The 57,671-nt window shown below is 51.3% G+C and carries 53 protein-coding genes, 1 tRNA gene and 1 other RNA gene (1 of these 55 running past the window's edge); 29 read left to right on the forward strand and 26 right to left on the reverse strand.

Annotated features, from left to right (window positions below):
* From B3007_RS02985 to B3007_RS03020, 8 genes are all read right to left on the reverse strand, one after another.
* A partial coding sequence (locus B3007_RS02985; RefSeq protein ID WP_301392211.1) for a pilus assembly protein occupies window positions 1–3,410 on the reverse strand: 3,410 nt, incomplete at its 3' end.
* A 10-nt stretch (window positions 3,411–3,420) separates the two neighbouring features.
* The gene (locus B3007_RS02990; protein WP_301377165.1) at window positions 3,421–3,912 is read right to left on the reverse strand and encodes a pilus assembly PilX family protein; all 492 of its coding nucleotides are present in this window, start codon (window positions 3,910–3,912) and stop codon (window positions 3,421–3,423) included.
* Window positions 3,913–3,927: 15 nt separating this feature from the next.
* Window positions 3,928–4,743 carry a PilW family protein gene (locus B3007_RS02995; protein WP_301377164.1) on the reverse strand — a complete coding sequence of 272 codons (816 nt, stop codon included), beginning with the start codon at window positions 4,741–4,743 and terminating at the stop codon, window positions 3,928–3,930.
* Window positions 4,740–5,324: a type IV pilus modification protein PilV gene (gene pilV, locus B3007_RS03000; protein WP_301377162.1), complete on the reverse strand. Its 585-nt coding sequence runs from the start codon at window positions 5,322–5,324 to the stop codon at window positions 4,740–4,742. The genes B3007_RS02995 and pilV overlap by 4 nt, the downstream gene beginning before the upstream one ends.
* Window positions 5,312–5,800 (reverse strand): GspH/FimT family pseudopilin, encoded by a 489-nt coding sequence (locus B3007_RS03005; RefSeq protein ID WP_301377160.1) that lies wholly within the window; start codon window positions 5,798–5,800, stop codon window positions 5,312–5,314. The genes pilV and B3007_RS03005 overlap by 13 nt, the downstream gene beginning before the upstream one ends.
* Window positions 5,801–5,985: 185 nt before the next feature.
* The gene (locus B3007_RS03010) at window positions 5,986–6,615 is read right to left on the reverse strand and encodes a GspH/FimT family pseudopilin (RefSeq protein ID WP_301377158.1); all 630 of its coding nucleotides are present in this window, start codon (window positions 6,613–6,615) and stop codon (window positions 5,986–5,988) included.
* A gap of 100 nt (window positions 6,616–6,715) precedes the next feature.
* Entirely contained in the window at window positions 6,716–8,044 is a 1,329-nt protein-coding gene (locus B3007_RS03015) for a sigma-54-dependent transcriptional regulator (protein WP_301377156.1), read from the reverse strand.
* Window positions 8,045–8,125: 81 nt separating this feature from the next.
* Complete coding sequence (locus tag B3007_RS03020) at window positions 8,126–9,637, reverse strand: sensor histidine kinase (RefSeq protein WP_301377154.1); 1,512 nt, start codon at window positions 9,635–9,637, stop codon at window positions 8,126–8,128.
* A gap of 73 nt (window positions 9,638–9,710) precedes the next feature.
* Between B3007_RS03020 and B3007_RS03025 the strand changes: the two genes are divergently transcribed.
* Window positions 9,711–11,345, forward strand: a complete 1,635-nt coding sequence (locus tag B3007_RS03025) for an NAD+ synthase (RefSeq protein ID WP_301377153.1) — start codon at window positions 9,711–9,713, stop codon at window positions 11,343–11,345.
* A 115-nt stretch (window positions 11,346–11,460) separates the two neighbouring features.
* On the opposite strand, the gene B3007_RS03030 is transcribed toward B3007_RS03025, so the two are convergent.
* Window positions 11,461–12,546: a fatty acid desaturase gene (locus tag B3007_RS03030; protein WP_301377151.1), complete on the reverse strand. Its 1,086-nt coding sequence runs from the start codon at window positions 12,544–12,546 to the stop codon at window positions 11,461–11,463.
* Between the two features lie 115 nt (window positions 12,547–12,661).
* Here B3007_RS03030 and B3007_RS03035 point away from each other — a divergent pair, with 115 nt between their 5' ends.
* The 6 genes from B3007_RS03035 to B3007_RS03060 all read left to right on the forward strand — a co-directional run bounded on the left by B3007_RS03035 (window position 12,662) and on the right by B3007_RS03060 (window position 19,709).
* A complete protein-coding gene (locus tag B3007_RS03035; protein ID WP_301377149.1) occupies window positions 12,662–13,675 on the forward strand; it encodes a helix-turn-helix domain-containing protein in 1,014 nt (337 codons plus the stop codon).
* A 165-nt stretch (window positions 13,676–13,840) separates the two neighbouring features.
* Complete coding sequence (locus tag B3007_RS03040; RefSeq protein ID WP_301377147.1) at window positions 13,841–16,198, forward strand: TonB-dependent receptor domain-containing protein; 2,358 nt, start codon at window positions 13,841–13,843, stop codon at window positions 16,196–16,198.
* 167 nt (window positions 16,199–16,365) lie between these two features.
* Window positions 16,366–16,962: a PepSY-associated TM helix domain-containing protein gene (locus tag B3007_RS03045; protein WP_301377145.1), complete on the forward strand. Its 597-nt coding sequence runs from the start codon at window positions 16,366–16,368 to the stop codon at window positions 16,960–16,962.
* Between the two features lie 10 nt (window positions 16,963–16,972).
* The gene (locus B3007_RS03050; RefSeq protein ID WP_301377143.1) at window positions 16,973–17,494 is read left to right on the forward strand and encodes a DUF2271 domain-containing protein; all 522 of its coding nucleotides are present in this window, start codon (window positions 16,973–16,975) and stop codon (window positions 17,492–17,494) included.
* Window positions 17,495–17,504: 10 nt separating this feature from the next.
* The gene (locus tag B3007_RS03055) at window positions 17,505–18,329 is read left to right on the forward strand and encodes a DUF4198 domain-containing protein (RefSeq protein ID WP_301377141.1); all 825 of its coding nucleotides are present in this window, start codon (window positions 17,505–17,507) and stop codon (window positions 18,327–18,329) included.
* Window positions 18,330–18,332: 3 nt separating this feature from the next.
* Window positions 18,333–19,709: a sulfite reductase subunit alpha gene (locus B3007_RS03060; protein WP_301377139.1), complete on the forward strand. Its 1,377-nt coding sequence runs from the start codon at window positions 18,333–18,335 to the stop codon at window positions 19,707–19,709.
* 9 nt (window positions 19,710–19,718) lie between these two features.
* Here B3007_RS03060 and B3007_RS03065 read toward each other — a convergent pair whose 3' ends face one another.
* The 7 genes from B3007_RS03065 to B3007_RS03095 all read right to left on the reverse strand — a co-directional run bounded on the left by B3007_RS03065 (window position 19,719) and on the right by B3007_RS03095 (window position 26,762).
* Window positions 19,719–21,521, reverse strand: coding sequence for a diguanylate cyclase (locus B3007_RS03065; RefSeq protein ID WP_348655035.1), 1,803 nt, complete (start codon window positions 21,519–21,521; stop codon window positions 19,719–19,721).
* Window positions 21,442–21,954 carry a 7TMR-DISM family protein gene (locus B3007_RS15615; protein WP_348655033.1) on the reverse strand — a complete coding sequence of 171 codons (513 nt, stop codon included), beginning with the start codon at window positions 21,952–21,954 and terminating at the stop codon, window positions 21,442–21,444. Before B3007_RS15615 ends, B3007_RS03065 begins: the two co-directional genes overlap by 80 nt.
* Complete coding sequence (locus tag B3007_RS03075) at window positions 21,864–22,352, reverse strand: hypothetical protein (RefSeq protein ID WP_301377137.1); 489 nt, start codon at window positions 22,350–22,352, stop codon at window positions 21,864–21,866. The genes B3007_RS15615 and B3007_RS03075 overlap by 91 nt, the downstream gene beginning before the upstream one ends.
* Before the next feature lie 405 nt (window positions 22,353–22,757).
* Window positions 22,758–23,588: a sulfite exporter TauE/SafE family protein gene (locus B3007_RS03080; RefSeq protein ID WP_301377136.1), complete on the reverse strand. Its 831-nt coding sequence runs from the start codon at window positions 23,586–23,588 to the stop codon at window positions 22,758–22,760.
* A gap of 2 nt (window positions 23,589–23,590) precedes the next feature.
* Window positions 23,591–24,619 (reverse strand): methionine synthase, encoded by a 1,029-nt coding sequence (locus tag B3007_RS03085; protein ID WP_301377134.1) that lies wholly within the window; start codon window positions 24,617–24,619, stop codon window positions 23,591–23,593.
* 30 nt (window positions 24,620–24,649) lie between these two features.
* Window positions 24,650–25,624, reverse strand: a complete 975-nt coding sequence (locus B3007_RS03090) for a DUF1852 domain-containing protein (RefSeq protein ID WP_301377133.1) — start codon at window positions 25,622–25,624, stop codon at window positions 24,650–24,652.
* 238 nt (window positions 25,625–25,862) lie between these two features.
* Window positions 25,863–26,762, reverse strand: coding sequence for a LysR family transcriptional regulator (locus B3007_RS03095; protein WP_301377132.1), 900 nt, complete (start codon window positions 26,760–26,762; stop codon window positions 25,863–25,865).
* A gap of 173 nt (window positions 26,763–26,935) precedes the next feature.
* Between B3007_RS03095 and B3007_RS03100 the strand changes: the two genes are divergently transcribed.
* Window positions 26,936–27,718, forward strand: a complete 783-nt coding sequence (locus B3007_RS03100) for an NAD(P)H-flavin reductase (protein ID WP_301377131.1) — start codon at window positions 26,936–26,938, stop codon at window positions 27,716–27,718.
* 264 nt (window positions 27,719–27,982) lie between these two features.
* On the opposite strand, the gene ssrA is transcribed toward B3007_RS03100, so the two are convergent.
* Window positions 27,983–28,341, reverse strand: a transfer-messenger RNA (tmRNA) gene (gene ssrA / locus B3007_RS03105).
* A gap of 122 nt (window positions 28,342–28,463) precedes the next feature.
* A complete protein-coding gene (gene smpB / locus B3007_RS03110; protein WP_068435346.1) occupies window positions 28,464–28,946 on the reverse strand; it encodes an SsrA-binding protein SmpB in 483 nt (160 codons plus the stop codon).
* A gap of 104 nt (window positions 28,947–29,050) precedes the next feature.
* On the opposite strand from smpB, the gene B3007_RS03115 reads away from it, so the two are divergent.
* Genes B3007_RS03115 through B3007_RS03125 form a run of 3 tightly spaced genes read left to right on the forward strand, consistent with a single transcriptional unit; the run spans window position 29,051 to window position 31,301 of the window.
* Window positions 29,051–30,526: a sodium-dependent transporter gene (locus B3007_RS03115; RefSeq protein WP_068435348.1), complete on the forward strand. Its 1,476-nt coding sequence runs from the start codon at window positions 29,051–29,053 to the stop codon at window positions 30,524–30,526.
* Window positions 30,527–30,571: 45 nt separating this feature from the next.
* Entirely contained in the window at window positions 30,572–31,003 is a 432-nt protein-coding gene (locus tag B3007_RS03120) for a type II toxin-antitoxin system RatA family toxin (protein ID WP_068435363.1), read from the forward strand.
* On the forward strand, window positions 30,996–31,301 hold the full coding sequence (locus tag B3007_RS03125) for an RnfH family protein (protein WP_068435350.1): 306 nt from the start codon (window positions 30,996–30,998) through the stop codon (window positions 31,299–31,301). Before B3007_RS03120 ends, B3007_RS03125 begins: the two co-directional genes overlap by 8 nt.
* Here B3007_RS03125 and B3007_RS03130 read toward each other — a convergent pair whose 3' ends face one another.
* Entirely contained in the window at window positions 31,302–31,700 is a 399-nt protein-coding gene (locus B3007_RS03130) for an outer membrane protein assembly factor BamE (protein WP_068435352.1), read from the reverse strand.
* 104 nt (window positions 31,701–31,804) lie between these two features.
* On the opposite strand from B3007_RS03130, the gene fur reads away from it, so the two are divergent.
* Entirely contained in the window at window positions 31,805–32,194 is a 390-nt protein-coding gene (fur, locus tag B3007_RS03135) for a ferric iron uptake transcriptional regulator (RefSeq protein ID WP_068435355.1), read from the forward strand.
* Between the two features lie 98 nt (window positions 32,195–32,292).
* Here the strand turns inward: fur and recN are convergent, their stop codons facing one another.
* Window positions 32,293–33,969 (reverse strand): DNA repair protein RecN, encoded by a 1,677-nt coding sequence (recN, locus tag B3007_RS03140; RefSeq protein WP_301377129.1) that lies wholly within the window; start codon window positions 33,967–33,969, stop codon window positions 32,293–32,295.
* Window positions 33,970–34,135: 166 nt separating this feature from the next.
* Between recN and grpE the strand changes: the two genes are divergently transcribed.
* The 4 genes from grpE (at window position 34,136) to dapB (ending at window position 39,169) form a co-directional block, all read left to right on the forward strand.
* Entirely contained in the window at window positions 34,136–34,708 is a 573-nt protein-coding gene (gene grpE, locus B3007_RS03145; protein ID WP_301377128.1) for a nucleotide exchange factor GrpE, read from the forward strand.
* Between the two features lie 124 nt (window positions 34,709–34,832).
* Window positions 34,833–36,749: a molecular chaperone DnaK gene (dnaK, locus tag B3007_RS03150; protein WP_301377127.1), complete on the forward strand. Its 1,917-nt coding sequence runs from the start codon at window positions 34,833–34,835 to the stop codon at window positions 36,747–36,749.
* A gap of 246 nt (window positions 36,750–36,995) precedes the next feature.
* Entirely contained in the window at window positions 36,996–38,120 is a 1,125-nt protein-coding gene (gene dnaJ, locus B3007_RS03155) for a molecular chaperone DnaJ (protein WP_301377126.1), read from the forward strand.
* A gap of 245 nt (window positions 38,121–38,365) precedes the next feature.
* Window positions 38,366–39,169, forward strand: coding sequence for a 4-hydroxy-tetrahydrodipicolinate reductase (gene dapB / locus B3007_RS03160; RefSeq protein WP_301377125.1), 804 nt, complete (start codon window positions 38,366–38,368; stop codon window positions 39,167–39,169).
* Between the two features lie 106 nt (window positions 39,170–39,275).
* On the opposite strand, the gene B3007_RS03165 is transcribed toward dapB, so the two are convergent.
* Together B3007_RS03165 and B3007_RS03170 are read right to left on the reverse strand one after the other, a co-directional pair.
* Window positions 39,276–40,040 carry a hypothetical protein gene (locus B3007_RS03165; protein WP_301377124.1) on the reverse strand — a complete coding sequence of 255 codons (765 nt, stop codon included), beginning with the start codon at window positions 40,038–40,040 and terminating at the stop codon, window positions 39,276–39,278.
* A 123-nt stretch (window positions 40,041–40,163) separates the two neighbouring features.
* Window positions 40,164–40,778: a TetR/AcrR family transcriptional regulator gene (locus tag B3007_RS03170; RefSeq protein WP_301377123.1), complete on the reverse strand. Its 615-nt coding sequence runs from the start codon at window positions 40,776–40,778 to the stop codon at window positions 40,164–40,166.
* 366 nt (window positions 40,779–41,144) lie between these two features.
* Between B3007_RS03170 and carA the strand changes: the two genes are divergently transcribed.
* The 3 genes from carA (at window position 41,145) to greA (ending at window position 46,125) form a co-directional block, all read left to right on the forward strand.
* A complete protein-coding gene (gene carA / locus B3007_RS03175; protein WP_301377121.1) occupies window positions 41,145–42,293 on the forward strand; it encodes a glutamine-hydrolyzing carbamoyl-phosphate synthase small subunit in 1,149 nt (382 codons plus the stop codon).
* Window positions 42,294–42,315: 22 nt separating this feature from the next.
* Window positions 42,316–45,531 (forward strand): carbamoyl-phosphate synthase large subunit, encoded by a 3,216-nt coding sequence (gene carB / locus B3007_RS03180; RefSeq protein WP_301377119.1) that lies wholly within the window; start codon window positions 42,316–42,318, stop codon window positions 45,529–45,531.
* Window positions 45,532–45,648: 117 nt separating this feature from the next.
* Window positions 45,649–46,125: a transcription elongation factor GreA gene (gene greA / locus B3007_RS03185; protein ID WP_301377118.1), complete on the forward strand. Its 477-nt coding sequence runs from the start codon at window positions 45,649–45,651 to the stop codon at window positions 46,123–46,125.
* Between the two features lie 95 nt (window positions 46,126–46,220).
* Here greA and B3007_RS03190 read toward each other — a convergent pair whose 3' ends face one another.
* Complete coding sequence (locus B3007_RS03190) at window positions 46,221–47,240, reverse strand: fatty acid desaturase family protein (protein WP_301377117.1); 1,020 nt, start codon at window positions 47,238–47,240, stop codon at window positions 46,221–46,223.
* 125 nt (window positions 47,241–47,365) lie between these two features.
* On the opposite strand from B3007_RS03190, the gene B3007_RS03195 reads away from it, so the two are divergent.
* Entirely contained in the window at window positions 47,366–48,175 is an 810-nt protein-coding gene (locus B3007_RS03195) for a PaaX family transcriptional regulator C-terminal domain-containing protein (RefSeq protein ID WP_301377115.1), read from the forward strand.
* Between the two features lie 35 nt (window positions 48,176–48,210).
* Here B3007_RS03195 and B3007_RS03200 read toward each other — a convergent pair whose 3' ends face one another.
* The 3 genes from B3007_RS03200 to yhbY form a co-directional block, all read right to left on the reverse strand.
* Entirely contained in the window at window positions 48,211–48,729 is a 519-nt protein-coding gene (locus B3007_RS03200) for an acyl-CoA thioesterase (RefSeq protein WP_068437929.1), read from the reverse strand.
* Window positions 48,730–48,882: 153 nt separating this feature from the next.
* Window positions 48,883–50,007, reverse strand: coding sequence for a beta-ketoacyl-ACP synthase III (locus B3007_RS03205; RefSeq protein WP_301377113.1), 1,125 nt, complete (start codon window positions 50,005–50,007; stop codon window positions 48,883–48,885).
* 98 nt (window positions 50,008–50,105) lie between these two features.
* Window positions 50,106–50,408 (reverse strand): ribosome assembly RNA-binding protein YhbY, encoded by a 303-nt coding sequence (yhbY, locus tag B3007_RS03210; protein WP_301377111.1) that lies wholly within the window; start codon window positions 50,406–50,408, stop codon window positions 50,106–50,108.
* 116 nt (window positions 50,409–50,524) lie between these two features.
* Here yhbY and rlmE point away from each other — a divergent pair, with 116 nt between their 5' ends.
* The 9 genes from rlmE to nusA form a co-directional block, all read left to right on the forward strand.
* On the forward strand, window positions 50,525–51,145 hold the full coding sequence (gene rlmE / locus B3007_RS03215) for a 23S rRNA (uridine(2552)-2'-O)-methyltransferase RlmE (protein WP_297530409.1): 621 nt from the start codon (window positions 50,525–50,527) through the stop codon (window positions 51,143–51,145).
* A gap of 71 nt (window positions 51,146–51,216) precedes the next feature.
* Window positions 51,217–53,154: an ATP-dependent zinc metalloprotease FtsH gene (gene ftsH, locus B3007_RS03220; protein ID WP_301377109.1), complete on the forward strand. Its 1,938-nt coding sequence runs from the start codon at window positions 51,217–51,219 to the stop codon at window positions 53,152–53,154.
* An 89-nt stretch (window positions 53,155–53,243) separates the two neighbouring features.
* Window positions 53,244–54,086, forward strand: a complete 843-nt coding sequence (folP, locus tag B3007_RS03225; protein ID WP_301377107.1) for a dihydropteroate synthase — start codon at window positions 53,244–53,246, stop codon at window positions 54,084–54,086.
* Complete coding sequence (gene glmM / locus B3007_RS03230; protein WP_297530402.1) at window positions 54,079–55,413, forward strand: phosphoglucosamine mutase; 1,335 nt, start codon at window positions 54,079–54,081, stop codon at window positions 55,411–55,413. Before folP ends, glmM begins: the two co-directional genes overlap by 8 nt.
* A gap of 82 nt (window positions 55,414–55,495) precedes the next feature.
* Window positions 55,496–56,236, forward strand: a complete 741-nt coding sequence (gene tpiA, locus B3007_RS03235; protein WP_297530400.1) for a triose-phosphate isomerase — start codon at window positions 55,496–55,498, stop codon at window positions 56,234–56,236.
* A gap of 15 nt (window positions 56,237–56,251) precedes the next feature.
* Window positions 56,252–56,656 (forward strand): preprotein translocase subunit SecG, encoded by a 405-nt coding sequence (gene secG, locus B3007_RS03240; RefSeq protein ID WP_076513468.1) that lies wholly within the window; start codon window positions 56,252–56,254, stop codon window positions 56,654–56,656.
* Window positions 56,657–56,671: 15 nt separating this feature from the next.
* Window positions 56,672–56,757 (forward strand) — tRNA-Leu (locus B3007_RS03245).
* A 276-nt stretch (window positions 56,758–57,033) separates the two neighbouring features.
* Window positions 57,034–57,492, forward strand: coding sequence for a ribosome maturation factor RimP (gene rimP / locus B3007_RS03250; RefSeq protein WP_301377105.1), 459 nt, complete (start codon window positions 57,034–57,036; stop codon window positions 57,490–57,492).
* Between the two features lie 22 nt (window positions 57,493–57,514).
* Window positions 57,515–57,671, forward strand: partial view of a transcription termination factor NusA gene (gene nusA, locus B3007_RS03255; protein WP_068443176.1) — the 5' portion only. The gene runs 1,340 nt beyond the window's last position; only the first 157 of its 1,497 coding nucleotides appear in the window; its start codon is at window positions 57,515–57,517; its stop codon lies beyond the right edge, outside the window.

A 57,671-nucleotide genomic window follows, 5' to 3' on the forward strand; every position in this document is an offset into this window, starting at 1 on the left:
CCGCCGCCGCCGCCGCCGCCGGGAACTATTGTTGGTGGGGTGGGCGGACGAGAGGGACCCTCAGTTCTCTCAAATACGCTTTCCCCCCCGCAGGATGTGGCTCCCGGTAGACATAGCTTGTAATTAATTGATTTGCCCAGGTTCCCGGTACATTCTGAAATCGCATCGTTACTATTTACTGCGAAGGTACTGAAGCGGACGATACCATCGAGGGTTAGCGAACGAGCAAAAGCTTTTTCTCCTGTGGCGGTGAAATTCACGAACCAGCCGGGAACATTTACAGCAAGATTTGCACTGGTCCATTCTTTCAGGTCGGAAAGATTAACTTCTGGATATACGGGTTTACCTGTGTTCGAGTCGAACTGTGTTGAATCTTTAATCACAAAGAAGCGGTCATCAACAGCAGTCTCAAGCGGATGTGCCCTATAGCCGGAACCTATGCTGATATACACAGTATCTTTAAGTTTAGTGACATCAGGGCTATAGAAGAAGCGTCTATTACCACTACGGCCCTCTACCTCGCTCGTGTTGATATCGAGAATCACCCCCCCGTAGATGTCCGCGGGCGAATTGCCTCTGAGGTCAAAGCGCCAGACCCGTCCTCCTACATCCGCTGCATAGATTCTGTCCACGTTTCCGTCAGTATCCGTGTCTACTAATACGGGGTTTGCTACAAAGCTGCTGGTCATATCTCCGTTAAGCGCTGAGAGGTCTGAATACGCGTCCCAGAGAATGGCCCCTGTTTCGGGGTCAAGGATATAGATTGTGTTACCTACATCGTGAGGAAAGCGTTTTTCAGTCCCCTCGCTGCTCGTACCATCTTCATCGGGGTCGTAACCCCCACTTGCAATCAGGACAACCTTGTTTTCCTCGGTTCCCCAGCGAATCATAGCTGGGCGTAAGGACGACCAGGTCTGACCAAGACGGTCAAAGCCAGATGAAACTGAAGGAGCATTTTTAGTAATGCTGTCGGAGTAGGGACCATTCTTCTGCCACGCGAGTGAGGGCGACGTAGGATTGGATACGTCGAATGCATAGTAACTGTGGCCGCCACGTCTCATGCCTACATACAGATATACTTTTTCGCCGGATTCAATGAGGCCATTTAAATTAGTGTCTTTATGCCAGTACGTGATCGGCCCATCAAAACCGTATGTCTTCTCAGCGTATGCAAAGTTTTCACTATCCAGGTAAAAGAGCGGATTATTTAGCAGCTCATGGGGTATGAGTGAGAAAAGCTCAGCGCCTGTTTCTGTGTTAAATGCATGTAGGTAACCACTGTTTGTGCCCACAAAGACCACTGGTCCACTGGCATAGTTTAAAACCAGGGGGCGGCTGTGAATGGGATCTTCCATTTCCTGGCGCGGGGTGTCGTCGTCATTTTTACCGACAATCCACTTAGCTAAACGCTGTCGCCCCGTGAGGCCAGTCTCCGGGCTGTCTAACAAGTCGTCAACTTGAAGCAAGTCTAATCCAAGAGTCTCATCACTGAGGGTTAATACCCGCGCCTCAGTCAAAGTTTCTACACTACCGTTAAGTACACCCAGAATATTACGCGAGCTGGTGAACAGGCTAGCGGCTCCACCTTTGGTAACGTCAGCGCCATCTGGCGCAGTGCTCCAAAAGCTTTGAGCTGTGTCCTTGAAGTAACCGGATGCAGAATCAACTGCAGATCTTCCATCGGCGCCAACGACACCCTCAGAGGTTACCTTGTACTTCTTCAGATTCCCTTTCCAGCCACCTTCGATCGCAGGTTCGAATACCGCGTAATACAGTTCGTCGCTGAGCTCAAGGCTATTAAATGAACTGACGGCAATAGCTGGAGACGTAAAGGTGGCAGGTTCTTCTAAGGGATTGCCGTTAATTGCTTTGGTGAATGACTCTACCAAAGCATCATAGTTATCGGCTAAATAGAGGTTGCCTCCTCCAGCCTCAGCAATGTTACGAAGTTTTTCTTCAGCGACTGTGGAGCCTGTTAGGAATCCACCGATGGTATCAATTGTGACCAATTGACTGCCCGCAACATCGAGTGGCCTGTGATCGACATTTTTGAGGTAATTGGCCATTTCTTCAGCACATTCACCCCCAATTCCGTCGGATGTTTCACAGTCTCTACTGATATAACTGGCGGAGTCTAGAGGGGCTGTCCGAATGAGGGGTTCAATGTACTCACTCGCATCATCCTGCAGCGAAGGCGCTCCATCACTAAATAAAACAATCTTCGTCGAAGGTTTACACCCGCCGAATTCGGGAGCGTTATATACCCAGCCAGTTCTTGACTCTTCGCTACTTGATTCATTGAATATGGTAAAATTGTTATACGCTTGAATAATACCGTTGCCGGATGTTGAATTATCTCTCCAGGCATCATCGATGGGTTTATCCCATACGCCTCGGTGGCCGTTGCGCCCATAGACTACACCATTGCCACTGAGATACCGGTAGGCCTCGTAGAGTGACTGCTCTATTGGAGTACCACCGAATGCATCGTAAGAGTCGATTTCGTTATTGAAGTTATCCCCTAGCTCTGTCACAGGGGTCATTGGGATATCTACATATCCCCCTTTGCCGAATCGTTCACTACCACCAGAATAGTAGGTGGAATTAAAACGCATTAAAGCAACAGATTTATTGGGGGATGACATTGCACCCACTACGTCTTTTGCTGCTTGTTTTACTATATCAATACGCATTACGGGAGTTGTACTACCGGCATCTGAACCTTTGTAATTAAGATAATTACCCTTCCATAATACGTCGTAGGTATCACGATCCCAATCATAGCTCAGATCAATATATTCCCACGTGAGACATATACCGAAGAATCCAAACAGACAGCGTCCTTGTTTTCTTTGTTCATTAGTATATGGAAAATCGAAGTCATTATACCCTTCTGTATTTACGAGATAACGATAGCTTTGAGAGTTGAATTCGTAACGATAGCTCTCCCGGCACTGGACGATAGAAGCATTGTTTGTACCTACAGTAGAGCCTTCCCAACCTACATTGTTTTCAAAGAAAGCATAGGTGTTTATGCTTAACCCTTGATTCTCAAGGTCGCTATTAATGGCATTCTTATAGGTGCAGTTGAGGTCATTGATGTCGACCTCGTGCTCTTTAATCGCTTGTACTTCATCCGTAGTGAGGTGCTCTATATCTCCGATGCTATCTATATTGAATAAGTAAACGGAATTGGGCTCAAATCCATAACCATCGTATACTTCGCTATTATCATATGGAGGTGTCTCAGTGTCATTTGCCCACTCTGACATACTTCGCGAGGTATCCATGATCAGAAGAATGTTCTCGCTACCTGCACTTCCGCCGCCAGTAAATATTTCAATATCGTCTGCCATCACCGGCTGGGTGAGGAGAGAAGTTGCTGCGATCAGAATACTTAATTTTTTCATTATTCTCTCCTTAGTTACGTTCAGGTGTTGGTACTGAGAACATAAACCCGAGAACCTGCTCAGACTTGAAACGGTCGCTTTTATCTACAGTGGTAGAGTGGATTTCGAATAGTAGGGGGGCAAAGTAACCAACACTGTTTCCTTCGCTCCAATTGTAATTCATTGAAGTCGCAATATCTGACTGAGATGTTACTTGAGATGATATAGACCGATAACTGCTGCTATCTATCACTACACCTGTATCTACTCGGTGGGCTGCCCCAGCAAGGCTCACAGCGGACAGTAGCTCATCCGAGTTGATCGCACTTTTGCGATAACTGTCATACTTTGTGGCTAGTTCCCGCTTAGATGTATGGAAAACATCTTCTTTGATCTGGAGGTTGCTTACGATGCGTATCTGCGTCGTAGAGCTCTGAAGGCTGAGAACGGCGAGAAAAGTTACGGAGGTTAGCATGATCAAACTGACGATCAGTGCGCTGCCTGTTTGTTGCAATTTTTTCATAGGGCTACCTCAAACTTAATTTAAACGCGTGACAGTGGTAGTAAAAACCTGTCTCGCTGTTTGATCATCAAATTGATAGTTCAGTGAATCGAGGACAATGTAATTCTGTTCCCAACTCTGTGCTTCCGTATTCGTTAACGCCTGAGTGAGAAAGCCAATGCGCATGGCGTATACATTTCCCCAGTCGGTTACTTGAGCAGCGTTAAAGTAGGTTGTCACATTTAAGGTGTCGTCAATAGGTGCTGAATTACTTTGACCATACAATACGTGCATTGCTAGAACTCCAGCCGCCAAAGCTTGTGAATTGCCGAAACTATCACCGGGGTTGGCACGAACGGTTCCGTCTTCATCGAAGGTTTGGCACCGTAAATTGCTCAATCCATTATCATCCACGGCTACCCAGTAGACGTCTGTCACCACCACATCGGTCGTAATATTTGCGTCCGCAGCATCCAGAAGTGCACTCCCATAACAAGTAACCGCGTTACTTTCTCCCGCTTCAGCCATACGTCGAACGGCCAATCGGTCGCCAGTGCCATTGGCTGATTCATTAATACAAACTATATCTCCGGCTGCGAGGCATAGATCTCCAAACGCTACGACACCTGCATCGTCCGGGTCGTATCCCGTACGCAGTAATTGGCGGTTGATGTAGTCTACAGCGAATCGTCCTGTTTCCTGCGAGTCGGCTAACGTATCGGAAACGGAGGCCGCCTGGTTGCTACTGATAAGGATACTGCCGACGGCAAAAATCACGATGAGGCTCAATGTCATCGAGATCATCAACTCGATAAGGGTTAAGCCGTGTTGTAATGAGATTCTGTTTTTCATGGTCTGAATACCAAGCTGTAATCTTCCCGTTGATCTTCTGCAAGAGTGCTTTGCTCTAATCGATAGACTTCGTTGCCCCGCGCATCTTTACCTGCAGTTCTTGAATTCCAGCTTACGGTTATGCGGTAGTCTCCGTTACCTTCATCGCTGATCGAAAGGCCGGGTGTATTGATAAACGACGCTGAGCTACTGAACCCATCCTCGCCTGTCAGCGTGTTGATGCCACATAGAGCTTCATACTGATCGAAGAGGGCTAAGTCCTGGTTGCTACAGTCTGCTGCAGGGGCTACCTGAGCACCGTTGGCAGAATAGGCTGCGCACATTTTCACTGCCCCCAGTGGATCATTACAGCTGATTTCCCTGTCAGTCACGTAACTGTCGACTGCAACTGCATTTGCTCTGATGCGATTAATCAAGTCATTTGCGACCCAGATCGCGTGAGTTCTGTTACCGGTATCAGAGACCGTTCTGATTGATTGCATCTGCATGGCACTCAACCCCAGAAGGCCGATGGTGGTAATCACAATGGTGACCAACACCTCAATAAGGCCGATGCCTGACTGATTCTTTATTGGATGCATGCGAGCTCCGTTACTGCAATTTGACCTGATATCAGGAGGGAAAATTGTTTATCTTCATTACCTGTACAGCCTGATGTGCGTACCGTGATCCTATCGGTAGCCTCTATTTGTCCTGTCGGCGTGAACGCGATTGTATTCAGTCCGTTTTCACTGGTAATGGTCACTCCGTCATCCAAAGGACCTCGCTGCCTGAGGATGTCTCCAGACCCTTCTGCAACAATTTGCCACCCGTTGGCTATGTCTCCGTTGCGAGGCGATATGCGAACGGTATCACCACGCGAGATGGCATGGCTCCGGGAGAACTGCAGGTCCAGTTCGAAAAGCTCGGTAATACGTTCGGCACGAGAGTTGTTCACCATGTCACTCATGGATGGAATGGCAATAGCTGCAACGATGCCGACAATAGTCAGTGTGACCATCAGCTCCAGGAGAGTAAAACCGTTCGAAAACGCCGATGCTTTCATATTCTCTGCCATCTTTATAATTGATTACCGTTGATGCTTTTGACGCTATTTTCACACAACTATAGTATTTTGAACGTGCGCTGGTTCCGACTTCCCTCTGACGAGCGGTTATTATCTGTTAGTAAGTGGGCTCTGATGGCGTTATTTGGCACATTTCTGTAGCGAATTTCTCTCTAGTAGCGGATACCTGGATCCGTTCATGAGCATGTGACTGCGTCGCCACTTGAGTCTTCAACGAGTCCATCGTTATTGCTATCTTCGCCCAGCCTGATTCTGCCCGCGCCCGATACTATGATGGTTGCTGACAGGTCTGTGCTTCCATCCATGCAGACTTTCAAGGTGCCGTTGTGGCCGAAGGCGCTGCCATTTGGTCGGAACATGATTGCACTGTCTCGGCTGTGATCTCTTTCTAGACGGTTTTCAGGTTTCTCCACTGCGGAGACAATACTTATTGTCGTCTCATCTGGGTCTAGAGCGCTGTTTTGATTAGAGTCGACAAAGATAGTGAGCCTATCTGCCCAGTCGTTGCCGCACGCATTACTACTGGTAAGGGGACACAGACTCACAGCCTCTCCTCGATACACCGCCATTGACCGACTGAGTGCGACGGCCCGGTGCAATGCTGATACCTCTGCCTTGAACTGGTTGCGCTCGATCAGTGCCCCCATCGCTGGTACCCCGACTCCAAGGAGTATTCCGCTGATCGCCACCACAACTAATAGCTCCAGCAGGGTAAAGCCATTGGCAGGCACAATTGGCGTTTGCTTTCTGATGTTCATCCCTGAACCCTCATTGATTGATAGGTAATCAGCTACGATATCAGGCATATGAGGGAGCGCACTCAGGCGCTTTTCGTATTTTTATACGGTCTTTCAAGGCTTGTTCGGGCAGGGTGACGGAGGGAGTCTAATCGCCAATTGATTTTACTTAGTCGATCGCCAGTTTTTTCAGGCGGTATCGAAGCGCCCGGAAGCTGATGCCGAGACGTTCTGCCGCTGCGGTTTTATTCCAGCGTGTTGCGTTAAGGGCCTCTTCAATTGCTTCACGCTCGAGCCTCTCAAGGTAGCCCTCAAGGTCGCCGACGGCCTCGTTGTTTGAATGGTAGCCACCCTGCGGCGTTTCCGGTTCGAAGCTGAGGTCACTCAGCTGGATTTCTTCGCCTTCCATCAGGGTAAAGGCACGCTGAAGTATGGCATCGAGTTCCCGCGTGTTCCCGGGGAAGTCGTATTCACAGATAGCCCGTAATGCCTCATCAGAGACTGATACTTCAGGCATATCCCATTGGCTGGCATAGGTCTGTAGCAGGTGGGTGGTGAGCTGCGGGATATCTTCACGGTGAGTGCGTAATGGTGGCACGCTCAGGTGTACTACGCGGATACGGAAGAGCAGGTCCTGACGGAAGTGACCCGAGCTTGCCAATGCTGGCAGATCCGCACTGCTGGCGCTGATGATACGGATATCCAGATCATGTTCGTGAGTGTCATGCAGCGCCCGGATCTTCTTATCGGTCAGAAGCTGCAGGAGCTGGGCCTGAAACTCCAGACCAAGGTGCTCGATATTGTTGAGAAACAATGTGCCCTGGTGAGCATTCTGGACGAGGCCATCATGAAGGGTGCCGTGATCGTCCATATAGCCGAACAGGGTCTCCGCTGCGTTCTCGTCCTGAAGCGCGTCACAGTTAACAGTAATAAAAGGGTGGGTAGTTCGTGAGCTAAGCAGGTGAATAGCGCGTGCAATACCTTCTTTGCCTGTGCCGTATTCGCCCTGAATAAATACCGGTGCCTGAGTGCGTCCGACTTTGCGCAGCGTGGTGCGCAGTTCCTGCATCGGGGGGGAGTCGCCAATAATAAGATTGGTGCATTGCTCCGGGAGTGTTCCCGTTACTTTCGACAGTCTTAGTGCAGCTGTTGCCAGATTTCGTAGTTGCTGAATATCAAGCGGTTTAGCAACAACATCGAAAGCGCCTGCTTTAAGGGCATTCACGCCGACTTCCATATTGCCAAACGCAGTGATCATAGCCACCGGCATGTCCGGGTAGTTGCGATTGCAGTGATGGATTAACTGAATGCCATCACCGTCGGGCAGTTTCATGTCGGTGATACAGAAATGGAAATTTCCCGACTCAAGTAATGCCATGGCTTCAGTGACATTGGCAGCCTGTTCGCATTTTATATCGATGCGTTCCAGGGCCATGCCTATCAGCTCGCGAATGTCCTGCTCGTCATCAACGATCAGTGCGCATAAGTCGGGCAGCATTGCCGGGGAGTTCCTGTTTGTCATCATGGCCTTATATTATTACTGAGTTGAGTTGACGCTGGTGTGACATATCCCGCAGTTTCATGCGCGTTTCATCCTGACAAGAAAACGTGCGCCCGGGTCGTTACCAGCAAACTCGATGCTTGCCTGGTTGGCCTGACACAGTTCGCGACATAAATAGAGTCCTAATCCTGTACCGTCGTGTTCGGTAGTATTGAAGGGCTCAAAGAGCCGCGATACCTGGTTATCAGCAATGCCAAAGCCGTTGTCTGTGATTTCAAGGGATGCACTACTATCGGATTCTGAAAGAATACGTAAGACGACTTCAGCCTCCTGTTTCCGTGCTTTCCGGGCATGCCGCAGACCATTCTGACACAGGTTGGTCAGGACCTGATTCAGATGATCCGGATCGAATAGTACGGTTAACTCGCTATCAGCATCATAGGAAAATATCAGACAATTCTCACCACTGACCTGACGGAAGTTCTGACAAAAGTTGTCGACGTAGCTATGGAGTTTCAGAGGTGTAGCTGTTGGCCGCTTGCCTCGTGAGAGCTGCAGGATGTCCCCAATAATACGATTAATTCGTTGGCTGTTGTTTTCAATAATGGCGGTCAGCTTTTTATCTTCAGCGGGCAGGTGCTCAGATTCGTCCAGCAGTTGTGCGGCCTGATTAAGAGCTGAAAGTGGATTACGGATTTCATGGGCAATACTGGCGGTGAGGCGACCTAACGATGCCAGCTTGGCTTGCTGAACTTCTGCTGAGAGACGCGCTTCGTCTTCAATAAGCAGTAGACAATCCTCATCGGGGCCTTCTGCCTCCAGACGGGTGACTGTCAGCCCCTGCAGTTTTCCCGCAAGGCTTTCCTGAGCCGGTGCCGTTATCAGCCACTCAGGTACCGCGGCGCCGGGTTCCAGCTTAAACCAGGATGCCGCAGTGTCATTAATAAACAGAATCCGTTTTTCTTTCGAACAGGCAATGATGCCATCCGGCAGTTTCATCAACGCCTGCTGGCTCAGGCGCTGTAAGCGCTGAACATCACGGGCGGTATCCTGAGCGAGATTCAGTGCGGCATCGATACGATGCGACAGCAGCTGAGTTAACCAGGCGAGAGCAAAGCAGATGCCCCCATACACACCGGTATTGGCCGTATCCCTGATGCCAAACTCGCCCGGTGCGATATGTTCGGTATAGATGACCGCAAGACTGAGCCAGGCAGCAACGCTGTACCCCAGTATGCCTGGGGCGAGTAGATTGGCCATGACGACCGGTATCAGCAACAGGCTAGAGAAACCGGCGGTGAGTCCGCCCGAAGCGAACATCATGCCGGTCAGCAGCGCTGTTTCCAGGAACAGGTAGGTGGTAGCTCCCTGCGAATCGGTTGTCCGGGTTATTAGCGCGACGAAGACCGCGGCTGCAAGTACATAAAGCGATGAAAGTACGAGAAAGAGGTGGGGAGCCTCTTTGCCAACGATGACGTCCATTGAATCGAGACCGTCGACGACGACGATCGACAGCGCAAGAATCAGCGAATAGTAGCTGTAGAGCGACAGCAGGCGGCTGCCCCGTCCGATGGAAATTGGATGATTCATTAGTCTTCCGGTTTGCGTCCTGATGCGTATTTCCAGACAATACGCGCATTACTGAAGAGAGTACCCCCAGACCATGTCCAAGTCACTGACTGCCACCCTGAAAATTGCGTTGGCGCAATGTAACTTTCACGTCGGCGATATCCCCGGCAATACGGCGAAAATTATAGAAGCAGCCAAGAAAGCTGCCGACGATGGTGCTCAGCTGATTGTATTCAGTGAACTCGCTCTGACGGGCTATCCGCCCGAAGACCTGCTGATGCGTCCAAGTCTTGAGCCCCGTATCAACGAGGCGTTGAGAGAAGTCGCGGCGGTCAGTCATGATATTGCCATCGCGATAGGTTACCCAGTTGCCAGGGATAATCGTCTCTATAACTGCGCAGGGGTCTGGTCTGAGGGTGTTTGTCTTGGAGAGTACGCCAAACAGGAGCTACCGAATTATCAGGTCTTCGATGAAAAACGCTACTTCTCAGCCGGTAAAGACGCGAAGGTGATAGAGCTACATGGCGTTAAACTGGGGCTTACCGTGTGCGAAGACGTCTGGTTTGATGCGCCGATAGCCATGGCTGCCGACGCCGGAGCCGATGTTATCCTGAACCTCAATGCCTCTCCGTTCCATAGCGGGAAGCAGCAGGAGCGTATAGACCTCATTAAGAAGCATACATCCCAGCACAAATTGCCGGTTCTTTATGTGAATCAGTCGGGTGGACAGGACGAGCTGGTGTTTGATGGCAGTTCATTTGCCGTCAATGCTGCGTCCGAATGCGTGTTGCAGATGGCCTCCTGGCGGGAAGATCAGGCGTATGTGGTGTTCGGGCAAGGCGAGTTACGTGCTGAGTCTGAATCGCGGGAAGCGCGGGAAGATGGTCTTGCCAGCCTGTATAACGCCCTGGTCGTTGGCGTTCGCGACTATGTGAATAAAAACCGCTTTCCGGGGGTTGTACTAGGCCTTTCTGGCGGAATCGATTCAGCTCTGACGTTGGCCGTTGCCGTTGATGCTCTGGGGCCAGAACGTGTGCGTGCTGTGATGATGCCATTTACCTATACCTCTGGTATGAGCAAAGAGGATGCAGCGTTGCAGGCTGAGGCCATGGGAGTTAAGTATCAATCCATTTCGATTGAACCTATGTATCGTGAATTTATGTCTGCACTTGCCCCCGACTTCGAGGGACTGAAGGTCGACACCACTGAAGAAAACCTGCAATCCCGTTGTCGCGGTGTGTTGTTAATGGCGCTATCGAATAAGACGGGCTACATGGTCCTGACAACCGGCAATAAAAGTGAAATGGCTGTCGGTTATGCGACGCTTTATGGTGATATGGCCGGTGGCTATGGTGCATTAAAAGACGTGTATAAAACCAAAGTCTTTGCCCTTGCCGAGTATCGGAATTCTATATCACCTGTTATCCCTCAGCGTGTGATTGACCGGCCCCCTTCCGCGGAACTTGCGCCGGATCAGGTCGATGAAGACAGCCTGCCAGCGTACCCTGTGCTGGACGATATTCTGGAGCGGTACATCGAACACGATGAAAGTGCAGAGCAGATCATCACGGCCGGCCATAACCGGGAAGACGTGATGCGGGTAGTGCGGCTGGTGGATGTGAACGAATACAAGCGACGTCAGGCGCCGATCGGTGTTCGGGTGACTCGCCGTGGATTTGGTCGTGACCGTCGTTACCCTGTGACAAATGGCTGGAAGGCGGGCATCTGAATTTTTTCCGGCTGTCAGGATAACGCTACAGTCATTGGCTGCGTGTTAGGGGCGAGAAGAGCTGCATGTGCGCCATCTCTGGCGCACATGCAGCACTCACTGAGCTAATAACTCACTAAGCAGCACGCTCATTCAAACGATTCGCGCGCTTAAACGTTCCCATATCATTGAATCGAATACCGTGACGGCGGAGCACTTCATGGGATTCTTTCTCGCTTAAATGGCGAATATAGAAGGGGTCACGCACTACAAAATGGTGGATCGCGTGAGTGCTGCCAAAGTTAAAGCAGAACAGTTGCAGTGGAATTAGATACCACTTATTCATCACCTGACATTGCTCATGAATAATCCCCGGCGTGTTGTCACCAAAGTAATGCATATTCGATGAAATAAAGTGCAGACAGAAAGTACGCAGCACGTTAGGTGCAATCAGGATAACAACGGTCGCAGTTACCCAGGCTTCCTGTGCCAGCAGCCATTGGGGCCAGTCAATTGTCGCTCCCAATGCCCAGGCAATGCCATTAGCCAGGTGAAATAGCACGAAGCCATGCCAGATGGTGTAACTGATATAACCGACAGGGTTAAAACTGAGTGCACCGATAATCCTTAAGTTTTTAATGTCTGTTTTATTGATTTTACCTTGCTTCAGTAACTTTTTCGGCACGACGAAGTATTTCCCAGCGCGCAGATAAAAAGCCAGCATGTTGTCGCCGACCATCAGGAAACGCTTCCAGTCCCATTTTTCGCCGTTGGTAATACCGCGTTCTTCCAGATCTGTTTCTGTGCCCGACACTTTGTGGTGATGCAGGTGTAGGTAGCGACGAATCCAGGGGTTCTGGGTAAGGGGACGTGCAAGGTAGACACCTGCCATCATCAAGTGATGCCAGACAGGCTGCTTACGGAAGTACATGTAATGGATCAGGTCGTGCTCCAGCTCATGCAGTAGTGATGTCCAGAACGCACTTAATACGATGACCATCCAGGCTGGCATGATGCCTTCCATCCAGAGTACGCCGTTCAGAATCATCCCGGCAATACTGACCAGAAAAATGCCCATGCCGACGGCATTCTGGTGCTTAACCAGAAACGGGTGACGAGCTCGAACCTTGTCGCTCACCTGCATCAGTTCTTTCTGAACCTGACGATCCTTAGCACGTAGTGCCTGAAAGCGTTCGCTGTTTTTATCCGTGGTATCAGTCATACTTGTACTCCAAACTCGTGGCCCGGCAGACGTACACAGGCCTTTGATTACATACTGGAGAGAAACCTGTTTCCATGCTTTGCACTCACCGCCAACCAGTTGACAGGAGACGCCAATGACTGAGCAACCTAAAGCGGTGGCCATGTTTCTGCGCCCGCTGGCCAATCTGCTGCAACAGCATGGTGATGATCCCGCGGCCTTGTTTGCGGAGTATGGTGTCTCGGTAGAAGATACGTTTAACCCGGAGGTCTGGATCAGTGTGGATGCGACCTCTGCCTTACTGACCGCTGCTGAGAATCGTCTTCAGGACCCTTCTCTGGGCATCAATATGGCTCGTCGAAGCGAGTACTCTGCATTTGGTGGACTGGGGTTGGCACTGTCTGCGGGTGGCAGCATGCTCAGTGTTCTTCAGCGCCTCGCTCGCTACCAGAGGCTGATCAGTGACGCGGTTCGGGCTGAACTAGTGGTTGAAGATACGACCGTGTGCGTGCAGTTTCGCCCTTCAAGCGGGCACGTGCCTCACCCGCAGGGAATACAGTATGTGATGTCCAGTCTGATGCGATTAGTCAGACTCAGGGTAGATCCTGCGTTGAACCCTCTTGAAGTTCATGTGGCACATCATGACGAGGATTATTGTGCGTCGATGGCCCGCTACTTTCGTGTGACACCGACCAGAAGCGATTACTACGGCCTGACGTTCGACCGGAAGCAGGCAGCCGCCGAGCTTCACTCCAGTGATAACCAGATGGTTGCCATGCTCGAAGCAACACTGAATGAGCGACTCGCTGAGCAGGAAAAAGGCTCACTTGTGATTCAGCTATCGTTATGGCTCGAAGGACAGCTTCCCGAAGGCGAGCCCAGCTTGTCCGATGCTGCTGAACGCTTTCACATGAGTGTGCGTAGTTTGCAGCGGCGTCTGACTGACGAAGATCTGAGTTGGAAAGCCCTGCTCGAGAAAACGCGCCGGACGCTGGTAGAGAGACACCTGGCACTGCCCGGTACTACCATCACACAGCTGGCGTTTATGCTCGGCTTTTCAGACGTCAGTGCATTTTCCCGCGCTTTCAAAAAATGGTACGGCGTATCTCCGACTCAATTTCGCGCCAGCGAAACCTCTCAAAACCAGTAAGACTCCTGCAATACGCATCGGCCTCCGGTCCAGAGGCCTTTGTCCATACACGGTTTTATTAAAATTAATAAGTGTATTGTGAGTGAAGTTACAAATGAAAAACATTTGCATTTGTAATTAAGTGAAAATAGTATACGCGCAAATTCCCCCGTATGGACCTTAAACATGAAGTTTCGAAATCAGCTTTTTCCTTTGAGTGCACTCGCTGCAGCGGTTGTTGCTTCTTTCTCTGCAACAGCAGAAGAGCAGCCGATCGAATTGGATAAGTTCGTTGTTACGGCGGCCGGTTATGAGCAGAAAGTGGTTGATGCTCCAGCCAGTATCTCTGTAATCACTCAGGAAGATCTGCGCTCACGTCCTTATGTCACGCTTCTGGATGCCGTCCGTGAACTGGAAGGTGTCGATATCGGTGAGACCCGGGATAAAACGGGCCAGGGGACTATTTCGATCCGTGGTATGGGAGCAGATTACACTCTGATCCTGATTGATGGTCGTCGTCAGAATAACCATGGTGATATCTATCCGAATAATTTCGGTGGTAATCAGTTCAACCACATTCCGCCGATTGATGCGATCGAACGTATTGAGGTTATCCGCGGACCAGCGTCTACCCTATATGGAGCGGATGCTCTGGGCGGTGTAATCAACATTATCACCAAGAAGGTGACCGATGACTGGACAGGTTCTGCAAGTATCAGCCGCACTTTCCAGGAGTACGACGAGTACGGTGCGGATACCACGGCTGACTTCAGTGTGGCAGGCCCGTTAATTGAAAATGTTCTTGGTATGGAGCTGCGTGGCAGTATTTATAAGCGCGATGCATCAGAGCCAGAGTACGACTCAGTCACCGACCCTAACGGTGTTGAACAGACACGCTCTCTTGGCTTCGGCAGCGGCGGTAAAACTACAGATAACACCAATCACAATGTGGGTGTAGGTCTGAACTGGAAGGTAGCAGAAAACCAGAGCCTGACCTTCGATTACGACACATCGAAGCAGGTATATGACAACGAACCACTGGAAGATGGCAGTTTCCCTCTCGGGACGGTCGACAGTATTGATACCCTCTGGCAAGCAAGGGGCGGTGTGGTTAATCCTCGTGCAGGTTATGCACAGGATCAGGAGTTCACCCGCGACCAGTGGGCAATCGCTCACGAGGGCAGCTGGAGTTTTGGTAAGAGCCTGGTGTCTTTGCAGAACATCGAGACAAATAACAACGGCCGTACCGTACCGCTGTCAGTGTCTGAAAGACAATTGCTGCAGGAGATGTACGACGGCACTGGCGACTACGCTGGCCTGAGTGAAGACGAGCGCCGTGCGATTGCTGAAGAGACGTTTCTGCCACGCCCAGACCGTACTATGGAAAGCAGCCAGTACACGCTGGATGCCAAGCTTGAAATTCCAGTCGAAGACCTGGCCGGTGATCACCTGTTTATCGTCGGTGGTCAGTACATTGATGCGGAGCTGACCGACGGTGTATTTGGACGCGAAGATGGTGAGTCGGGAGAGGTATCAGACTTTACGACATACGCGTTGTTCGCTGAAGACAGCTGGACCATGGTACCAGACTTTACGCTGACTGCGGGTCTGCGTTACGACGATCACGATGCTTTCGGTAGCAATGTCAGCCCTCGCTTGTACGCGGTATACAGCCTGACGCCAGAGTGGACGGTGAAAGGTGGTGTGAGCAGTGGTTATAAAACTCCAAAAACAACTGATCTTTACGACGGTGTAACCGGCTTTGGAGGCCAGGGTACCGTTCCTTTTGCGGGGAACCCGGATCTTGAGCCGGAGAAAAGCCGCAATACCGAAGCAGCTGTTTACTGGGAGTCCCTGGTCAACCGTCATAGCTTTAACGCGACCATTTTCCACAACCGCTTCGAAGATAAAATTGCCCGTGGTGACTCAGTACAGACATGTGCTCAGACTGGCGGTGAACGCCCCTGTGTGAACCTTGGTGAATACGAAGATTTGGGTTATGACTCGTGGGCTCAGGTAATCAATATCGATGATGCGTTGATCCGTGGTGCGGAAGTCGCTGGTCGTTTCCAGATCATTGATGCACTGGCTGTACGTGGGAACTACACCTACACCGACAGCCGTCAGCTTTCTGGTTCGCAGGAAGGACAGCCGCTGACGAATACGGCGGAGCACATGAGTAATGTCACTCTCGATTGGGATGTGAATACTAAGTTGAATGTGCAGCTGACCAGTGAGACGCGCTCGGCTCGCTTCCGCGGCGTCGATGATGACAACGATCCTCTGTACTACAAGGATTATCGCGTACTGCACCTCGGCGCAACCTATGCGGTGAATAGCTACTTCAGTGTGTACGGCCGTATTAACAACCTGTTGGATCAGGACTTCACCACCTACAGCGTTGAGTACGACGATATCGATGGGGATGGAGAGTACGAATATGCTTCGGGCCGGGGTGCTGTCAGCGAGGTTGTATTCGAAGATGATTACAACAACAAAGACAAGCGTCGTAACCTCTGGGTAGGTCTGAACGTACGTTTCTGATCAGAGATCAGAATGAATAGAAAAGGGCCGGAAGGCCCTTTTTTTACGGACGGATATCATCTTTTGATAATGCATAGAAGTGTCATTATCAAATAAAAATACTTCTCATTATCTTGCTGTTTGTTAGTATTCTCACCGTTCGCTGATGGGCTTTTTTGGATGGTGTCATGTTTTCTCGATTTTTACCCGGCACATTGCGCCAGTGGCACTGGATCAGTTCAGCAGTGTGTCTGGTGGGCATGATTCTGTTCGCATTCACAGGTATTACTCTCAATCACGCCGCTGATATCCCGGCAGATCCTGAACGCACAACCGTCGAAGCAGAGCTCTCACCGGGCATGCTCAGTGCGGTTCAGAGTCGCTCGGAAGGACCGTTGCCTATGGCCGTTCGTCGTTGGCTGAGCGATGAACATGATATCCCCACTCCAGATGCTTATGCCGAATGGGATGAGTATGAAGTCTACCTCGGCATGCCCAAACCCGGCGGGGATGCCTGGCTGAGTATTGACCTGGAAACAGGCAGTTTTATTTATGAAAACACAGATCGTGGGGTGATTTCTTACCTTAATGACCTGCACAAAGGTAGAAATACCAATACCGCGTGGTCGTGGTTTATCGATATTTTTTCGGTGCTTTGTCTGGTTTTTTCCCTGAGCGGATTATGGTTGCTCGCCCGTTATGCCAGGCAACGCCCAAGCACCTGGCCACTGGTTGCGCTTGGGGTTGTGGTGCCACTTATTTTACTCGTTCTCGCTGCGCACTAAGGAGTCGCTGATGAAACTAATTAAATCCGGACTGATGACCGCGGTTGCCTTCGCATCTTTTACGCAGGCACACGCGGCTGATTTCTCTGTCTCTGTAGAGATCCCGAAGCTGGACGTCGCCGAATATCATAAACCCTACGTCGCTGTCTGGATTGAAGATAATCGTAATCAGGTCGTGAGTAATCTCGCGGTCTGGTACGACGTGGATATGCGGAACGCCGAAGGCGAAAAGTGGTTGAAAGATATGCGCCAGTGGTGGCGTCGCAGTGGGCGCTCACTGGAAATGCCGGTCGATGGTGTCAGCGGTGCAACCTACGGCCCGGGTGCTCATGATCTTGAATTTACTGTTGGCGAGTCCCCCCTAGCAGACCTGCAGCCGGGTGATTATCGCTTGCGTGTAGAAGCTGCACGGGAAGTCGGTGGACGTGAGTTAATCAATATCCCATTCAGCTGGCCGCAGAGCAGCGAAGTGACTTTTGAAGAACAGGGTAGCTCTGAACTGGGCGCTATCGAACTGACCATCAAACCTTAAGGAAATGCAGATGAAAAAGAATCTATTAAAGCCCCTGGTACTGAGCGCACTGGTTGCAAGTACGCTCTCAGTGGAAGCACATCGCGCCTGGATTCTCCCACAGGAGACACAACTCTCAGGCGAAGATCGCTGGGTTGGTTTCGAGGCTGCAGTTTCTAACGATATTTTTGTCGCTAACTATCACGCCGTTCGTTTCAATGATCTGGTCGTTCTTCAGCCAGACGGCGATAAACACGAAGCAGAAAATCTGCATACGGGTAAATACCGCACTGTCTTCGATGTAAAACTCGAAGAGGAAGGCACCTACAAAATCTTCACAGCGAGCACAGGTATGCGTGCCATGTGGGAAGAAGACGGTGAGCGTCGCATGTACCCTGGGCGTGGCGAGCAATATACCGAGGAAGGTTTTGCTGAAAACGTACCGGAAAAAGCCGACAAGCTGCGCATCATGCAGTCTTCCCGCCGTATGGAAACCTTTGTCACGCTTGGTGCACCGACCAATGAAACGCTGAAGCCAACGAACACAGGGCTGGAACTGGTGCCAGTAACGCACCCGAACGATCTGTATTCCGGTGAGCAAGCGACTTTTAAGTTTCTGATTGATGGTGAGCCTGCTGAAGGCGCTGAACTGACCGCCATTCGTGAAGGAACCCGCTATCGCAACAGTCAGGATGAAATTACTGCAGTCGCAGATAAAAAAGGCGAAGTTACTCTGAGTTGGAAAGGCGCGGGTCGCTATTTTATCGAAGTCGAATATAAAGACGATAAAGCGAAGAAACCTGCGACGGAGCGCACGGGCTCTTACGTGACTGTGCTTGAGGTTCTGCCGGACTGATCTATGTTGACGGTTGCTCCTTATATTCAGGCTGGAGTGCTCACTCTGGCCTGGGTTGCTTTCACAGTCTGGTGCTATCGGACTGTGATCGCCCGACGTATCGAAGCAAGGCAGCATTCCGATGCCCGAACTGTCGTTGCTTTTGCCAGTGAGAGTGGCTCTGCCGAGGCACTTTCACTGCAACTGGTCGATATTCTCAGAAGTCAGGGAGCTAAAGTACTTCATCAGCCTCTTAATCAGGTGACGCCAGATCGCCTGAGTCAATGTCGCTCTCTTTTTGTGATTGCGAGTACCTACGGAGAAGGGGATGCGCCGGACAATGGTCGCTTCTTTATTCCTTCGTTGAAAAAAACATTGGCGATATATCCTGAGCTGGGCTTCTCAATTCTCGGATTGGGAGATACAACCTATGAGCATTTCTGTGGATTTTCATACGATATAAATACGGTTTTGCTTGAGCGCGACGCTCAGGTGCTGGCGCCGCTGGTGGCCGTGGATCGTAATGATCCTGAGACGATTGCGTCCTGGTTTACTCAGCTCGCAGACGCTGGCGTGATTCATCCTGATCAACTTAATTCGATTGAATTTTCGGATAAAGCGCCAGTCAATCCTCAATATCCTTTGCGTTTTAAGGGACGTCGTCACCTTAACTCCGGAAGTCCCGGTGCGCCGATATACGAAGTCACACTGGATGTCAGAAATCAGTTCAGCTGGCAGGCGGGTGATATCATTCAGCTTCATTTGCAGGGGCAAATTCGCGAATACAGTATAGCCAGTATTCCGGAGGAATCTGAACTGACACTCTTGATCCGGGAGCAGAACCATCCTGATGGCTCGCCTGGGCTAGGGTCTGGCTGGTTGTGTCATCAGGCGATGGTGAATGACACTGTTGGCGCTTCTGTGCGTTGTAATCCGTCTTTTCACTGCTCGGCGGATGCAGAGAAACTGATATTAATTGGCAATGGTTCCGGGCTTGCCGGACTCAGGGCTCACTTGAAAGTCAGAGATATGTCTGGGCAGCATGATAACTGGTTAATCTTCGGAGAGCGCTCTCCACTGTTCGACCGCCACTGGGATAAACAACTGACAGAATGGTATGACTCAGAGCACCTGACGTATCTGAATCGCAGTTACTCCCGCGCTGACTCGCTGGAACTGGCCTCAGTAACCGGTGAAGCGAGCAGAGGATATGTTCAGGATGTTGTTTCCGAACACAGTGATCGCCTCAAACGTTGGATTAATGCCGGGGCGACGATCCTTGTATGCGGCAGTCGTGATGGCATGGCTCAGGATCTGGAGCACCAGCTTGGAAGTATTCTGGGTAGCGAAAAACTAGAAGCTTTGACGGCAGAGGGACGCTACCGTCGGGATGTCTATTAATATTGAGTGTCAGCCCGCCTCGTTCAGCTGCTCTGAGCGGGTGACCTGATTCCGACCGTTCTCTTTAGACTGATACAGACAGCTGTCCGCGACGCTCAACAATTTTTCTTCCAGTCCGGGTTGCGATGGAATCGTGCATGCAACGCCGATACTGATCGTCATATTCTTACTCTGATTACCTTGCGTCACGGTTGTTTTTTCAAATGCTGACCTGAGCATCTCGCCAACCTGTGCAGCGCGCTCTTCGGTTGTCTTAGGCAGGACGACAACGAACTCTTCACCGCCGTAGCGGGCTGCAAATGCTCCCGGCATAGTGACCACCTTGCGGATAAGTTGGGCCGCACGCACCAGACACAGGTCACCAAACGCGTGACCGTAGTTATCGTTCAGTTTTTTGAAGAAATCGATGTCGACCATCATGACACTGATCGGATGTTGATCTTTGTATGATTGCTCATAGTGGTCGCGGAAAACCTGATCGAAGTATCTGCGGTTAAAGAGTTTGGTCAGGCCATCGGTGACGCTCAACTCTTCAAGGCGGCGGTTGGCCTTTTCAAGGGCAGATGTTCTCTCTTTTACCTTGTTGTCTAACTCCTGATTCATCGCGACCTGCATATCGAGTAGCTTGGTCTGAGAGTTAATCCTCAGCTCTTTCTCCTGATTCATCTTATCGGCAAAGGCGATTGAGAGGAGTGACAGTTCCGCAATAAAGCCGATCGCAAAGGCATGGTTACCCAGCTCTGTTGCTGGAATCTTCCCGGTCATATCCAACAGGTACCAACCAATAAAGACCAGGTGTGCAAACCAGGCGATTGTGAACAGACGGGCCGACTTCATACCCATGATCCAACCTTTGATACCGATGTAGAATGCACAGACAACACCGAACAAGGCGATTGAGTGACCCAGCTTCACAATCAGGCTGTAGGGCACGGTGAAGCTCGCAATCGACATAACGATCAGAGTGAATAACATCAGGTAGGCGACGGAGCGATCCAGAACGGAACCGAAGTTCTTCAGATCAATAAACTTAAGAACAAAGGCCATCGCAGTAAGTTGAACAAACGGCGCGAGGAACGCGATCACTTGGTTATTGACGCCGGGTCTGTCCCCCCAGAAATACTGCTCACCAAAGCCAAACATGGTGGCCTGCATAACGCCGGCACTGAGGAGGTAAAGTACATAGAGGATGTACGAGCTTTCCGTCAGCGAGAAGTACAGAAACAGGTTATAGAGCGCCATGATGGCGATAATTCCGAGGAAGGCGCCTGCCCATAGGTACAGCAGTTTTTCTTCTTCAGCGGCTTCCTTGTAGTTCATCAGATCCAATGGCATCAGCAGCGGGCCGGGTGTAGATATCCGGATGTAGATTTCCTGCTCATCGGCGCTCGCATCGTCAAGCGGGAACCAGAAGGTTCGCTGATCAATAGGGCGACTATCAAATGGCAGCTGGTCACCTGCTGAGAAGTGACGGATCATTCTTCCACGCTCAAAAAGGTAGAAGTCGACGTAGTCATGATGTGGGTAGTTGAGGCGCACAATGGGTTGCCCGAAGGCTTCAGACACGCCGGCAAGGCGTACTCTCGCCCAGACCGGCTGGCTGGTTTGCCCGAGGTTGTTGTTAATGTTCTGGCGGTGGTGCCAGTCTTCTTCCGGACGCACGAGTATTTCGTCCAGCGTTTCTCCGTTCCGCTCTGATACGAACTCGAGTAGCGGTAAGAGACTGACTTTGTCACCGGTGAAATGGACGGTTTCGATGGCGTGAGCCCGGTGCGCCAGAAGAGCGGCAATCAGAATCGTCAGAGACAGCAGTGCCTTGCACCAGCGCGCTACTCAGTGCGACTGCAAAGTTATTGTCGAACAGAGACGTGTCTGGCCAGAAGTACTGATACCCAAGCCCCTGAAGAGTTAACTGGTGTAGCCCGACACTCGCCATATACACGAGATAATAGATGTAAGCTGTATCGCGCAGAGAGCCTGAAATAAAGGCATTGTAGGCGAACATGATGAGCAGAATACCGAAGTAAATACCAAGGGCCATCGATGTATTACGATCCTGGAGTCTGCTCTCAGCACCGGTCACCAGACTGAAAGGGATCAGTAGTGGACCTGGAGTGCTGATGCGGAAATACACCTTAGCGTCTGTCGACTGATTCAGCTTTTCAAGAGGAAACAGAAACGTTCGTTGGTCGACAGGGCGGGAGTGAAAGCCACGTTGGTCGCCGGTATAAAAGCTCTGTACCACACCCGATTCAGATACCAGAAAGACATCGATGAAATCATAGTGAGGGTAATCGAGTAGTAAGCGCTGTCTGCCTTCAGATTATTCGTGCCCGTAAGATCAACGCGGAACCAGGTGGTACCATAGTCGCGCCCCAGGCTTCGGCTGGTTTGAGGAACACCAGACCAGCGGTTATCCGGCAGGCTCATGATTTCTGAGAGGTTGTCTTCTCCTTCGTCGGGCTGAACCTGCACTACGTAGTTCGAGAGAGCGAGTTCGTCTGTCAGCTGTTGCAGGTCCAGGCTCCGAGCTTCACTCGCGTTAAGTTGAAGAGTAAACATCAATAAAAGACAGGCGATAAGCGTCACAGCACACTGGTGTGCTGTGTAACGTATTCCCCTGGTGATGTTCTGAACTGGCACTTAACCGTGCTCCTTATTGTTAGATTCTGAGATACCCGATGTCGGTGATCTTCAGTACAGCGTCCAGAATAGCCCCAAGTCGCAGCAAAGTAGTGCATACAAGTCACAATCTATCTTATTGACCGGGAAATTTACCTTTCATTGACGGGTGTCTATCTGGCTGAGTGTTGAGCATTGAAAGAAGAGTAAAGGAACTGTTGAATACAGTTGGGCCTGGATTGGGGGATTACGTCGAGGCCATGACTAGTAACCACGAATCGGCTCAAGAGGATAAGGTTAAAGCGAGGAGTAAGGCAATTAAGTGAGATGACTCTGAGTGGAGAAAAAGCCTGACCGCTCATACAGTCTCCTGCAGAGAGTGTCCGCTAGAGTCTGGCCAGGCAGTCAGGCGATTTATGACGTGAACTACAGCGAGAGTTGTACCAACATACGTAACCCGGTAAACAGCAGAACAATGGCAAAGATTTTTTTGAGCAATCCCGCATCAAGTGATGAGGCAAGCCGGGCGCCCACGGGTGCGAACAGTACCGTCAACGGCACTATGCAGATAAAGCCGATCAGGTTGACTAAACCAAAGGTGCCAACGGGTGCATCTTCTGGGGTCGTACCTAGTAAAAGCATCACCAGTGCGCCTGGCAACGCAATAATTAGCCCGATTGCCGCTGCCGTTCCCACGGCTTTATGCGCAGGATAGTTAAACAGGGTAAGCAGTGGTACAGAAAGCGTGCCCCCACCTATACCGACCATCGCACTGAAAAAACCGATTGACGATCCCATGACGGCCTGGCCGCCAGGATTGGGTAATCCCGGGAACAATGCGGGCTTTCCTGCTCTGAACAACATGTTCAGTGCCGCAAGTGTTGCAATGATACCGAACAGGAGGGTCAGCCAGTCGCCGTCTGCGCGAGTTACCAGCCAGCTTCCTGCCAGAACACCCGTCAGGATAAACAGACTCCAGCGTTTAAACAGATCAAGATCTACATTGCCAAGCCGGTGATGTGAGCGGATTGAACTGATGGAGGTCGGAATGATCGTTGCGAGTGAAGTGGCTGTCGCGACTAACATGGCTGAGTCGGCCGAAACGCCAAATCCCTGAAACAGGAAATACAGCACAGGCACAACCACAATACCGCCGCCGACACCCAGCAGCCCAGCAAGAATTCCAGCGAATACCCCTGTCACTACCAATGCCAGAATGGTCATCAGGTGACCCGACATAAATTCAATAATATCCATGTTTAATCCGCCAGTTCTTTGCGAATGATCTCTGCGCCAGCCGCCAGAGCCTGCAACTTCTGACGTGCAGTCTCCCGTGAAAGAGGGGCCATACCACAGTTTGTGCAAGGATAAATCTTATCGGCATCGGCGTATTTCAGTGCTTCACGAAGCGTCGCCGCGACTTCTTCTGGCGTTTCAATCGTATCGGTTGCTACGTCGATGGCGCCCACCATAATCTTCTTACCGTGAAGTAGAGTCAGAACTTCCATCGGGACGCGGCCGTTATGGCATTCAAGTGAAACAATATTAATGCTGGATTTCTGAATCGCAGGAAACGTTGCTTCGTAGTGACGCCACTCAGCACCGAGTGTCTTTTTCCAGTCGGTATTTGCTTTAATGCCATAGCCATAACAGATATGCACAGCGGTCTCACAGGTCAGACCCTCCGTCGCTATTTCCAGCGCTTCGAGGCCCCAGCCATTAACCTCATCGAGGAATACGTTAAAGGCTGGCTCATCAAACTGAATAATATCAACGCCGGCCGCCTGTAACTCACGAGCCTCCTCATTCAGAGCCTTGGCGAGCTCGAATGCGAGTGTCTTACGATCCTGATAGTAATCATCGTAGAGGGTATCAACCATAGTCATAGGCCCGGGTAGAGCCCACTTAATCGGCTGGCTTGTCTGACCGCGCAGAAACTTAGCATCTTCAACAAACACCGATTTCTGACGACTCACCGGACCAATCACCCCAGGTACATTGGCGTCGTAACGGTCGCGGATACGCACGGTTTTCTTATTCTCAAAATCGACGCCGCTCAGATTTTCGATAAAGGTGGTCACAAAGTGTTGGCGGGTCTGTTCACCATCACTGACGATATCGATGCCTGCGGCCAGTTGTTCCTGAAGCGAGACGCGTAGGGCATCCTGCTTCCCATCGAGCAGCGCTTTACCTTCGAGTTTCCATGGCGACCAGAGTTTCTCGGGTTCTGCTAGCCATGTGGGTTTAGGCAGGCTGCCTGCCGTTGACGTTGGAAGTAGCTTTTTCATTGTTAGCTCTATCTGAATACAGTTAATAGTTCAGGCGAAATCGGCTGACCATTTTTCAAGAATTTTCTGGTACGGCTTAATGAAGTGTTCTTCGGCGAACTTGCCCTGTTTAACTGCCAGCTGGCTGCGTTCGTCGCGGTCATACACAACCTGAGTAAGTGAGTGATCACTGTGTGTCAGATCAGGTTGATACTCGTACCCGGCGGCGGAATTAGCATTGTAAATTTCAGGCCGATAAATCTTCTGAAAGGTTTCCATGGTGCTGATGGTGCTGATCAGTTCCAGATTCGTGTAGTCCGTAAGCAGGTCACCGATAAAGTAAAATGCCAGTGGAGCGACACTGTCTGGCGGCATAAAATAGCGGACGTCGAAGCCCATTTTTCGGAAGTACTGTTCTGTCAGCGAGGTCTCATTCGGAGTGTATTCCACCCCAAGAACCGGGTGCTGGTTTTCAGTGCGGTGATACGTTTTGGTGTCTGAAACACTGAGGCAGACAACGGGTAATTTGCTGAAGTTCTCTTTGTACGTGTCGGACTTAAGAAAGTCTTTAAATAGCTTGCCGTGCAGTTCGCCAAAGTCTTCGGGAATACTGAATTTTTTCTGGCCAGCATTGTATTCACGAAGCAGTACGCTGAAGTCATAGTCGCGCACGTACGACGAAAAGTTATTACCTACGATCCCTTCGATACGCTTATTGGTCTTATGATCGATAATATTGGTTTTGAGTATCTCAATAGAGGGGAAGCCGTGGCCATTGCCCTCGACATCAATATCGACAGAAATAATTTCAAGCTCAAGCGAGTAACGGTCGCCACGTGAGTTATCCCACGGAGCCAGAGCATTAAAGCGGCGGTCAATCATTCGCAAGGCGCTGCGCAGATTTGCTTCGCGTTGCTCACCCCGGGCAAGGTTGGCGAAGTTAGTGGTGACGCGCGTGGCATCGGAGGGCGTGTAATCTTCATCAAAGATCACACGCTTGATCGTGTATGAAAAACCGTTACTCATGACTGCGTATCTCCCGTTTCCCAGGTTCAGTGTTCGATGTCGTCGTTCCGAAACTGACTCAATACCGTCTCGGATACGATCTGAGAGCACGTTTTACGCTTTTTTATATATGAGTAAAATTGATTTTATATAATCAATGCATGAGGGATTGTAATGGGTTGGTGGGCGACGAGGGCTCCCCACCCAGCATGGCTCTGAAAATGGCCGTACACCTAAGTAGGGTAAATCCTCCACTGGCTCAGGCAGAAAAGGGGTGCTCGTAGTCTTTCGCGAGATCAATAAAGGCCTTCAGATAACCGATCTCCTCGTCGCCTTCCCGCGTCCCCAGGAAGATCTGCTTCGCAATACCCTGTTCTCCCAGGCGAACAACATCGAGTGGTAGTCGCTGGCAATATTCTTCTGCTAACCAGCGAGGCAAGGCAGCAACACCGCGCTGACAAGCGACCATTTGCAGCATGATCTCAGTGGTCTCACTGGTCTTATGTTGCTTGGGGACTACTCCCGCAGGTGTCAGAAACTGTGAGTAGATATCCAGACGGTCGGTGGCGACGGGGTAGGTCAGCAAGACCTCATTGCGCAAGTCTTCTGGCTCCGCGAATGGCTGATTCGTGAGAGTATGATCTTTGGGCACCACTAGTACCTGTTCGTAATCAAACACTGGGGTAAAGCTCAGGTTACTTTTGTAAAACGGGTCAGGAGTGACCAGCAGATCAATTTCATAGTCAAGCAGGGCACCGACACCACCGAACTGAAATTTCTGTTTAACGTCGACATCCACATCAGGCCAGGTGTCCAGAAACGGAGACACTACCTTCAGGAGCCACTGGTAGCATGGGTGACATTCCATCCCGATACGCAGAGTGCCACGCTCCCCCATAGCCATCTGCTTCAGTTTATCTTCAGCATGAAAGAGCAGAGGCAGCACCCGGTTGGCGATGTTGAGCAAGTACCGGCCTGCCTGAGTGAGTCTGAGACTGCGACCCTCGCGAAGCCAGACAGGCGTTCCCAGGTTGTCTTCGAGTTTGCGCACCGTATGACTGAGTGCGGACTGAGTGACGCACAGCTCTCTGGCAGCGGCCGTCAGTGAGCCATGCTCTTCGACGGCCTGAATGATTCTGAGATGACTACGTTCGATCATGGCTTATCCATCTAATGATGAAGAAAAGTAATTGAATGGTGAAAATATACCATTTTTATTCATTGAACGAGTTTTCTAAGCTTATCCACCATCAGAGGTCAGAGTCCGGAAGCGGGCACCGAGGGCCTGTTTAATTAGTGTTAACAGGCCCTAACAACGTGAGTGGATGAATAATGAGTGAAGTGGCTGCAGTAGACATACCAGAACGATATTCCCATGAGTGCCGGGTAGCGAGTGTACGCTTCCTCAACCGGGGCACATTCCAGGTGGAGCTGGAATCGTCGACAGATGCTGCCCTACGCTATATTGCTGGCCACTATTTACAGTTGAATATCGATATTGATGGGCAGGCTCACTCTTTGTTTTACTCGGTCGCTAATCGACCTGACAGTAAACAACCGGGCAGGTTACAACTCTTCATACAGAACGGCAGTCTGTTCACCGAAAAGCTGTTACGTCGCCTTGTGCAAATTTGTGGCCGCCAGGAACACCTGAACGTGGCACTGCCAATGGGGCGCGCTTTTTTACAAAGCAACCTGAAACAACCCCATCTGCTGGTCGCGGCAGGGTCGGGGATATCAAAAATAAAATGTCTGGCCGAAGAAATAGTAGCAAGAGATCCGAGTGCAGACGTCAGACTGTATTGGTCAAATAAAAATATTGATGACTTCTACCTGCTCGAAGAATTCCGGGAATGGGAAACTCAGGACGAAAACCTCAGTTTTACACCCATACTCGAATCTGAACATCCAGAGTGGAACGGGCGCACGGGATTTATTTTCGAAGTCATCCAGGAAGATCAATACGTCTCAGATAATACAGTCGCTTACCTCTGTGGGTCGCCTCGAATGGTGTATGGCACTATTGATCAGCTGGCACCGTATGGGCTAACTGAAGCGAACTGCTACTCTGATGTTTTTGAGTATGCGCCGCGGGATAAGCGGGTTGCGGTGTGATTGCTTCGAGCAATTATGCGAGAAGAAATTGGGAATAGGATGAGTTTAGAATTGTGATCCTCAGACAAATAAAAAGGCCCGGCCGGAGACAGAGGCGGGATTGTACTCTGGGCCATCAATGGCCCAGCCCCTTCGGGCGCCTGCGGCGGTACTGATTGCTCCAGGCAATCAGAAGAACCCGGAACTATGATCGATTCAGAATCACAATCGTCAGACAAATAAAAAGGCCCCACCTGAAAAACAGGTGGGGCCTTTTTATTTGTTTGGTGGAGATGGCGGGATTTGAACCCGCGTCCGCCAATCCTCCACTAGAGGATCTACATGCTTAGTCTTCTCTATTGATTTAGTTCGTCACGGGCCGAGAGACAGGCCGTTCGGAACGAGCTGGATTACGTTTAGTCCTTTGGCTCCCAGCAAAGCCTCCGGACGATCCTGTAGGGCTGCGCCCTCGTCCCCCGGTTACAGGAACCCGGGTTCGGAGGTAAGCGGGGCTATTAGGCCGCTAGTGCGTAAGATTCGTCGTTTGCGAATATTTAAATGTACAACGTTTATTTACGAGATCGTCGTACGCTCTCGGCATGCACCCATAGCTTTGTAATCAACGTCGAATCCAGATCATCCCCGAATTCTGGTCGCTCTCAGCCAGGAGCTGGATCATTTCTGATCCTTGTTCTTTAGATAGGGTTAATTAGTGGAAGTTCAACCCCAGAACAGTCGCTAATATAGCACAGGTTGCAGTGAGCTGTCAGCGCACTGAGTGCTTCATAATGCGTTCTTTCTGCTTCGCCCAGTCACGGTCTTTGGCCGTGTTGCGCTTGTCATGGCTCTGCTTACCTTTGGCGAGGGCAATCTCGGCTTTGACGTGATGCCCCTTCCAGTAGAGTGCAGTGCAGACACAGGTATAACCTTTCGCCTGTACCTTCTGTGAGTAACGCTCAATCTCACGACGATGCAGCAGCAACTTGCGCTGGCGGCGAGGTTCAGCAACAACGTGCGTTGATGCCTGAGTCATCGGTGTAATCTGGGCATTATGCAGCCAGGCTTCACCACGATGAAACTCGATAAAGGAATCCAGCAGCTGAACTTTGCCTTCACGAATCGATTTCACTTCCCAGCCGACCAGCTCAAGACCTGCTTCGAGCTTATCTTCCAGAAAGAAATCGTGTTTGGCCTTTTTGTTCAGCGCGATTGTTGAGGAGCCGCTATTGGCTTTTTTCTTTTTACTCATCGCGTCAGTATAACTGACAGTGAGTCTGAAGGGCAGAGGGGTGCGCTTGAGGCAAACGTTTAAATTTCGGACAATAGCCCCTTCGCAGAATAAGGATAATGGTAATGACGTCAGATAAGCGCGGTATGCATGGTATCTGGGCTAGTCGCTGGACATTCATTCTTGCGGCCGTGGGTTCGGCTGTAGGATTAGGTAATATCTGGAAGTTCCCTTACATCACCGGTGAATACGGGGGTGGGGCATTCGTGATGGTGTATCTGCTGTGCATTCTGTCGGTAGGTATTCCGGTCATGATGGCCGAGGTGTTGTTGGGGCGTAAGGCCCGGATGAGCCCGATTAATACGATGCATCGCCTGACTACCAAGTACAAAGCGCCAGAGTTTTTCTCGGGCATCGGCTGGATGGGCGCGGTCGCAGGTTTCTTTATTCTGTCGTTTTATAGTGTCATCGCTGGCTGGACGCTTTATTACTCTCAGGCGATGGTGACTGGCACCTTTGTAGATATCAGCGCCGAAGATGCAGGCGCCTTGTTTGGTGGTTTGCTGGCAGATCCGGCGACTCTGATTGGTTATCACACACTGTTTCTTTTTCTCGTCGGATTTGTCATTTCACGAGGCGTTCACCGTGGGCTGGAAACGTCTCTACGTTTGTTGATGCCGCTTCTGTTTGTGATGTTGCTGGTGCTGCTGGGATACAGCCTGACTACCCCAGGGTTCAGTCAGGGGTGGGATTTCCTGTTTCGTTTTGAGCCTGAAAAGCTGACTCAGGAAGCGATTATCACTGCCCTTGGACACTCATTCTTTACGCTGTCGCTGGGTATGGGCGCGATTATGGCTTACGGAGCCTATATGCCAGCGAACTCCAGACTGGGTAAAACCATTCTTACCGTAGGCGCACTGGATACACTGGTGGCTCTGGTCGCGGGGCTGGTGATCTTCCCGATCGTTTTTTCAAATGGTCTGGAGCCTGGTGCGGGTCCGGGACTGATGTTCCAGACATTACCTATTGCGTTTGGTCAGTTGCCTGGCGGCATTGTAATTGGCACGGTGTTCTTCGTATTGGTAGCGATTGCAGCCTGGAGCTCGGCTATTTCATTGGCTGAGCCTGCTGTTGCCTGGGCGGTAGAGAAAGGGTTCAGCCGTGGTCGTGCCACGATCGCCGTGTGCGCGTTGGCCTGGGTGATGGGGTTGGGTACTGTGATGTCATTCAATCACTGGGAGAACCATCAGTATTTCGTTACTGTGTCAGGAGTCGATGCTGAAGGTGACGTGCAGCAGGATGACTTTTTACTGTACGCGGATGTCGCCGTTTTGAAGGAAACATTGGGCTCAACAGGTGGGCTTGAGTACGAAGTGAAAGGTAAAACCTTCTTCGATGTACTCGACTTCCTGACGACGAACATCCTCCTGCCAGTGGGCGGTGTGCTGATATCTCTGTTTGTCGGGTGGTTTATGACCCGCAGAGCCATTGCAGATGAAGCACGTATGAAAAGTGAGCGGCTGCTTACTCTCTGGCGCTTTATGATTCGAGTTGTATCGCCGCTCGCGGTATTATTCGTGTTTTATCATGGCCTTCTGTGAGGCCTTAATGATGTGCCCTATTGAATTAACAGTTGGTTGAGTCAGATGACCCGAATATCGCGAAGCGCGCTTGTTTTACATACCGCAGAGCAAATGTTTGACCTGGTGAATGACGTGCGTCGGTACCCTGAATTCCTTCAGGGCTGCGAATCGACGCATGTGATCGATGAGTCTGAGGATTTTATCGAGGCCAGGCTAACGCTCGCCAAAGCCGGTTTTGAGCAGAGCTTTACGACGCGTAATGAACTCAATCGCCCGGAAACGATGAAAATCAGTCTGGTTGAAGGGCCATTCAGCAAATTCACCGGTACCTGGCACTTTCAGAAGCTGTCTGATGAGGCCTGCAAAGTAACGCTTGAGCTTGAGTTTGAAATGGCCAGCCGAATTGCCGGAGCCGCCATGGGAGCGCTATTTAAGCAGGTAGCCGGAATGATGGTCGACGCGTTTGTTAAGCGCGCGAAGGAAATATATGAGTGACGAAAAAATTCAGGTTGAGGTGGCGTACGCCTTGCCTGATAAGCAAAAAATTATCGCGATTGATGTCGTGCCGGGCACAACCATGATTCAGGCTGTTGAGGCATCCTGCATCGTGGACGAGTTTCCAGAACTGGATCTGAGTGCCGCCAAGTTTGGAATTTTCGGTAAGGCAGTGCGTTCGCCTGACACTGAAGTACTGAAAGCAGGGGATCGGGTAGAGATATACCGTCCCCTGATTATTGATCCTAAGCAGGCGCGTGCCAATCGCGCTGCCAAGGCAAAGAAAGCCGAAGGGTAATTACTCTTCGACGGTCGGGATCGTCGGGTTGCGCTCTTCAGGCGGCACTTCGCTGGTCTGGTTTTCTTCGCTGAACTCTTCGGGCGGAATCTCACCACTGTAGTGGCTGTAAAGCGCAGCGTCGTCGAAATGCAACGTAACCTGATAGCGTTTGGCGATTTTATCTCTCACTTCGAGGGTGTAGATGTAATTCCAGCGCTGATCTGAGAATGGGTTTCTGGCGACAGGGTTGCCCATCAGGTAAATGACCTGACGTTCAGTCATGCCGGGCTCCAGCTGATCCAACATGTCCTGGGTAACGATATTGCCCTGTTGAACGTTGAGTTTGTAGACACCTGGGAAGGTACAGCCGGAAAGGGTTGCAAAACCCAGTAATCCGGTCAGAATTAAAGCTCGCATAGTCAGGGTTAAATCCGGGCATTAGTTATTAAGAATGGACGGGATGATACCTGATCACCCCATCCACTGTGAAATGATAGAGGAATACCGTGTCAGAACAGAACATGGAACTTCGTAAAGCGGGCCTGAAGGTCACGCTGCCCCGAGTCAAAATTCTCAGTATTCTTGAGAGTAACCCAGAAGCGCACATGAGTGCTGAAGACGTGTATCGTTCATTGATCGACGCGGGTGAAGACGTGGGTCTTGCCACTGTTTATCGTGTACTGACTCAGTTTGAAAGTGCGGGTCTGGTTGAACGTCACAACTTCGATGGCGGCCATTCTGTATTCGAACTTGCACGTGGAGAGCACCACGATCACATGGTGAACGTCGAAGATGGCACCGTGATTGAGTTCTCTAACGAACAGATTGAGCGTCTGCAGCACGAAATTGCTGAAGAACATGGCTTTGATCTGGTTGATCACAGCCTGGTACTGTACGTTCGTAAGAAGTGACGTCAGGCTATTATTAGCAAGTACAATCAAAAAGAGCCGCAATTGCGGCTCTTTTTTATATCTGTTTATACCTACTGATACGTTATGAGCCAGACGCCTTAAGAACCTGCCATGGCCAGCATTTCACCCGCATGAGCCAGTGTCTGTTGAGTGATTTCAACGCCGCCCAGCATGCGCGCCAGCTCTTCTTTACGCTGAGAGGTACTTAGCGTGCGGATGCTGGTATGCGTCGCAGAATCACCACTGACTTTACTCACCTGAAAGTGATTGTGCGCCTGTGCCGCCACCTGAGGCTGATGGGTCACACACATAATCTGGGCCTGGCCACCAAGTTCGCGCATCAGGCGCCCAACACGTTCGGCAGTGCCGCCGCCTACACCTACGTCGACTTCATCGAAGATCAGGCATGGGGTATGAGACGTTGCTGCAGTGACGACCTGAAGCGCCAGACTGATTCGTGAGAGTTCGCCACCGGAAGCCACTTTAGCCAGAGGGCCAGCAGGCATTCCTGGGTTGGTCTGCACTTCAAAGCCAACAAAGTTCAGCCCGTGGGGATTCAGGTCGTCCTCAGACAACTCATCACAGCGGGTTGTGAAAATGGCTTTGCCAAGGCCAAGAGAGTCGAAGTGACTGCTTACTGCGTTACTCAGTTTGTTGGCCGCTTTCTGACGCTTAGCAGACAGCTGCTGAGCGTCTTTCAGACAGATCGCTCTGAGATTGGCCACTTCTTCTTCCAGTGCTTCAAGGTCATCGTCCGACAGGCTCATGGCTTCCAGTGTCGCTTCCTGTTCCTGCCAGTGTGCATATAGCGACTCCGGCCGGATCTGATGTTTGCGCGCCATGCTGTACAGTTCACTCAGGCGAGCATCGATCTGCTGCAGACGATGTGGGTTCATATCGATGTTATCAAGATACCGCTGCAGGGAGCTGGCCGCTTCGTCCAGCTGAATCTGTGCCTGATTCAGCATGTCCCGGACTTCGTCGAGCAGGGGGTGTGTATCGTTGATGTTATCGACCTCCTGCAGTGCCCGATGAATCATCTGGCTGGCAGCATCGTCGCCGGAGTCTCCACCGTTGCAGACGATCATGGCCGACTGGCCACAGATCAAGGTGTTCTCTGCACCGGATAACCGTTTTTGCTCGAGCTCCAGATCGTTGAGCTCGTCTTCTTTCAGGTCCAGTTCGCGCAATTCACTGACCTGATACTCAAGCAGTTGTCTTTGCGCCAGAAGTTCGCTGCTGGATTCGCGCAGTGTCTGTAAGCGCTTCTCTTCTTTCTTCCAGGCTGAAAATCCACGACGAACCGTCTCTGCGAGCGGGTTTAACCCTGCATAGGCGTCCAGGATGTCGCGGGCGGCGTCTTTCTCCAGCAACCGTTGATGTGCGTGTTGCGAGTGAATGCCGATAAGGTGCTGGCCAAGATCACGAAGGTCAGCAGCGGATACTGGTCGGCCATTCACATAGCCTCGCGAGCGACCTTCTGCAGAAATGACCCGACGAAGTATGACGTTATCGTCGTCGGCGGGGAGTTCATGCTGCCTGAGCCACTCCAGAGCGGCGGTATTGGTAGAGAACGTAGCAGCGACATCGGCTTTATCCTGCCCCTGTCGCACTGCTCCGGCTTCTGCACGTTGCCCCAGTGTCAGCCCCAGTGCGCCCAGCAGAATAGACTTACCGGCGCCGGTTTCACCGGTGATAACCGTCATGCCTTGAGAGAAATCGAGCTCCATATGCTCGATCAGGGCAAACTGATGAATCGACAGTGAGGTCAGCATACGACATCCTCTGATCTGAATGTATATACAGTGTTTTTATATACAGTATCGATTCCTGTCAAGGTGTTTTCCAGGATCAGGGATTGAAAACAGGGGTTGAACTGCCAACGGCCGGCCCCATATAGCCGACAGCGATATGAATTAAGACCGATGACAGAGGTGACTGATGTCTGAAGAACAGAAACCCCAGGAAGAAATTCTGGAAGAAGCTGCCGAACAGGAAACTGTTGAAGACACTGAGGTAGAGGCAGAAGCCCCGGCTGATGCTGAGTTGGAAGCTGCCCGTGCGGAAGTGGCAGAAGCCAAAGATCAGGTCCTGCGTGTGCAGGCTGAAATGCAGAATGTTCGCCGTCGTGCAGAGCAGGACGTCGAAAAGGCGCACAAGTTCGCTGTCGAGAAGTTCGCCAACGAAATGTTGACCGTTGTCGATAATCTGGAGCGCGGTCTGGCTGCAGCGCCGGAAGAAGAAGCGACCAAAGCGATCCGTGAAGGTATGGAAATGACCCTTTCCGGCTTAATCAGTTCGCTTGAACGCTTCAAAGTTGAGCAGGTAAACCCGGAAGGCGAGCCTTTCAACCCAGAGCTACATCAGGCAATGAGCATGGTCGAAAATGCAGAGCTGGCGCCGAACACAGTGATGGCAGTAATGCAGAAGGGCTACACCCTGAATGGCCGTCTGTTACGCCCAGCGATGGTGATGGTCAGCAAAGGCGCCGCTCAGATCGACGAGAATGCCTGATAAAAAGTATGGAATAAGGTCTTGAAAGCAAAAAACGTGACCTTATATAGCTAACAACGACAGATAACGCTGTTTTTACAAAGTTTCAGATAGCCGCAGCAGGCGGCAAATTGGAGATTCAATTATGGGTAAAATTATTGGTATCGACCTCGGCACCACTAACTCATGTGTTGCGATTATGGACGGTGACAAGGCGCGTGTTATTGAGAACGCCGAAGGTGATCGTACAACCCCTTCTATCATCGCTTACACCGACGACGAGACTCTGGTTGGTCAGTCTGCAAAACGTCAGGCTGTTACTAATCCACAGAACACGCTGTTCGCAGTTAAGCGTCTGATCGGTCGTCGCTTCAAAGACGACGTCGTTCAGAAAGACATCAAAATGGTGCCTTACAAAATCATCGAAGCGGGCAATGGTGACGCTTGGGTTGAAGTGAAAGGCGATAAGTTTGCACCGCCACAGGTGTCTGCAGAAGTTCTGAAGAAAATGAAGAAAACTGCAGAAGACTACCTGGGTGAAGAAGTGACTGAAGCAGTAATTACGGTTCCGGCTTACTTCAACGATTCACAGCGTCAGGCAACAAAAGACGCCGGTAAAATCGCGGGCCTCGAAGTCAAGCGTATTATCAACGAGCCAACTGCAGCGGCGCTGGCGTACGGTATCGACAAGCAGTCGGGTGACCGTACTATCGCGGTATACGACCTGGGTGGTGGTACATTCGATATCTCTATCATCGAAGTTGCGGACGTAGACGGCGAGAAGCAGTTTGAAGTTCTGGCGACCAACGGTGACACCTTCCTTGGTGGTGAAGACTTTGACCTGCGTCTGATCGAATACCTGGCGGACGAATTCAAGAAAGAAAGCGGTATCGATCTGCACAACGACCCGCTGGCCCTGCAGCGTCTGAAAGAAGCCGCAGAAAAAGCGAAAGTTGAGTTGTCTTCAAGCCAGCAGACTGACGTAAACCTGCCGTACATCACTGCTGATGCGTCTGGTCCTAAGCACCTTAACGTCAAAGTGACCCGCGCTAAGCTGGAGTCGCTGGTAGAAGAGCTGGTTAAGCGTTCACTCGAGCCATGCCGCACTGCACTTGCGGATGCTGATCTGAGTGCGTCAGAAATTGACGAAGTCATTCTGGTGGGTGGTCAGACCCGTATGCCAATGGTTCAGAAGGCGGTTTCTGAGTTCTTCGGCAAAGAGCCACGTAAGGATGTTAACCCGGATGAGGCAGTTGCTGTCGGTGCATCGATTCAGGGTGCGGTACTGTCAGGCGATGTTAAAGACGTTCTGCTGCTCGACGTGACTCCGCTGACCCTCGGTATCGAAACCATGGGTGGCGTAGCAACCCCAGTGATTGAGAAAAACACCACGATTCCGACTAAGAAATCGCAGGTATTCTCAACCGCAGAAGACAACCAGACCGCTGTGACTATTCACGTGGTACAGGGTGAGCGTAAGCAGGCTGCGCAGAACAAGTCACTGGGTCGTTTCGACCTGGCAGACATTCCGCCAGCAGCACGTGGTATGCCACAGATTGAAGTGACCTTCGACATCGACGCTAACGGTATTCTGAACGTAAGCGCGAAAGACAAGGCGACTGGCAAAGAACAGTCCATCGTGATTAAAGCGAACTCGGGTCTGAGCGACGAAGAGATCGAGAAAATGGTGTCTGACGCGGAAGCAAATGCTGAAGCGGATAAGAAGTTCGAAGAAATGGTTCAGGTTCGCAACACCGCAGATGGCCTGATCCACGCGACTCGTAAGACACTGGAAGAAGCGGGCGACAAAGCGACCGATGATGAGAAATCAGCCATCGAAGCAGCCATCGCAGACCTGGAAGAAGCACTGAAAGGCGACGACAAAGACAACATCGAAGCCAAAACCAATGCTCTGACAGAGGCGTCTTCATCTCTGGCTCAGAAACTGTACGCAGAGCAGGCAGCACAGGCGGAAGCCGCAGGTGGTGCAGAGCAGGCGGACAGCAGCGCTCAAGATGATGATGTAGTGGATGCTGAGTTCGAAGAAGTAAAAGACAAGTAATATACGGACCTGGCTGCGTTGCTATCGCGGTGTTGGAAAAGAGTTCGGAATGCTCATGTATGACTTATACACTGCGCTTCCTCACTCTTTTCCGCCTTGCGCTAGCGGCCTCGCCGACGGTCCGGAGACTGCGTGACGAGTTTTTGTTACGCCTTTGTCAAAGTAAGAACAGTGGACGCGGCAACCAGTTTGCCGCGTTTTACTTCGTAGCGGAGCTGCGAAGCGGTTTTAATTAACAGGTGAATCATGTCCAAGCGGGATTATTACGAAGTTCTCGGTGTTAGCCGGGATGTCGACGCGAAGGAGCTGAAGAAGGCTTACCGTAAACTGGCGATGAAGTACCATCCGGACCGTAACCCGGATGATAAAGATGCAGACGCTAAGTTTAAGGAAGCGACTGAAGCCTACGAAATTCTGGGTGACCAACAGAAGCGTGCCGCGTACGACCAGTATGGTCACGCAGGTGTCGACCCGAACGCCGGTGGCGGTGGTTTCGGTGGCGGCGGTGCTAACTTCAGCGACATCTTTGGCGATGTGTTCGGTGATATCTTTGGTGGCGGCGGTGGCCGGGGCGGTCGCGGTGGCCCACAGCGTGGTTCTGATCTGCGTTACACCATGGAGCTTTCTCTCGAAGAGGCCGTGCGCGGTATCGAGAAGAAAATCCGTGTACCCACCCTGACAAGTTGTGAAACCTGCGATGGCTCAGGAGCCAAGCCAGGTACGTCACCTAAGACCTGTGGTACCTGTGGTGGCGCGGGTCAGGTGCGTATGCAACAGGGCTTCTTCTCTGTGCAGCAGACTTGTCCGACCTGTCGTGGTCAGGGCACTATGATCGAAGATCCGTGCAACAGCTGTCACGGTCGCGGAGTGAAAGAAGAAACCAAAACGCTTTCAGTGAAAATTCCACCGGGTGTCGATACCGGTGACCGTATTCGTCTGTCAGGTGAAGGTGAAGCAGGTGCCATGGGTGGGCCAGCCGGTGACCTCTACGTTCAGGTGTCGGTGAAAGAGCATGAGTTGTTCCACCGGGATGGTCGCAACCTGTACTGTGATGTGCCGATCAGCATCGTTGATGCAGCGCTTGGTGGCGAACTTGAAGTGCCAACCCTTGATGGTCGTGTGAAACTGAAGATCCCAGCGGAAACACAGTCAGGCAAACTCTTCCGTCTGCGCGGTAAAGGCGTTACGCCAGTCCGTGGTGGTACCGCCGGTGATCTGCTCTGCCGTGTGCAGGTAGAAACGCCAGTGAACCTGAACTCAGAGCAGAAAGATCTGCTGATGAAGTTTCAGGAGTCGCTGACGGGAGAAAAGCATTCGCCACAAAAAAAATCCTGGTTTGAGGGGGTTAAACGCTTCTTCGAGGACATTTGACCAGACCTGCCTGCATCGTCATTACGGCGTTAAAAGAGGCCCGGAAATGCTCATGTATGACTTATACACTGCGCGTTTCCGGGCCTCTTTTGCCTTGTACTGACTTCTTCGTCAACGGTCTGGCGTCGTAATTTGTAGTAGCGCACCCCATGCGCGACACTCTGGCCTTTCCCGCGCTTTTCCTTACCTCATGCCTTCGGTATCCTTAGGCCGTCTATTTATCCTATCTACAAAGCAGAAGAATAATGACCCGAATTGCTATCACCGGTGCTGCCGGTCGTATGGGGCGTGTGCTGATCGAAGCCGTCCACAATGATGAAGCTGCTGAAGTCGCAGGTGCGATCGTTCTTGAGAATGACCCTATGGTTGGTGTTGATGCCGGTGCCATTGCTGGTCTGGCCACGACCCTGGACGTGAAGGCTGTCACTTCGGTCGAAGAAGCAATCCCTCACTTCGATGTACTGATCGATTTCACGTCACCAGAGTCGACCATGGCGAATGTCGAACTGTGCCAGAAGCATGGCAAAGGCATTGTGATTGGCACGACAGGACTGACCGATGAGCAGAAGTCCAAGCTGAAAGCCGCCGCTGCGGACACCCGGATCGTTTTTGCGCCGAACTACTCAGTGGGTGTGAACCTGTGTCTGAACCTGCTGCGCATGGCAGCCAAGGTGATGGGTGAAGACAGTGATATCGAAGTGATCGAGATGCACCACCGTCATAAAGTCGATGCGCCATCCGGTACTGCACTGCGCATGGGCGAAGTCGTTGCAGAAACCATGGGCTGGAATCTGAACGAAGTGGCTTGTTACGGCCGCGAAGGCCAGACGGGTGCTCGCCCACACAAGCAGATTGGTTTTGAAACCATTCGCGGCGGCGACGTGGTGGGTGATCACACCGTGATGTTCGCCACCGACGGCGAGCGTGTCGAGGTAACGCACAAAGCGCAGAGTCGTATGACCTTTGCTAAAGGTGCGGTGCGGGCGGCTAAGTGGCTGACCGAGCAGCCGGCGGGGCTTTACGATATGCAGGACGTTTTAGGCTTCTAAGCTGACCTCCTGAACTTGCCCATGCGGCGTTAAAAGTCAGCGCGGAATGCTTATGGTTAACTTAGTTACTCCGCTTCCTTGCTGACCTTTTTCGTTTGATCAGCAATCAATCGTCGTTCGGGTCCAGTGGATCGCTGTCGTCGATATTATCAAGCTTAGCCAGCAGGCGACGTAGACCGTCTTTGTCCTGAGCGACGCTAGAAAGGTCGTCTACAGAGGCGTCACTGAAGTCACGTTCGCCATCTTCAAGCAAGTCACGCATGCCGCTCAGTGTCACGTAGGGAGCACGGCTTGATACCGCGTTGGCTAGCCATGAAGGCAGTTTACCTGCAAGGTCAACGAAGGTGGTGAAGCGTACTTTCGTCATATCTTCGCCAAGTGGCGTGATCTCAAACAGGTTCGAAAATTCGCGGATCTTCACCATGTTGTCATGCTCTGGAACAGCCTCGTCTACGTTACGGCTGCTGATGTAAATCACGTCGTTCTCGATCCACGATTTGCTTTTGATCGTTACGTAGCGGGCAGCGACGGGCCATACGCCCTTGTATTCCATGTAGCTGTATTCCGGCGGGACAGCCGCGCTGTCGCGACAGAAGTAGACCCACTTGTGCAGGTCTTCCGGTGTATCGATGGTCAGCAGAATATTCAGCGCGGGCTCGTTAAGAATCACTTCACCGCGAAACTGTTTTACGTCTGCGCCCGGGATTTCACGGCGCCAGGTTGAGACCTCGCCCACGTCGTCGCCTGAGGACGTGACTTCCCATGGGATGGAATCATCGATTTCTGTGACTTGTGGTTCAGCGTGCGCACTGAAAGGTATGGCCAGTAGCAATGCAGCGGCCGCCGCACAGGAAAACATTGCGCGTTTCACGGTATGAGTCTCTTGTTGTGATAATTTTTAATAGGTTAACCCCGAGAGGCCATGCTATGTAAGGTTGTTCTGGGCCGCAAGCGGAGAACACGCCACGTGTGTGGCGCGTTATAACCCTAGGGGTCAGGCGGGGCTAACCCCAAGAGTGTGACTGAAGCCTCTTGATATGAGTTCGCGGATGGCAGACTCGTCTTCTGTGTCAGGACTGAAAACCATCATTACCAGCATATGGGCATTGCCTAAGGCCCATCGGGCCCGGTCATGAGCGGGCAGACCGGGAGCCAGCCGACCGTCATTAACGGCATTTTGTATCTGTGTTTCTATCAGAGACATCATCTGGTTCTGAAATGTGAGATAGCGTGGCCATGTATCTTCACGAACCGAAGAACTCCATTCCAGCCATATCTTAAAATAGTCTGGATAGGTCTTACACGTCTGAATGATAGTGGTGATGCAGTGGTCAAGAACCTCTGCAGCACTGCCTGGTTTCTCGACGGAGGAAAAAGAGAGGTCGATGAGGTAATGTTCAACTTCGTCCAGTACTTCATCTACCAGAGCTTCACGGGTATTGAAGTAGTTGAAAACTGTAGCAACTGAGACTCCGGCCCGTTGAGCGATTTCAGTGTGCCCGGCCCGGCCGATACCGCGAAGAGCAAACACTGAGATAGCGTCTTTCATCAGTAGTTGTTTGCGCTTGGAAGGATTCAGTCTGCGGCGGACGTGCGCTTCTCCATGCATGGTCTGGCCCCGTGTTTAATTATTTTCCTGATGGGTCATCAAGTATGGGGCAAGGCTGATAAAAAAGGGAATACGTTAATAACAAAACTTATACAATAGTATTAGTTTGTATCAGGGCTGTAACTCTTCGCGGAAACGTCTGGTGGGATTAGCTCACGTGGACAATCAGTCAATATTTCTGTATCATCCCGCGCAATTTACGTATGTACAGCGGACGCCAGTCTCGCACTGTCAGAATTGATCCGAAAGCGGGATGGAGTCATAAAAGTCACCATCCCGCTTTTTTACGGCTCACACATGGGCGACGAAGGCATCAACACGCTACGTACGCTTTCCAGTTTTATCGCAAAGTTCGGGGAACGAGTCTTGTCTACGCCAGCAATTCTAGCTCTTGAAGACGGCAGCATCTTTAAAGGTACCAGCATCGGTGCTGAAGGTCTGTCTGTAGGGGAAGTGGTCTTTAACACCTCCATGACCGGTTATCAGGAGATCCTTACCGATCCTTCTTATGCCCGTCAGATGGTGACTCTCACCTATCCACACATTGGTAACTACGGTACTAATGATGAAGATGCAGAGTCGAATGAGGTTCATGCTACGGGCCTGATCATTCGTGATCTGCCACTGATCGCTTCCAGTTTCCGTAACCAGAAAGCGCTTGATGTGTACCTGAAAGAACACAATGTTCTGGGTATCGCGGACATCGACACACGCCGCCTGACCCGCATCCTTCGTGAGAAAGGCTCTCTCAATGGCTGCATGATCGCACGTGAAGACGCGCACTCAGACGCGGCTATCGCCGAAGCGGTCGAAGCTGCTAAAGGCTTCCCGGGTCTGAAGGGCATGGACCTCGCTAAAGAAGTCACTGTTTCAGAGTCGTATAAGTGGACTGAATCAGACTGGACGCTGGGTCAGGGTTACGGCCAGGTCAGTGATCCTAAGTTCAAAGTCGTGGCATACGACTACGGTGTGAAACGCAACATTCTGCGCTTATTAGCAGAGCGTGGTTGTGATCTGACCGTCGTACCGGCGCAGACGCCCGCGTCTGAAGTGCTGGCAATGAATCCGGACGGTATCTTCCTGTCCAATGGCCCGGGCGACCCTGAGCCGTGTGATTACGCCATCAGTGCGATCAAAGAAATTCTTGAAACTAAGATCCCTGTGTTCGGCATTTGCCTCGGGCATCAGTTGCTGGCTCTGGCGTCCGGCGCCCAGACTGAAAAAATGCCTCACGGTCACCACGGTGGTAACCACCCGGTTCAGGACATCGAGACGGGTCGCGTGATGATCACTGCTCAGAACCACGGTTTTGCTGTGACTGAAGCGTCACTTCCTGCGAACGTGAAGGCGACGCACAAGTCGCTGTTCGACGGTACTCTGCAGGGTATCGCGTTGACGGATCGTCCGGCATTCAGCTTCCAGGGTCACCCTGAGGCGAGCCCAGGTCCAAAAGACGTTGCGCCACTGTTCGACCACTTTATTGAATTGATTGAAGCTGCCCAGGCCGCGAAGTAACAGAAACAGGAAATACCGAGACATGCCAAAACGTACAGACATACAAAGTATTCTGATTATCGGTGCTGGTCCGATCGTTATCGGTCAGGCCTGTGAGTTCGACTACTCAGGGGCACAGGCTTGTAAAGCACTGCGTGAAGAAGGTTACCGGGTTATTCTGGTGAACTCTAACCCAGCGACCATCATGACTGACCCGTCGATGGCCGACGCGACCTATATCGAGCCTATTACTGTCGAAGCCGTCGCTAAGATCATTGAAAAAGAACGTCCTGACGTACTGCTGCCAACCATGGGTGGTCAGACTGCACTGAACTGCGCTCTGGGTCTGGAATCTGCGGGCGTACTGGAAAAGTTCGGCGTAGAAATGATCGGTGCGAACGCTGACACCATCGATAAAGCGGAAGACCGTGACCGCTTCGATAAAGCCATGAAGGCAATTGGCCTTGAGTGTCCACGTGCCGGTATCGCGCACAGCATCGAAGAGGCACGTGAAGTTCAGAAAACTCTGGGTTTCCCCTGCATCATCCGCCCATCCTTCACCATGGGTGGCACCGGTGGTGGTATCGCGTACAACAAAGAAGAGTTCGAAGAAATCTGTACCCGTGGTCTGGACCTGTCTCCGACGAACGAGCTGCTGATTGATGAATCTCTGATTGGTTGGAAAGAATACGAGATGGAAGTGGTTCGTGACAAAAACGACAACTGCATCATCATCTGTTCTATCGAAAACTTTGACGCGATGGGTGTTCACACAGGTGACTCCATCACTGTCGCGCCAGCACAGACGTTGAGCGATAAAGAATACCAGATCATGCGTGACGCCTCCCTGGCGGTACTGCGTGAGATCGGTGTAGAAACCGGTGGTTCTAACGTTCAGTTCGGTATCAACCCGAAAGATGGCCGTATGGTCGTGATCGAGATGAACCCACGTGTATCCCGTTCATCGGCATTGGCATCGAAAGCGACCGGTTTCCCGATTGCTAAAGTGGCGGCCAAGCTGGCTGTCGGTTATACGCTCGACGAGCTGCAGAACGACATTACGGGCGGAGCGACGCCGGCGTCTTTTGAGCCATCGATTGACTATGTCGTAACTAAAATTCCTCGCTTCACCTTCGAAAAATTCCCACAGGCTGATGGTCGTCTGACGACTCAGATGAAGTCTGTGGGTGAGGTGATGGCGATCGGCCGTACTCAGCAGGAGTCTCTGCAGAAAGCCCTGCGTGGTCTGGAAGTGGGCTCTGTTGGTTTCGACCCAATGGTGGATCTGAAAGACCCAATGTCCCGCGACAAGGTTATTTCTGAACTGCGTACGCCAGCGTCTGAGCGTATCTGGTACGTGGGTGATGCTTTCCGTCTGGGTATGTCGGTTGAAGAAGTGTACGAGCACTCTGCGATTGACCCTTGGTTCCTGGTGCAGATTGAAGATCTGATCAAAGAAGAAGAGGCCGTGGCGCAAAGCAGCCTGCAGGCGCTGAATGGCGACCGCATGTTCCGCCTGAAGCGTAAAGGTTTCTCCGATGCGCGCCTGGCGCAACTGCTGGGTGTCACTGAAAAGACAGTCCGTAAGCACCGCCATAAGCTGAATATCCATCCGGTGTACAAGCGTGTGGATACCTGTGCGGCAGAATTTGCGACTGACACCGCCTACATGTACTCAACGTACGAAGAAGAGTGTGAAGCGAATCCGTCAGATCGAGAGAAAATCATCGTTCTGGGTGGTGGTCCTAACCGTATTGGTCAGGGTATTGAGTTTGACTACTGCTGCGTACACGCGGCACTGGCGTCGAAAGAAGAAGGTTTCGAAGCCATCATGGTCAACTGTAACCCTGAGACAGTATCGACCGACTATGACACGTCAGATCGCCTCTACTTCGAGCCGGTGACTCTGGAAGATGTTCTGGAAATCGTTGCTAAAGAGAAGCCTAAAGGCGTTATCGTTCAGTACGGTGGCCAGACACCACTGAAACTGGCTGACGAGCTGGAGGCGGCAGGTGTACCTATCATTGGTACGTCACCAGAAGCGATCGACCGCGCTGAAGACCGTGAGCGTTTCCAGCAGATGATCCAGCGTCTGGGTCTGAAGCAGCCGGTGAACGCGACCGTGACTTCTACGGAAGAAGCGATCGCTAAAGCGACTGAGATCGGCTATCCGCTGGTAGTGCGTCCATCCTATGTACTGGGTGGTCGTGCGATGGAAATCGTGAACAACGAGAAAGCGCTGCGTCGCTACATGACCGAAGCCGTTAAAGTGTCTAACGACTCGCCGGTACTTCTGGATCACTTCCTTGATCGTGCGATCGAAGTTGATATTGATGCCGTATGTGATGGTGAGCAAGTTGTTATTGGCGGCATCATGCAGCACATTGAGCAGGCGGGTATTCACTCTGGTGACTCAGCATGTTCATTGCCTCCATACAGCCTGGCGAAAGACGTGCAGGACAAAATGCGCGAACAGGTTGCGGCAATGGCGATGGAGCTTGGTGTTGTCGGTCTGATGAACACTCAGCTGGCGTATCAGGATGGCGAAATCTACGTGATTGAGGTGAACCCTCGTGCCTCCCGTACGGTTCCGTTCGTGTCTAAGTGTATCGGTACTTCACTGGCAGCGATTGCAGCCAAAGTGATGACAGGAAAAACACTGGCCGAGCTTGGTTTCACCAGCGAAATTGTACCGTCTTACTTCTCAGTAAAAGAAGCGGTCTTCCCGTTCAACAAGTTCCAGGGTGTCGATCCGATTCTCGGCCCTGAAATGAAGTCGACCGGTGAAGTGATGGGTGCAGGCAGCACCTTCGGTGAAGCTTTCTTCAAAGCTCAATTGGGTGCAGGCGCATTCCTGCCGAATGAAGGTCTGGCGTTCCTGTCAGTCCGCGACGCGGACAAAGAAGGCGTTGTCGAAGTAGCGAAAGGTCTGATCGCATGTGGCTTCAAGCTGATCTCTACCGACGGTACTTGTCGTGTACTGCGTGAAGCAGGCGTTGAAAGTGCCCGCGTTAACAAGGTGAATGAAGGTCGTCCACACATTGTAGATATGATTAAGAACGACGAGATCGCTCTGATCGTGAATACGACAGATGGCCCTCAAGCGATTGTTGATTCTGCTGACATTCGTCGCAGCGCGTTGCAGCACAAAGTTTACTACACCACCACACTGGCTGGGGCAGAAGCTGTTGTTGAAGCATTGCGTTCAGAAGGTCTGAAAGAAGTTCGTCGTCTGCAGGAGTTGCACGCTTCGATTTAATTCAGTCGAAGTGCGCTATTCCGATATCGCGAATGACATAACGACATTAAAAATAATATCCAGATGCCCGAAGTAACGGACTTCGGGCATCTTCTATAGCAAGGGAGTCAAAATACGATGCAAAAGTATCCTATGACTGTCGAAGGTGAAAAGGCTCTGCGTGATGAGCTGAAGCAGTTAAAAACAGTTGAACGCCCAAAGGTTATTCAGGACATTGCTGACGCACGTGAGCACGGTGACCTGAAAGAAAATGCTGAATACCATGCGGCACGCGAACAGCAGGGTTTTATTGAAGGTCGCATTCAGGACATTGAGGGTAAGCTTTCTAATTCCCAGGTAATTGATATTAAATCAATTCCGCACAGCGGTAAGGTATTGTTCGGTACGACGGTAACCATCATCAATGTCGAGACCGACGAGGAAGTGGAATACCGGATCGTCGGTGATGACGAAGCCGACATCAAAAATAATCGTATTTCTGTATCCTCGCCGATTGCTCGTGCATTGATCGGCAAGGAAGAGGGGGACACCGTTGTGGTGAATATCCCAAGCGGTACGGTTGAATATGAAATCGATGAAGTGAAACACATCTGAGGCGTGTTGCATCAGGTTCTGTATTTCACGAAAGAGCCCGCAATTGCGGGCTTTTTTGTGTCTGAAATTTACGTTAGCGAGCCCCCAGAAAGAGCTTAGCGAGCAGACGCTGCCAATTTCAGAACCTGCCAGTAGCTTGGCGGGGGAGGGGTGATGTTTTTTTCCTGCATCAGTTTATGCAGCTCGGGCAGTTGCCAGAACGGAACTGAAACCAATGCGTGGTGTTCGATATGGAAATTCACATGGCATGGTGCAAAGAGTGCTCTGGTAAGCAGGCCTGCTCGGGTCGTTCTGGTATTTCTCAACATATCTCCAGTACGTTCTGTTACTGCATGTTCGGCGATGGCTCTGACACGAATGCAGAAGGGGTAAGTGAAGAAGTAGGCGGCCCACCAAAGTGCAAAAAGTTCTGTCAGGTTAAGGCTGAATGTGATTGCGAAGAATACTGTATGGAATATCAGAGTGCGTCGGCTATTGATAAAAAATGCGCGCAAGTGATCGCGTTTCTGCCAGCCCGGACGCTCCAGGCGGTCGACGACACCCGTAACGTTCCAACGAATCAGTTCGGCATTCATCATTGCCAGGCCAATCAGTGACTTCAGCCCTGTCTGGCCGGTGAAATCCCGCATGAACTTACGCATCAGGGATTTCTGGGTAGTAGGGAAGCCTTCAATCAGAGGAAGGTCGACATCTTTATCTGTCCCGGTATGAATGTGATGTTGGGCATGATGATGCCGGTACTTGAGCAGGTCGAGATAGACAGGGGCAGCACATAGCCAATGAGTTACTGTGTCATTCAGCTTTCTGTTGGCGAATAGAGTCCGGTGGGCACCCTCGTGAGTGAGGATGGCCAGGGCGAGTATACGTCCACCCAAAAATAAGAGGCACAGCGCAACCAGGGGGATGGACCAGTAATTCAATATATCCATGGCTAACCATGAGAGGCCCAGCAATAGGAAAATAGCGAACCAGCATTTGGCTACACCGATGGCGCCCTGGAGATCAGAGCGCTGCTGTAGCCGCCGGATAGTGTCTTCGCCAAGAGCATCGTTTAGCCGCTGCCGCGCAGATTCTCTTAGCAGGCCGGTTTCGAATAAATCTCTGTCATCTTTCATATGTCACACCAGACCTGGTTTTTTATTATAAATATTACGGTATATGGCATTTTGAGATGAGTCTAGTAATTATTCCTTTCAGGCTGATATGTTAGTATGTGATCACAACAAGATAAGAACCCCCTATGCCTGACTCCGATAGTCCGTACCCCGCAAAGAAACTAATTCTGAACCTTGTTAAAGAGGCGCAGCAGCCCATCTCTGCGCAGGTGATGGTACGTATGGCAGAGCTTTTTTCTGTTGAAGCAAACAATGTCAGGGTCACTCTGAATCGCCTTGCGCGACAGGATCTGTTGGATCTGACTGAGCGTGGTGTGTATGTGCTCGGCCCTGCAGCGCGGCATCTGGCTGAGCGTCAGAGTGCCTGGCGGCGTACAGAAGACAAAGTACGGCCGTGGGAAGGACAATGGATCACTATCTACACGGCGCACTTGGGGCGGCGTGATCGGAAGATGCTGCGCCAGCGCCAGAGGGCAACACAAATGCTGGGCTTCAGTGAGTTCTATCAGGGGTTGCTCATCCGGCCTGATAACCTGCAGGCTTCTTTAGCTGATCTTACTCAACAGCTGTTCCATCTCGGGCTGGAATCTGAGGCGTGTGTGTTTCGCGCAGACGGTTTTAATGAGGAGTCTGAACCTTCACCGGAAGCACTCTGGCCGGTTGCAGAGATCAATGCCCGTTATCGAGCAAATACAGAAGAGATGCTCAACTGGCGGTCCTCATTTGAGAATAAACCGCTGGATGTTGCTGCACGGGAATGCTTCCTGATTGGTGATCGGGTGCTTCGTGATATTGCTTATGACCCTCTGCTGCCAGAAGAAATTGTGGATCAAGGGGCCCGCAGTGAGATGGTAGCGACCATGGCCGACTTTGACGACCTGGGTAAGTCTATCTGGCGCGAGCTGATCAGCCGTTTTATAGCAGATCAGGCCTAAGTGGCCTGACCTGTTTTCTTTGCCTGGCGCTGGAGTTACGGGCAGCTGACGAGATCTACGCCCAGCTCATCCGAACCATCATCCGCTTCAATGGCTTTCATCATTTTCTGCAGGCGCTTGCCGGCCTCGCGACGCTTCATTGCTTTGTTGTAGCGTCGAACCTGAACATCGTCTTTCAGTTCCAGCGGTGGCAGTGGCGTTGGTTTGTTGTTCTCGTCCATGGCTACCATATTGAAGTAGCAGGTATGAGTATGGCGGACGGTTTTCAGTTTAATGTCTTCGGCGATGACTTTGATGCCGATCTCCATCGAGGTGCGGCCAACGTAGTTGACCGTCGCGAGACAGGTGACCAGCTCACCAATGTGAATGGGCTGCTTAAACAGTACGTTATCTACAGAAAGGGTGACGGCATAGTGGCCGCTGTATCTCATTGCGCAGGTGTATGCGACTTTATCGAGAAGTTTAAGTAATTCTCCGCCGTGCATGTTGCCGGAGAAGTTGGCCATGCCGGGGGTAACCAGCTCGGTCATTTCGGTCTGGATAATCTGACCCATGAATCTTACCTTGGTTTAGACAAGCGTTCATTTTGTCAGATTATCCGATATTTATCAGCGGCTTCGTGCTAACGTCGCCTTTGTCGTACAAGAAAAAGATCAGGCAAATAAAAAGCCGCACATGTGCGGCTTTAAGGATCGGGCTGTCAGGCGTTATATTTTCTCGACTAACAGGCTGCCGACTGAGTAACCCGCACCGAATGAGCAGATCAGACCTTTCTCTCCACTTTCGAAGCCGTCTTTGTGGCGGTGGAAAGCGATCAGAGAGCCAGCAGACGCTGTGTTTGCGAACTCATCAAGAACGATCGGTGTCTCGTTCGCTTCAGGTTCACGTCCAAGTAGCTTCTTGGCGGCAAACATGTTCATCGTCAGGTTAGCCTGATGCAGCCACATGCGCTTGAGGTCGCTGGCCTCAAGGTGGTTCTCACCTAGCTGTTCTGTAATGAAGCCGGTGACCAGGGGCAGTAACTCTTTGAAGACTTTACGTCCATTCTGGCGGAAGTAAGGACGGTCTTCTGGTAGTTGGTCGTCACTGAAGTTGTGATCGGTGTAGTTCCCATCACAGCGAATGTTGTCAGAGAAGGTGGTCATCTGTTTTGTGTCGAGTACACGGAAAGCGTAATCGGCGGTACAGGTTTCCTCGAGTTCCATCACCACAGCGGTCGCAACATCACCGAAGATGAAGTGGCTGTCGCGGGACTTCAGGTTCAGCTGAGGTGAGGCAAACTCAGGATTCACCACCAGTGCGCATTTAGCTGTGCCTGCTTTCAGGGCCGCGTAGGCATTAATCATGGCAAACGTCATGGTTGAACAAGCGATACCCATGTCGTAGGCGAAGCCTTTAATGCCCAGTTTCTGCTGAACTTCAACTGCAGCGGATGGATAGGGGCGCTGATGATTGGTCGTACCCATAATCACCAGATCAATGTCTTCAGGCTTTTTATTGGCCTGCTCCATCGCTTCACGGCCTGCAGCAATCGCCATGGTCACTGTTTCAGGCTCATCACCAGCCAGTGCTGGTTTGAACACTGGGGCCATATGCTCAGGGTCCAGCATGCCTTCTTTGTACATCACGTAGCGTGACTTAATACCTGAAGCTTTCTCGACGAATTCACTGCTGGATGATGGCAGGGCATCAACATCACCTGCTTCAATAGCAGCAGCGTTGTCGGCGTTAAACTTTTCGACGTAGGCGTTATACGCTTCGATCAGTTCATCGTTGGAGATAGTGTGTGGCGGAATAAAGAGGCCTGAGCCTGAAATAACAATGTTCGACATCGCTGCTTAACCTTTTTTATTTTGCATTATCCCCGCTGCGGGCTCGGTATCCAACCTCTGCGCGGGCACGGTGGTTAACTTGTCCTGATTTGCGGCGCTCAGCGCTGCAGGTTCGACAGAGCTGGCTTAGCTTTCGGGTTTCTGCGCAGAAGCAGGGCGGTATTACCGATCTGCTGTACCAGCTCTGCTGCGGTCTTTTTCACCAGTTCAGTGATAACCGCTTTTTTAACTTCGCGATCACCTACTGATACTTTGATTTTTATCAGTTCGTGATCATCCAGAGCACGGTTCAGCTCTTCCATGACGCCTTCGGTGAGGCCATTGCCAGCTACAGTGACAATAGGATTCAGGGTATGGCCAATAGATCGGTAGGCCTTCTTCTGTTCGTTGCTTAACGCCATAGGGTTCGGTCGCTCGACTTTAGGGTGTAAAATATGGCCAAAGTATACCTCAGGTGCATGAGAATAACTGCACTCTGAGTGCCTCGCAGACGTAAAATTACGGAGTACATGGCCTTATGGCGCGCTCGAAATCCAGTGCTGACTGGTTGAAAGAACACGTTGATGATATCTGGGTTCAGAAAGCACAGCAGGACGGCTATCGTACGCGGGCCAGTTACAAGCTGATTGAACTGGATGACAAAGACAAGTTGATACGTCCGGGATCTGTGGTGGTTGACCTCGGTTCTGCACCGGGGGGCTGGTCTCAGGTGGTTGCTCAGCGGGTTGGTGAGAAGGGTCTGGTGATCGCTTCAGACATTCTGGAAATGGACGCTATCGCAGACGTGACCTTCATTCAGGGCGACTTTACGACCGAAGAAGTTTACGACCAGCTTGTCGATGTCATCGATGGGCGACCGGTAGACCTTGTAATCTCAGATATGGCCCCCAATATGAGTGGTATGTCGTCTATTGACCAGCCCGGCGCTATGTACCTTGTAGAGCTTGCGTTGGATATGGCGCGTCAAGTGTTGAAACCAAACGGCAGTTTCGTAGCCAAAGTGTTTCAGGGCGAAGGCTTCGATGCTTACCTGGCTGATATGAAACAGTCGTTTGCGAAAGTAATGATTCGTAAACCTAAGGCATCCCGAGCGCGATCGCGCGAGGTGTATATCGTCGCTAAAGGTTTTCGTCCCTGACCATTGGCTGCTAAGCTAAGCAGAGTGATTCCGGCCGCGTGGCGGTCTGTACGAGTAAGGTGGTGCCTCACATGGCAAAGAATTTCGTTTTATGGGCTGTTATCGCCGCTGTGCTGATGATGGTATTTCAAGGGCTCAACCCGGTAGATCGCAGTAACAGCTGGTCCTACTCGGAGTTCATGAAGGCTGTCGAAAGCGGTCAGGTCGAATCAGTGACTATCTCCGGGCAATCCATCAAGGGGACTTCTCGTGGCGGGCAGGCATTTGAGTCTGTGTTACCCGCGTTCGACGATAAGCTGATGGATACGCTTCTGGTTAATGACGTCGAAGTGATTGGCGAGAAACCAGAGAAGCAGAGCTTCCTGTCTCAGTTGCTGCTGGCGTCACTGCCGATCCTCATTATTATCGCGGTGTTCATGCTGTTTATGCGCCAGATGCAGGGTGGCGGTTCTGGTCGTGGCGGCCCGATGGCCTTCGGCAAGAGCAAAGCCAAGCTGCTGAGTGAAGACCAGATTAAGACGACCTTTGGTGACGTTGCTGGTTGTGACGAAGCCAAAGAGGATGTGAAAGAGCTGGTTGAGTTCCTGCGTGAACCCGGCAAGTATCAGAAGCTGGGCGGTAAGATCCCTCGCGGTGTTCTGATGGTTGGTCAGCCTGGTACTGGTAAAACACTGCTGGCGAAAGCGATTGCTGGTGAGGCTCGTGTACCTTTCTTTTCAATTTCCGGTTCTGACTTCGTCGAAATGTTCGTCGGTGTCGGTGCCTCCCGTGTACGTGACATGTTCGAGCAGGCGAAGAAGCAGGCTCCTTGCATTATCTTTATCGACGAGATCGATGCTGTAGGTCGCTCCCGTGGCGTAGGTATCGGCGGTGGTAACGACGAACGCGAACAGACCCTGAACCAGCTGCTGGTTGAGATGGATGGCTTCGAGGTTAATGACGGCATCATCGTGATTGCTGCGACTAACCGCCCAGACGTACTCGACCCAGCGCTTCTTCGTCCGGGCCGTTTTGACCGTCAGGTTGTGGTCGGTCTGCCGGATATTCGCGGTCGTGAACAGATTCTTCAGGTGCATATGAAAAAAGCACCTGTGGCAGATGATGTGAACGCATCTCTGATTGCTCGCGGTACTCCAGGCTTCTCGGGTGCAGACCTTGCTAACCTGGTGAACGAGGCCGCTCTCTTTGCAGCTCGCGCGAATCGCTCTGAAGTGACGATGGAAGAGTTCGAGAAGGCAAAAGACAAGATCCTCATGGGTGCCGAGCGCAAAACCATGGTCATGTCTGAAAAAGAGAAAGAAAATACGGCGTACCACGAGGCTGGTCATGCGATTGTTGGTCGACTCGTGCCCGAGCACGATCCGGTCTACAAAGTATCTATCATTCCTCGTGGCCGTGCCCTTGGTGTGACTATGTTCCTGCCAGAGGAAGATCGTCACTCAATCAGCAAACGTGGTATCGAGAGCAACATCTGCTCGCTCTACGGTGGTCGTATCGCCGAAGAGCTCACACTGGGCAAAGACGGTGTGACGACAGGGGCCTCGAACGATATTGAGCGTGCTACAAAGTATGCGCGTAACTATGTTACTAAATGGGGCCTTTCAGACAAACTGGGTGCTCAGCTGTACTCTGAAGACGAGCAGAACGGTTACCTGGGTAACTCAGGTGGCGGTCAGATGGCTCATCTTTCTGACGATACTGCGCGCTCAATTGACTCTGAAGTTAAAGAGCTGCTTGATCGTTGTTATCAGCGTGCGACTCAGATTCTGGTCGATAACCGCGATAAACTGGAAATGATGAAAGACGCACTGATGGAATACGAGACAATCGATTCTGATCAGATCGACGACATCATGTCTGGTACCAAGCCGCGTCCACCAAAAGGTTGGGGAGACGGTTCTGGTGGCTCACCGGCGATGCCGGCCGAAGAGCCTGCGGAGAAAGAATCCCGCGACATGGCCAGTGATGATGACGACGTTGCTGGAGAGCCTGCTGGCGAACGCCAGTAATCACTTAAGGCTCTGATGTCTCTAACAGGCACCGGTTTCCGGTGCCTGTTTTGTTTAAATTCCCTCGTATGATCTGATCGGACCTTCCTGTGAAACTATCTTGTGGTAATCGCACTCTCGATCTGGGTACAGCCCACGTCATGGGTATCCTCAATGTCACGCCAGACTCCTTTTCCGATGGTGGACAGTTTAACCAGCTGGATAAAGCCATTGCTCATGCCGGGAGTATGGTCGCTGAAGGAGCCACCATTCTCGATGTGGGCGGTGAATCCACCCGACCGGGTGCTGCCTCAGTATCTGTCGCCGAAGAGCTTGAGCGAGTAGTGCCGGTTGTTGAGCATATCGCCGCCAGGCTGGATGTTGCGATATCCGTCGATACGAGTACCGCAGAAGTTATCAGAGAGTCTGCAAAAGCCGGCGCACACCTTATTAACGATGTACGTGCGTTGCGAAGAGAAGGTGCTCTAAAGGCCGCTGCAGAGACAGGCCTGCCTGTATGCCTGATGCATATGCAGGGAGAACCGGACACTATGCAGAAGAATCCCAGATACGATGACGTAGTGCAGGATGTCAGGAACTTCTTAAGGGAGCGCATTGCTGCCGCTCAGGCCGCAGGCATCTCCTCTGAACAGATTCTGCTTGATCCGGGATTCGGATTTGGTAAAACGCGTATACACAACTACACGCTGTTGAATCGCCTTGAACAGATCGCAGCGCTGGGATACCCATTGCTGACGGGCTTATCCCGTAAACGTATGATCGCTGATGTGCTTAACGCCAGCGGTGACGCTACCGAGCGTGATGATGCCAGTGCGGCAGCAGCAACCCTTTGCGCTATGAAGGGCGCACGCATCATCCGGGCGCACAATGTTAAAAAGACCTGGGAAGCTTTGCAGGTCGTGAACGCAACCCTGAGGGAAGGGCATGAGTAGAAAGTATTTTGGCACCGATGGTATCCGTGGACGGGTCGGTGAGGGGGCTATTACCCCTGAGTTTGTTATGCGCCTTGGTTGGGCTGCCGGTAAGGTGTTTGCTAAGCGCGGAGTGAGCCGCATACTGATTGGTAAAGATACCCGTATTTCAGGCTATATGTTTGAATCAGCTTTGGAAGCCGGGCTGTCGGCTGCTGGTGTTGATATCGGTTTGTTGGGGCCTATTCCTACGCCAGGCATTGCATATCTCACACGTACTTTCCGTGCCGATGCCGGCATCGTCATTAGTGCCTCGCACAACCCTTACTATGACAATGGCATTAAGTTCTTCTCAGCTGACGGTACCAAGTTGCCTGATGAAGTGGAACTTGAAATTGAGAGCTATCTGGACCAGCCGATCGAGTGTGTTGAGTCAGATAAACTGGGTAAGGCTGTCCGCATCAACGATGCGGCGGGGCGCTATATCGAGTTTTGCAAAGGTACGGCAAATTCTCTGAATCTGCGTGGCCTGAAGCTGGTACTGGACTGCAGTAACGGAGCAACCTATCAGATTGCTCCAGCAGTATTCTCTGAGCTTGGCGCAAGCGTTACCACCATTGGTAATACGCCAGACGGTCTTAACATCAATAAAGATTGCGGTTCTACCTCGCCTGAGAAACTTCGTGCTGCGGTTCTTGAACAGAAAGCTGATCTCGGAATCGCATTCGACGGTGACGGTGATCGGGTCCTGATGGTAGATCACACTGGCGAACTGGTCGATGGCGATCAGTTGCTTTACATCGTCGCCAGCCATGCTGCTGAGCAAGGCCGGTTAAATGGTGGCGTGGTTGGTACTCAGATGAGTAACCTCGGTCTTGAGCTGGCATTGAAAGAGCAGGGTATCGATTTTGTACGTGCAAAAGTCGGCGATCGCTATGTGATGCAGAAACTGGTTGAGCATAACTGGCGCTTCGGTGGTGAATCGTCCGGGCATCTTCTTTGTCTGGATGCGAATACCACCGGAGACGGTATTGTTTCAGCGCTGCAGGTACTGGTTGCTTTGCGAGACACCGGTGTAGGTCTGCGTGAATGGACTGAACGTATGATTAAGATGCCACAGACCATGATTAATGTGCGTCGCCAGCGTGATCTTGATGTGATGGCTGATGAACGTGTCCAGCAAGCGCTTTCTGCTACGGAGAAAAAGCTGGGTGATCGCGGCAGGGTGTTGTTACGTCCGTCTGGTACAGAGCCGCTGGTTCGCGTGATGGTCGAGGCTGATGACCCAGCGGTAACTCAGTTGCTGGCGCAGGAGCTGGCTGAAGAAGTGAGCAAGGTGCTGGCATAGGCTGAAGTAGCCAGCGCTGCCCATCTTGTTTCAGACGAGCTTCTCAGATAGTATCTGCGCTCTTTGAATTTTGGGGTGACACATGCGTCGCATATTAGTAGCCGGAAACTGGAAGATGAACGCGTCACGCGCTCAGACTGACACTTTAATTACGGGGCTCCGTAATGCCGGCGAACTCACGTGTGACCTGGCTGTGTTTCCTCCGTTTCCGTATCTGAGTCAGGCGATCTCTGTCGCTGAAGGCAGCCAGATCAGTGTTGGTGCACAGAACTGTGCAGAGGCGGACAGCGGTGCGTTCACTGGTGAAGTGTCGGCAGAAATGCTGAGCGATCTCGGTGCCAGTATGGTCATTATTGGTCACTCAGAGCGCCGGACTCTATACGGCGAGACTGACGACGTTGTTCTGCGCAAAACACGCAAGGCACTGGATAATGGGTTGATTGCTGTTGTCTGTGTTGGAGAGACGCTGGAAGAACGTCAAGGCGGAAAAGCCGAAGAGGTTGTCGGGGCTCAGATGTCTTTGCTGATCTCTGAGCTTACAGATGCCGATTGGAAAAACGTAGTGATCGCTTACGAACCAGTATGGGCGATCGGTACTGGCGAAACAGCAACACCAGAGCAGGCGCAGGCAATTCACGCGTTTATTCGTGGATTATTGACTGAACGGAGCGCAGATCTTGCTGCTGCAACTCGCTTGCTTTATGGCGGAAGCGTAAAAGCTGCAAATGCGGCTGAATTATTTTCACAACAGGATATCGACGGTGGTCTGGTCGGCGGGGCATCCCTCGATGTAGATGAATTTCTCGGTATTTGTCGGGCATAAGGGCTCAGGATTTTTATGGAACAGATTATTCTCATCGGTCACATCGTCATTGCTATCGCGATTATCGCTTTCGTTCTGATGCAGCAAGGTAAGGGGGCTGACGCTGGCGCTTCGTTTGGTTCAGGTGCATCTCAGACTGTATTCGGTTCTGCTGGTTCTGCCAATTTTCTGAGTCGTACTACAGCAATTCTCGCTACCGCATTTTTCATTACCAGTCTGGGTTTGGCCATTTATGCCAAGCAAAAGGCCTCTGGTGCAGATGAAGCAGGAATTCCTACACTGGAAGTGCAAGAAGTACTTGAGCAAGACACCCCAGTTGTGGAAGAATACGCGCCGTCTGAAGATGACGCTCCAGAACTGGACGCTTCTGCTGAAGCAGATAGCCCGGTTGTGGAAACAACGGAAGAAACGACTAAGTAATTTCTTCCCCTGTGTGCGGATGTGGTGGAATTGGTAGACACGCCATCTTGAGGGGGTGGTGAGCAACGCTCGTGCGAGTTCGAGTCTCGCCATCCGCACCAACTTATTCCGATGATCGTGACTCAACGGTCATCTGAGAAAGCGGACCAGGGTTCGCTTTTTTTATTGGCAGCGCGTATAATGCGGCTGCTTATTTGAAAAGCCCCTCACGTCAGGGGCTTTTTAGTAGCTGGCATTCTGAAATTGTTTGTTTATGGATGCTCAGTATCACAGGAATCTGCTCTGCAGGTTCCGGTCTGCAAAAGGCAGTAGCGGACTGGGCACATGTTGCCCAGTTTTTGTTTGTGGCGAGAGCCAAATCCCCGGGAGAATTTGTCGTGGCAAAAGAGAGTCTGTTAAACGAACTGCTCGGTCCGGTCGTTGAGTCCATGGGATATACCTTCTGGGGGCTTGAATATATCTCCCAGGGTAAAGACACAGTATTGCGTGTGTTTATTGATCACGAAAACGGTATCACCGTTGATGACTGCGCTGCAGTCAGTCGTCAGATCAGTAGTGTGATGGATGTAGAAGATCCGATCTCTCAGGTTTACAACCTGGAAGTGTCATCCCCAGGTATGGATCGTCCTGTGTTCACACTCGAGCAGTACGCGTCATTAGCAGGAAATATTATCGACGTACGTTTGCGCATGGCGTTTGACGGGCGGCGGAAATTCAAGGGCCAATTAATTGGTGTGGAGCAGGAAGACATCGTTCTTCGCGTAGACGATAACGAATACCTGTTGCCTATTGAGCTGATTGAAAAGGCTAACGTTGTTCCACAATTCAAGGATTAAGGTTGCAAAGCGAGGCTAGAAGATGAGCAAAGAAATTCTCCTGGTCGCGGAAGCGGTTTCCAACGAGAAAGGCGTTTCCAGGGAAATTATTTTTCAGGCGATCGAATCGGCGTTGGCCGCAGCAGCGAAAAAACGTTACGAAGATGAAGAGGCCGTTATCCGTGTGGATATCGACCGTA

This window comes from Thalassolituus sp. UBA675 (assembly GCF_002297765.1).
Lineage (GTDB): Bacteria > Pseudomonadota > Gammaproteobacteria > Pseudomonadales > Oceanobacteraceae > Thalassolituus.

Coding starts and splice junctions, on each gene's coding strand:
- B3007_RS03010 (WP_301377158.1), bottom strand. CDS start 6,615: ATGCCTGATATCGTAGCTGATTACCTATCAATCAATGAGGGTTCAGGG.
- dnaJ (WP_301377126.1), top strand. CDS start 36,996: ATGTCCAAGCGGGATTATTACGAAGTTCTCGGTGTTAGCCGGGATGTC.
- secG (WP_076513468.1), top strand. CDS start 56,252: ATGGAACAGATTATTCTCATCGGTCACATCGTCATTGCTATCGCGATT.
- ftsH (WP_301377109.1), top strand. CDS start 51,217: ATGGCAAAGAATTTCGTTTTATGGGCTGTTATCGCCGCTGTGCTGATG.
- glmM (WP_297530402.1), top strand. CDS start 54,079: ATGAGTAGAAAGTATTTTGGCACCGATGGTATCCGTGGACGGGTCGGT.
- B3007_RS03015 (WP_301377156.1), bottom strand. CDS start 8,044: ATGCTGCCCGACTTATGCGCACTGATCGTTGATGACGAGCAGGACATT.
- greA (WP_301377118.1), top strand. CDS start 45,649: ATGCAAAAGTATCCTATGACTGTCGAAGGTGAAAAGGCTCTGCGTGAT.
- B3007_RS03020 (WP_301377154.1), bottom strand. CDS start 9,637: ATGAATCATCCAATTTCCATCGGACGGGGCAGCCGCCTGCTGTCGCTC.
- B3007_RS03050 (WP_301377143.1), top strand. CDS start 16,973: ATGAAACTAATTAAATCCGGACTGATGACCGCGGTTGCCTTCGCATCT.
- tpiA (WP_297530400.1), top strand. CDS start 55,496: ATGCGTCGCATATTAGTAGCCGGAAACTGGAAGATGAACGCGTCACGC.
- B3007_RS03195 (WP_301377115.1), top strand. CDS start 47,366: ATGCCTGACTCCGATAGTCCGTACCCCGCAAAGAAACTAATTCTGAAC.
- B3007_RS03115 (WP_068435348.1), top strand. CDS start 29,051: ATGACGTCAGATAAGCGCGGTATGCATGGTATCTGGGCTAGTCGCTGG.
- B3007_RS03090 (WP_301377133.1), bottom strand. CDS start 25,624: ATGAGTAACGGTTTTTCATACACGATCAAGCGTGTGATCTTTGATGAA.
- B3007_RS02990 (WP_301377165.1), bottom strand. CDS start 3,912: ATGAAAAAATTGCAACAAACAGGCAGCGCACTGATCGTCAGTTTGATC.
- B3007_RS03060 (WP_301377139.1), top strand. CDS start 18,333: ATGTTGACGGTTGCTCCTTATATTCAGGCTGGAGTGCTCACTCTGGCC.
- B3007_RS03085 (WP_301377134.1), bottom strand. CDS start 24,619: ATGAAAAAGCTACTTCCAACGTCAACGGCAGGCAGCCTGCCTAAACCC.
- B3007_RS03125 (WP_068435350.1), top strand. CDS start 30,996: ATGAGTGACGAAAAAATTCAGGTTGAGGTGGCGTACGCCTTGCCTGAT.
- B3007_RS03005 (WP_301377160.1), bottom strand. CDS start 5,800: ATGGCAGAGAATATGAAAGCATCGGCGTTTTCGAACGGTTTTACTCTC.
- B3007_RS03030 (WP_301377151.1), bottom strand. CDS start 12,546: ATGACTGATACCACGGATAAAAACAGCGAACGCTTTCAGGCACTACGT.
- B3007_RS03055 (WP_301377141.1), top strand. CDS start 17,505: ATGAAAAAGAATCTATTAAAGCCCCTGGTACTGAGCGCACTGGTTGCA.
- B3007_RS03025 (WP_301377153.1), top strand. CDS start 9,711: ATGTCCAAGTCACTGACTGCCACCCTGAAAATTGCGTTGGCGCAATGT.
- B3007_RS03100 (WP_301377131.1), top strand. CDS start 26,936: ATGAGTGAAGTGGCTGCAGTAGACATACCAGAACGATATTCCCATGAG.
- B3007_RS02995 (WP_301377164.1), bottom strand. CDS start 4,743: ATGAAAAACAGAATCTCATTACAACACGGCTTAACCCTTATCGAGTTG.
- B3007_RS03170 (WP_301377123.1), bottom strand. CDS start 40,778: ATGCATGGAGAAGCGCACGTCCGCCGCAGACTGAATCCTTCCAAGCGC.
- B3007_RS03200 (WP_068437929.1), bottom strand. CDS start 48,729: ATGGGTCAGATTATCCAGACCGAAATGACCGAGCTGGTTACCCCCGGC.
- carB (WP_301377119.1), top strand. CDS start 42,316: ATGCCAAAACGTACAGACATACAAAGTATTCTGATTATCGGTGCTGGT.
- B3007_RS03095 (WP_301377132.1), bottom strand. CDS start 26,762: ATGATCGAACGTAGTCATCTCAGAATCATTCAGGCCGTCGAAGAGCAT.
- B3007_RS03045 (WP_301377145.1), top strand. CDS start 16,366: ATGTTTTCTCGATTTTTACCCGGCACATTGCGCCAGTGGCACTGGATC.
- B3007_RS03080 (WP_301377136.1), bottom strand. CDS start 23,588: ATGGATATTATTGAATTTATGTCGGGTCACCTGATGACCATTCTGGCA.
- fur (WP_068435355.1), top strand. CDS start 31,805: ATGGAACTTCGTAAAGCGGGCCTGAAGGTCACGCTGCCCCGAGTCAAA.
- recN (WP_301377129.1), bottom strand. CDS start 33,969: ATGCTGACCTCACTGTCGATTCATCAGTTTGCCCTGATCGAGCATATG.
- B3007_RS03130 (WP_068435352.1), bottom strand. CDS start 31,700: ATGCGAGCTTTAATTCTGACCGGATTACTGGGTTTTGCAACCCTTTCC.
- B3007_RS03120 (WP_068435363.1), top strand. CDS start 30,572: ATGACCCGAATATCGCGAAGCGCGCTTGTTTTACATACCGCAGAGCAA.
- B3007_RS03040 (WP_301377147.1), top strand. CDS start 13,841: ATGAAGTTTCGAAATCAGCTTTTTCCTTTGAGTGCACTCGCTGCAGCG.
- smpB (WP_068435346.1), bottom strand. CDS start 28,946: ATGAGTAAAAAGAAAAAAGCCAATAGCGGCTCCTCAACAATCGCGCTG.
- rlmE (WP_297530409.1), top strand. CDS start 50,525: ATGGCGCGCTCGAAATCCAGTGCTGACTGGTTGAAAGAACACGTTGAT.
- yhbY (WP_301377111.1), bottom strand. CDS start 50,408: ATGGCGTTAAGCAACGAACAGAAGAAGGCCTACCGATCTATTGGCCAT.
- grpE (WP_301377128.1), top strand. CDS start 34,136: ATGTCTGAAGAACAGAAACCCCAGGAAGAAATTCTGGAAGAAGCTGCC.
- B3007_RS03035 (WP_301377149.1), top strand. CDS start 12,662: ATGACTGAGCAACCTAAAGCGGTGGCCATGTTTCTGCGCCCGCTGGCC.
- B3007_RS03205 (WP_301377113.1), bottom strand. CDS start 50,007: ATGTCGAACATTGTTATTTCAGGCTCAGGCCTCTTTATTCCGCCACAC.
- dapB (WP_301377125.1), top strand. CDS start 38,366: ATGACCCGAATTGCTATCACCGGTGCTGCCGGTCGTATGGGGCGTGTG.
- B3007_RS03190 (WP_301377117.1), bottom strand. CDS start 47,240: ATGAAAGATGACAGAGATTTATTCGAAACCGGCCTGCTAAGAGAATCT.
- pilV (WP_301377162.1), bottom strand. CDS start 5,324: ATGCATCCAATAAAGAATCAGTCAGGCATCGGCCTTATTGAGGTGTTG.
- dnaK (WP_301377127.1), top strand. CDS start 34,833: ATGGGTAAAATTATTGGTATCGACCTCGGCACCACTAACTCATGTGTT.